56 protein-coding genes and 1 pseudogene (1 of these 57 only partly in view) are annotated in these 55,776 nt (G+C 64.0%); 29 read left to right on the top strand and 28 right to left on the bottom strand.

Annotated elements, in window-relative coordinates; all coding sequences use genetic code 11:
* Positions 1–235 precede the first annotated feature (235 nt).
* The 11 genes from MQH31_RS21010 (at position 236) to MQH31_RS19610 (ending at position 7,003) form a co-directional block, all read left to right on the top strand.
* Entirely contained in the window at positions 236–838 is a 603-nt protein-coding gene (locus tag MQH31_RS21010; protein ID WP_372488193.1) for a DUF6153 family protein, read from the top strand.
* Between the two features lie 154 nt (positions 839–992).
* Positions 993–1,586 carry a DUF305 domain-containing protein gene (locus MQH31_RS19565; protein ID WP_279239286.1) on the top strand — a complete coding sequence of 198 codons (594 nt, stop codon included), beginning with the start codon at positions 993–995 and terminating at the stop codon, positions 1,584–1,586.
* Between the two features lie 139 nt (positions 1,587–1,725).
* Positions 1,726–2,091 (top strand): BlaI/MecI/CopY family transcriptional regulator, encoded by a 366-nt coding sequence (locus MQH31_RS19570; RefSeq protein WP_134533675.1) that lies wholly within the window; start codon positions 1,726–1,728, stop codon positions 2,089–2,091.
* Positions 2,088–3,164 (top strand): M56 family metallopeptidase, encoded by a 1,077-nt coding sequence (locus tag MQH31_RS19575; protein WP_243013447.1) that lies wholly within the window; start codon positions 2,088–2,090, stop codon positions 3,162–3,164. The genes MQH31_RS19570 and MQH31_RS19575 overlap by 4 nt, the downstream gene beginning before the upstream one ends.
* Before the next feature lie 110 nt (positions 3,165–3,274).
* Complete coding sequence (locus MQH31_RS19580; RefSeq protein ID WP_243013448.1) at positions 3,275–4,252, top strand: cytochrome c biogenesis CcdA family protein; 978 nt, start codon at positions 3,275–3,277, stop codon at positions 4,250–4,252.
* Entirely contained in the window at positions 4,249–4,920 is a 672-nt protein-coding gene (locus MQH31_RS19585) for a peroxiredoxin family protein (protein WP_243013449.1), read from the top strand. The genes MQH31_RS19580 and MQH31_RS19585 overlap by 4 nt, the downstream gene beginning before the upstream one ends.
* The gene (locus MQH31_RS19590; protein ID WP_243013450.1) at positions 4,917–5,210 is read left to right on the top strand and encodes a thioredoxin domain-containing protein; all 294 of its coding nucleotides are present in this window, start codon (positions 4,917–4,919) and stop codon (positions 5,208–5,210) included. The genes MQH31_RS19585 and MQH31_RS19590 overlap by 4 nt, the downstream gene beginning before the upstream one ends.
* A 2-nt stretch (positions 5,211–5,212) precedes the next feature.
* The gene (locus MQH31_RS19595; protein ID WP_243013451.1) at positions 5,213–5,425 is read left to right on the top strand and encodes a hypothetical protein; all 213 of its coding nucleotides are present in this window, start codon (positions 5,213–5,215) and stop codon (positions 5,423–5,425) included.
* 339 nt (positions 5,426–5,764) lie between these two features.
* The gene (locus MQH31_RS19600) at positions 5,765–6,352 is read left to right on the top strand and encodes a thioredoxin-like domain-containing protein (protein ID WP_243013452.1); all 588 of its coding nucleotides are present in this window, start codon (positions 5,765–5,767) and stop codon (positions 6,350–6,352) included.
* A 101-nt stretch (positions 6,353–6,453) separates the two neighbouring features.
* Positions 6,454–6,657: an SHOCT domain-containing protein gene (locus MQH31_RS19605; RefSeq protein ID WP_241976105.1), complete on the top strand. Its 204-nt coding sequence runs from the start codon at positions 6,454–6,456 to the stop codon at positions 6,655–6,657.
* Between the two features lie 13 nt (positions 6,658–6,670).
* On the top strand, positions 6,671–7,003 hold the full coding sequence (locus MQH31_RS19610; RefSeq protein WP_243013453.1) for a helix-turn-helix domain-containing protein: 333 nt from the start codon (positions 6,671–6,673) through the stop codon (positions 7,001–7,003).
* Between the two features lie 51 nt (positions 7,004–7,054).
* Here MQH31_RS19610 and MQH31_RS19615 read toward each other — a convergent pair whose 3' ends face one another.
* Together MQH31_RS19615 and cmtR (MQH31_RS19620) are read right to left on the bottom strand one after the other, a co-directional pair.
* Complete coding sequence (locus MQH31_RS19615; RefSeq protein WP_243013454.1) at positions 7,055–7,741, bottom strand: cation efflux transmembrane domain-containing protein; 687 nt, start codon at positions 7,739–7,741, stop codon at positions 7,055–7,057.
* On the bottom strand, positions 7,738–8,091 hold the full coding sequence (gene cmtR / locus MQH31_RS19620; protein ID WP_243013455.1) for a Cd(II)/Pb(II)-sensing metalloregulatory transcriptional regulator CmtR: 354 nt from the start codon (positions 8,089–8,091) through the stop codon (positions 7,738–7,740). The genes MQH31_RS19615 and cmtR (MQH31_RS19620) overlap by 4 nt, the downstream gene beginning before the upstream one ends.
* Positions 8,092–9,110: 1,019 nt before the next feature.
* On the opposite strand from cmtR (MQH31_RS19620), the gene MQH31_RS19625 reads away from it, so the two are divergent.
* Positions 9,111–10,457: an aminotransferase class III-fold pyridoxal phosphate-dependent enzyme gene (locus tag MQH31_RS19625; RefSeq protein ID WP_243013456.1), complete on the top strand. Its 1,347-nt coding sequence runs from the start codon at positions 9,111–9,113 to the stop codon at positions 10,455–10,457.
* Positions 10,454–10,792, top strand: a complete 339-nt coding sequence (fdxA, locus tag MQH31_RS19630; RefSeq protein ID WP_243013457.1) for a ferredoxin — start codon at positions 10,454–10,456, stop codon at positions 10,790–10,792. The genes MQH31_RS19625 and fdxA overlap by 4 nt, the downstream gene beginning before the upstream one ends.
* Here fdxA and MQH31_RS19635 read toward each other — a convergent pair.
* The 4 genes from MQH31_RS19635 to MQH31_RS19650 form a co-directional block, all read right to left on the bottom strand.
* Positions 10,718–12,709: a heavy metal translocating P-type ATPase gene (locus MQH31_RS19635; protein WP_243013458.1), complete on the bottom strand. Its 1,992-nt coding sequence runs from the start codon at positions 12,707–12,709 to the stop codon at positions 10,718–10,720. The two genes, fdxA and MQH31_RS19635, sit on opposite strands and share 75 nt — an antisense overlap.
* A gap of 77 nt (positions 12,710–12,786) precedes the next feature.
* Positions 12,787–13,026, bottom strand: coding sequence for a heavy-metal-associated domain-containing protein (locus MQH31_RS19640; RefSeq protein WP_243013459.1), 240 nt, complete (start codon positions 13,024–13,026; stop codon positions 12,787–12,789).
* A 143-nt stretch (positions 13,027–13,169) separates the two neighbouring features.
* Entirely contained in the window at positions 13,170–13,994 is an 825-nt protein-coding gene (locus tag MQH31_RS19645) for a Crp/Fnr family transcriptional regulator (protein ID WP_243013460.1), read from the bottom strand.
* 26 nt (positions 13,995–14,020) lie between these two features.
* Positions 14,021–14,356: a DUF2249 domain-containing protein gene (locus tag MQH31_RS19650; RefSeq protein WP_243013461.1), complete on the bottom strand. Its 336-nt coding sequence runs from the start codon at positions 14,354–14,356 to the stop codon at positions 14,021–14,023.
* 140 nt (positions 14,357–14,496) lie between these two features.
* Here MQH31_RS19650 and MQH31_RS19655 point away from each other — a divergent pair, with 140 nt between their 5' ends.
* A complete protein-coding gene (locus MQH31_RS19655) occupies positions 14,497–14,823 on the top strand; it encodes a non-heme iron oxygenase ferredoxin subunit (protein ID WP_243013462.1) in 327 nt (108 codons plus the stop codon).
* 46 nt (positions 14,824–14,869) lie between these two features.
* Here the strand turns inward: MQH31_RS19655 and MQH31_RS19660 are convergent, their stop codons facing one another.
* From MQH31_RS19660 to MQH31_RS19670, 3 genes are all read right to left on the bottom strand, one after another.
* Positions 14,870–15,568 (bottom strand): helix-turn-helix transcriptional regulator, encoded by a 699-nt coding sequence (locus MQH31_RS19660; protein ID WP_243013463.1) that lies wholly within the window; start codon positions 15,566–15,568, stop codon positions 14,870–14,872.
* A gap of 44 nt (positions 15,569–15,612) precedes the next feature.
* Positions 15,613–16,728 carry a GTP 3',8-cyclase MoaA gene (moaA, locus tag MQH31_RS19665; protein ID WP_243013464.1) on the bottom strand — a complete coding sequence of 372 codons (1,116 nt, stop codon included), beginning with the start codon at positions 16,726–16,728 and terminating at the stop codon, positions 15,613–15,615.
* 228 nt (positions 16,729–16,956) lie between these two features.
* A complete protein-coding gene (locus MQH31_RS19670) occupies positions 16,957–18,120 on the bottom strand; it encodes a globin domain-containing protein (protein WP_243013465.1) in 1,164 nt (387 codons plus the stop codon).
* 218 nt (positions 18,121–18,338) lie between these two features.
* Here MQH31_RS19670 and MQH31_RS19675 point away from each other — a divergent pair, with 218 nt between their 5' ends.
* Together MQH31_RS19675 and MQH31_RS19680 are read left to right on the top strand one after the other, a co-directional pair.
* Complete coding sequence (locus tag MQH31_RS19675) at positions 18,339–19,661, top strand: MFS transporter (protein WP_243013466.1); 1,323 nt, start codon at positions 18,339–18,341, stop codon at positions 19,659–19,661.
* A gap of 97 nt (positions 19,662–19,758) precedes the next feature.
* Positions 19,759–20,298 (top strand): chlorite dismutase family protein, encoded by a 540-nt coding sequence (locus tag MQH31_RS19680; protein ID WP_243013467.1) that lies wholly within the window; start codon positions 19,759–19,761, stop codon positions 20,296–20,298.
* A 109-nt stretch (positions 20,299–20,407) separates the two neighbouring features.
* Here MQH31_RS19680 and MQH31_RS19685 read toward each other — a convergent pair whose 3' ends face one another.
* The 7 genes from MQH31_RS19685 to MQH31_RS19715 form a co-directional block, all read right to left on the bottom strand.
* Entirely contained in the window at positions 20,408–20,827 is a 420-nt protein-coding gene (locus MQH31_RS19685) for a YkvA family protein (protein ID WP_243013468.1), read from the bottom strand.
* Positions 20,828–21,002: 175 nt separating this feature from the next.
* Complete coding sequence (narI, locus tag MQH31_RS19690) at positions 21,003–21,776, bottom strand: respiratory nitrate reductase subunit gamma (RefSeq protein WP_243013469.1); 774 nt, start codon at positions 21,774–21,776, stop codon at positions 21,003–21,005.
* On the bottom strand, positions 21,773–22,390 hold the full coding sequence (gene narJ, locus MQH31_RS19695) for a nitrate reductase molybdenum cofactor assembly chaperone (protein ID WP_243013470.1): 618 nt from the start codon (positions 22,388–22,390) through the stop codon (positions 21,773–21,775). The genes narI and narJ overlap by 4 nt, the downstream gene beginning before the upstream one ends.
* Positions 22,391–22,461: 71 nt before the next feature.
* Entirely contained in the window at positions 22,462–24,126 is a 1,665-nt protein-coding gene (narH, locus tag MQH31_RS19700) for a nitrate reductase subunit beta (RefSeq protein WP_243013471.1), read from the bottom strand.
* Positions 24,127–27,876, bottom strand: coding sequence for a nitrate reductase subunit alpha (locus MQH31_RS19705; protein ID WP_243013515.1), 3,750 nt, complete (start codon positions 27,874–27,876; stop codon positions 24,127–24,129).
* Between the two features lie 117 nt (positions 27,877–27,993).
* Positions 27,994–28,731, bottom strand: coding sequence for a helix-turn-helix transcriptional regulator (locus MQH31_RS19710; protein ID WP_243013472.1), 738 nt, complete (start codon positions 28,729–28,731; stop codon positions 27,994–27,996).
* A gap of 4 nt (positions 28,732–28,735) precedes the next feature.
* Positions 28,736–29,503 carry a helix-turn-helix transcriptional regulator gene (locus MQH31_RS19715; RefSeq protein ID WP_243013473.1) on the bottom strand — a complete coding sequence of 256 codons (768 nt, stop codon included), beginning with the start codon at positions 29,501–29,503 and terminating at the stop codon, positions 28,736–28,738.
* Positions 29,504–29,576: 73 nt separating this feature from the next.
* Between MQH31_RS19715 and MQH31_RS20930 the strand changes: the two genes are divergently transcribed.
* Together MQH31_RS20930 and MQH31_RS19720 are read left to right on the top strand one after the other, a co-directional pair.
* Positions 29,577–29,789 carry a hypothetical protein gene (locus MQH31_RS20930; protein ID WP_308196491.1) on the top strand — a complete coding sequence of 71 codons (213 nt, stop codon included), beginning with the start codon at positions 29,577–29,579 and terminating at the stop codon, positions 29,787–29,789.
* A 12-nt stretch (positions 29,790–29,801) separates the two neighbouring features.
* A pseudogene (locus tag MQH31_RS19720) lies at positions 29,802–30,740 on the top strand (TIGR04053 family radical SAM/SPASM domain-containing protein); the annotation flags it as partial.
* Between the two features lie 112 nt (positions 30,741–30,852).
* On the opposite strand, the gene MQH31_RS19725 reads toward MQH31_RS19720, so the two are convergent.
* Positions 30,853–33,528, bottom strand: coding sequence for a multicopper oxidase domain-containing protein (locus MQH31_RS19725; RefSeq protein WP_243013474.1), 2,676 nt, complete (start codon positions 33,526–33,528; stop codon positions 30,853–30,855).
* Positions 33,525–34,709, bottom strand: a complete 1,185-nt coding sequence (locus tag MQH31_RS19730; protein WP_243013475.1) for a DUF8744 domain-containing protein — start codon at positions 34,707–34,709, stop codon at positions 33,525–33,527. Before MQH31_RS19730 ends, MQH31_RS19725 begins: the two co-directional genes overlap by 4 nt.
* Positions 34,710–35,183: 474 nt before the next feature.
* On the opposite strand from MQH31_RS19730, the gene MQH31_RS21015 reads away from it, so the two are divergent.
* A complete protein-coding gene (locus MQH31_RS21015; RefSeq protein ID WP_372488196.1) occupies positions 35,184–35,276 on the top strand; it encodes a helix-turn-helix domain-containing protein in 93 nt (30 codons plus the stop codon).
* Positions 35,277–35,327: 51 nt separating this feature from the next.
* Here the strand turns inward: MQH31_RS21015 and MQH31_RS19740 are convergent, their stop codons facing one another.
* From MQH31_RS19740 to MQH31_RS19755, 4 genes are all read right to left on the bottom strand, one after another.
* Positions 35,328–36,014, bottom strand: coding sequence for a cation efflux transmembrane domain-containing protein (locus MQH31_RS19740; protein WP_243013476.1), 687 nt, complete (start codon positions 36,012–36,014; stop codon positions 35,328–35,330).
* Positions 36,011–36,364: a Cd(II)/Pb(II)-sensing metalloregulatory transcriptional regulator CmtR gene (cmtR, locus tag MQH31_RS19745; RefSeq protein WP_134533655.1), complete on the bottom strand. Its 354-nt coding sequence runs from the start codon at positions 36,362–36,364 to the stop codon at positions 36,011–36,013. Before cmtR (MQH31_RS19745) ends, MQH31_RS19740 begins: the two co-directional genes overlap by 4 nt.
* A gap of 1,096 nt (positions 36,365–37,460) precedes the next feature.
* On the bottom strand, positions 37,461–38,156 hold the full coding sequence (locus MQH31_RS19750) for a response regulator (RefSeq protein ID WP_243013477.1): 696 nt from the start codon (positions 38,154–38,156) through the stop codon (positions 37,461–37,463).
* Positions 38,153–39,730, bottom strand: coding sequence for a sensor histidine kinase (locus MQH31_RS19755; RefSeq protein WP_243013478.1), 1,578 nt, complete (start codon positions 39,728–39,730; stop codon positions 38,153–38,155). The genes MQH31_RS19750 and MQH31_RS19755 overlap by 4 nt, the downstream gene beginning before the upstream one ends.
* Positions 39,731–39,923: 193 nt before the next feature.
* Between MQH31_RS19755 and MQH31_RS19760 the strand changes: the two genes are divergently transcribed.
* The 3 genes from MQH31_RS19760 (at position 39,924) to MQH31_RS19770 (ending at position 42,905) form a co-directional block, all read left to right on the top strand.
* Positions 39,924–40,787, top strand: coding sequence for an ABC transporter ATP-binding protein (locus MQH31_RS19760; protein ID WP_243013479.1), 864 nt, complete (start codon positions 39,924–39,926; stop codon positions 40,785–40,787).
* Entirely contained in the window at positions 40,784–41,692 is a 909-nt protein-coding gene (locus tag MQH31_RS19765) for an ABC transporter permease (protein ID WP_243013480.1), read from the top strand. The genes MQH31_RS19760 and MQH31_RS19765 overlap by 4 nt, the downstream gene beginning before the upstream one ends.
* Before the next feature lie 247 nt (positions 41,693–41,939).
* Positions 41,940–42,905, top strand: a complete 966-nt coding sequence (locus MQH31_RS19770) for an ABC transporter substrate-binding protein (RefSeq protein ID WP_243013481.1) — start codon at positions 41,940–41,942, stop codon at positions 42,903–42,905.
* Between the two features lie 165 nt (positions 42,906–43,070).
* On the opposite strand, the gene MQH31_RS19775 is transcribed toward MQH31_RS19770, so the two are convergent.
* The 3 genes from MQH31_RS19775 to MQH31_RS19785 all read right to left on the bottom strand — a co-directional run bounded on the left by MQH31_RS19775 (position 43,071) and on the right by MQH31_RS19785 (position 46,315).
* Complete coding sequence (locus tag MQH31_RS19775) at positions 43,071–44,342, bottom strand: COG4705 family protein (RefSeq protein WP_243013482.1); 1,272 nt, start codon at positions 44,340–44,342, stop codon at positions 43,071–43,073.
* Positions 44,343–44,636: 294 nt separating this feature from the next.
* Entirely contained in the window at positions 44,637–45,647 is a 1,011-nt protein-coding gene (locus MQH31_RS19780; protein WP_243013483.1) for a sensor histidine kinase, read from the bottom strand.
* On the bottom strand, positions 45,644–46,315 hold the full coding sequence (locus MQH31_RS19785) for a response regulator transcription factor (protein ID WP_243013484.1): 672 nt from the start codon (positions 46,313–46,315) through the stop codon (positions 45,644–45,646). Before MQH31_RS19785 ends, MQH31_RS19780 begins: the two co-directional genes overlap by 4 nt.
* 151 nt (positions 46,316–46,466) lie before the next feature.
* Here MQH31_RS19785 and MQH31_RS19790 point away from each other — a divergent pair, with 151 nt between their 5' ends.
* From MQH31_RS19790 to MQH31_RS19805, 4 genes are all read left to right on the top strand, one after another.
* Positions 46,467–47,231, top strand: a complete 765-nt coding sequence (locus tag MQH31_RS19790) for an ABC transporter ATP-binding protein (RefSeq protein ID WP_243013485.1) — start codon at positions 46,467–46,469, stop codon at positions 47,229–47,231.
* Between the two features lie 77 nt (positions 47,232–47,308).
* Positions 47,309–48,652, top strand: a complete 1,344-nt coding sequence (locus MQH31_RS19795; RefSeq protein ID WP_243013486.1) for an ABC transporter permease — start codon at positions 47,309–47,311, stop codon at positions 48,650–48,652.
* 23 nt (positions 48,653–48,675) lie between these two features.
* A complete protein-coding gene (locus MQH31_RS19800) occupies positions 48,676–49,302 on the top strand; it encodes a VTT domain-containing protein (RefSeq protein ID WP_243013487.1) in 627 nt (208 codons plus the stop codon).
* 169 nt (positions 49,303–49,471) lie between these two features.
* Complete coding sequence (locus MQH31_RS19805; protein ID WP_243013488.1) at positions 49,472–51,928, top strand: bifunctional lysylphosphatidylglycerol flippase/synthetase MprF; 2,457 nt, start codon at positions 49,472–49,474, stop codon at positions 51,926–51,928.
* Here MQH31_RS19805 and MQH31_RS19810 read toward each other — a convergent pair.
* Together MQH31_RS19810 and MQH31_RS19815 are read right to left on the bottom strand one after the other, a co-directional pair.
* Positions 51,903–53,198: a sensor histidine kinase gene (locus MQH31_RS19810; RefSeq protein ID WP_243013489.1), complete on the bottom strand. Its 1,296-nt coding sequence runs from the start codon at positions 53,196–53,198 to the stop codon at positions 51,903–51,905. The genes MQH31_RS19805 and MQH31_RS19810 overlap by 26 nt on opposite strands.
* Positions 53,199–53,325: 127 nt before the next feature.
* Positions 53,326–54,015, bottom strand: a complete 690-nt coding sequence (locus tag MQH31_RS19815; protein WP_243013490.1) for a response regulator transcription factor — start codon at positions 54,013–54,015, stop codon at positions 53,326–53,328.
* 210 nt (positions 54,016–54,225) lie between these two features.
* Here MQH31_RS19815 and MQH31_RS19820 point away from each other — a divergent pair, with 210 nt between their 5' ends.
* From MQH31_RS19820 to MQH31_RS19830, 3 genes are all read left to right on the top strand, one after another.
* The gene (locus MQH31_RS19820; protein ID WP_243013491.1) at positions 54,226–54,489 is read left to right on the top strand and encodes a hypothetical protein; all 264 of its coding nucleotides are present in this window, start codon (positions 54,226–54,228) and stop codon (positions 54,487–54,489) included.
* A gap of 178 nt (positions 54,490–54,667) precedes the next feature.
* A complete protein-coding gene (locus MQH31_RS19825) occupies positions 54,668–54,835 on the top strand; it encodes a hypothetical protein (RefSeq protein WP_243013492.1) in 168 nt (55 codons plus the stop codon).
* Positions 54,836–54,899: 64 nt separating this feature from the next.
* Positions 54,900–55,307: a DUF4870 domain-containing protein gene (locus MQH31_RS19830; protein ID WP_243013493.1), complete on the top strand. Its 408-nt coding sequence runs from the start codon at positions 54,900–54,902 to the stop codon at positions 55,305–55,307.
* 49 nt (positions 55,308–55,356) lie between these two features.
* Here MQH31_RS19830 and MQH31_RS19835 read toward each other — a convergent pair whose 3' ends face one another.
* On the bottom strand, positions 55,357–55,776 hold the 3' end of the coding sequence (locus MQH31_RS19835; RefSeq protein WP_243013494.1) for a sensor histidine kinase. It continues 516 nt past the right edge of the window; the window shows 420 of its 936 coding nt (coding positions 517–936); the start codon falls outside the window, past its right edge; it ends in the stop codon at positions 55,357–55,359.

Below are 55,776 nucleotides of genomic sequence, written 5' to 3' on the forward strand. Positions count from 1 at the left end.
AGGAACCGGTTACGCATATCCCGGATCATGCTGGACATCGTCATGGAGCCATGGCCGCCGCCGTGCCCCATGGCGTCTTGCCTCGTCGTGGTCGTGGCTGCCGCATGCTCATGCATGATCCTGGTCTCAGTCGATGGGCTCATATGAACGATCCTCTCGAGGAAATTGCTGGTGCTCGACACTGTGTTTCTCGGTGCCTACATCATCAGCTTATACCCCCCTTAGGTATAAGAGGATGGCGACCTCCGGCTGTTCGTCGTCGAACAAGGTCGGCCCTCTCAGACCGCGCGGAGCATCCGTTGACTACAGTGTGAGCATTGCCGCCTGCGGACGGCAGGGGAAGAAAGGGAACGCCGTGGTGGAAGCTCAGCCGTGCAGTCGCGCGTTCACAGCCGCCGCGCAACTGCGTCGTTCGCTCGTCGGAATCCTCTCTCTTGCAGCCATCGTTTTCGGATTGGTAGCGATGCATGCAGGGATGGCGGCAGAATCCGAAGCCTCGCCGCATTCCCACGCCAGGTCTCACGCGCAGTCGAACATTTCAGTCCTCAGCGCAGGGGTGTCGGAATTCGAACTGCCGTTAGCCTCGATTTCCAGTGCATCTGCGTCAGGAACGTCTCACCTGCCGTCGACTTGTCTCGGCATGTGTGCCGTCGATTGCCTAATGACAGGGTCCGCGTGCGCTGCCGGACTCATCGCGCACTCCCCGAATCCTGTCGCCCAGCACGCGATTACCCTCGTTGTCCAGTGCACCGCCGTGCGCGCAGCACCCCCTCTCTCGCTGCGACTCCCTCCACAACGACCGCCCTCGCTGACGGCCCTGTCGATTAGCCGCGTCTGATCAACAACCGGCTGTGAGCCTCCCCGTGGTGCGGCGGACTCTCGCCGTTCCAGCGATTTCCATGTCTCGCTTCGCCCGCGAGCACGCTCGCCGTCTCCGGATCTTCTTCCGCAGACGACAATCACAACCCCTTGTTTGACAGATTGGACTCCCCTTGATTTCCCTTCGCATTCCCCTTCTCACCGCCACCGCACTAGCCGCAGCCATTGCCTTGTCCGCCTGCTCGGCCGGCGCTACCACGGCCGGCGGCGCCAGCGCATCCTCATCCTCCGCCCCCGCCGCATCGACAGCAGTGTTCAACGATGCCGACGTCTCGTTCGCCATGCCGATGGTCGACCACCACCAGCAGGCGATCACGATGGCCCAAACCATGCTCGACAAGACCGGGGTCGATCCACGCGTTACCGCTCTTGCCGAGCAGATCAAGGCGGCCCAAGGGCCGGAGATCACGATGATGAGTTCCTGGGTCACAGCGTGGGGTGCGACCGCCACGAACATGCCCGGAATGGACATGAGCTCCGGTTCCATGACCGATGGGGACATGGCCGCGCTGGACGCTGCGACCGGCCCGGCCGCCGACAAGCTCTTCCTTCAGCAGATGATCCAGCACCACCAGGGCGCCATCGACATGGCCGACGTCGAGCTCAAGGACGGGCAGAACCCGGACGCACAGGCCCTCGCGACGAAGATCATCGCCGACCAAACGGCGCAGATCAAGCAGATGCAGGACATCCTCGCCACCCTGTAGCCGGCCCGCCGACAGGCCGCGGAGCGTCATCGGCGCTCCGCGGCTCCGCTGCGCCTAATATCCTTAGGTGACTAGGATTGAAGCGAACTCTCTTTTCGGGCCAGTTCGCGAGGCACGACAATTGTGAAGGGGCTCGACCATGGCTAAGTTCGGTGATCTGGAAAACGCGATCATGAACGAGGTCTGGCAGGCCGAGAATCCGTTGTTGGTGCGGGAGATCCTGGACAGGCTTAATCGTGGGCTCGCCTACAACACCGTGCAGACGGTCACCGAGATCCTCAATCGCAAGGGTTGGCTCAGCAAGGAAAGAGACGGCCGCGCATTCCGCTATGGTCCCGCGGCCACCCGGGACGATTATGTGTCCGGACTCATCCGCGAGGCGCTGTCCTTCGCCGACGACCGGGCGGCAGCACTCGTGGGCTTCGTAGACGAAATGCCCGACGACGAAGCAGCCGAACTCCGCCGTTTACTTTCCGCCGCGCAGGACAACGAGCCGAAGTCATGATTGTCGCAATCACCCTGACCGTGTACGCGATAGCGCTCTCCGTCGCCGTCCCCCGGCTCCTGTTGCGCGCGAACTGGGTCGATCGTGCGCCCCGGCTCGCTATCGCGTCCTGGCAGGCACTGACAGTCGCGGTCGTGGGCTCGCTGGCCCTCGCCGGCCTGTCCTTCGCGATTCCCGTCGCCGGCCTGGGCGGAAAGGGCATCATCGACGTCTTCCAGGCTTGTGTAATGGCGCTGCAACAGCAGTATTCGACTCCGACCGGTGCCGCCGTCGGTATTGGTGGGGCGCTACTGGCCTGCTCCGTCATCACTCGCTGCTTCTGGGGCCTGGCCTCAACGGGCGCCCGAATGTCACGGGAGCGCAATGCACATCGTCGAGTTCTGGACATGGTTGGTCGCCCGGACATCGATCGCGACATCGTCATCCTCGATTCCACGGAAGCTGCGGTCTACTGCATGCCCGGAATCCACCGGCGCACTGTCGTGACCACGGCCGCACTTCACGCCCTGACGGACAAAGAGCTCATCGCGGTTTTGGCCCATGAGCGCGCGCACCTCACTGAGCGGCACGACCTCGCCCTGGCATTCTCCGTGGCACTGTCGCAGGCCTTTCACGGGCTCCCGCCTTTCCGGCTGGCTGCGCGGGAGACGGCTCGCCTGGTCGAACTTCGAGCCGACGATGTCGCGGCTGCACGAACTCACCGGCTCACGGTCGCAGCGGCGCTCCTGGCCGTCGCAGCCGTGCCGCCGCGTGCAGTGCCGGCCGTCGCTCTCGGAGCCGCTGGAACCGGGGCCGCGGCCCGCGTCCGCCGGCTCCTCCCTCCACGCCAATCTGTGGGCCGCCTCCCCACGTGCGCTGCAGCGGTCGCGATCGTGCTGCTGCTGATCGCGCCCGGACTCGCCCTCGGCTGGCCGGCCGTGACGAGCGCGGATCATGTGTTGTGCCCCCTCGCGCCGGCAACCAGCCTGTCGTCGTCCCTTTCTCCGACGTCCGGAAGCGCGCCTGCGCCTGCATCTGCTGCGCATGCCCCGTGTTCCGTCGACAGCATGGACGACGGTCGCTTCTCCAGCTGACTTTCAGCTTCGGCACGCCAGTTAGACAACCGCATCACGATCACCTAATCTCCTTAGGAGGATAGGTGAGTGTCCGCGCATGACGCGGCCCGGGTGAAGGCGAAGAATATATGGAAAATCTACTGTTCGGCGGCACTCTGCTCGCCGCCTTTCTGGGCGGTCTGGTTGCCCTGCTCGCGCCCTGTTGCGTGTCGGTGATGTTGCCCGCCTACTTGGCGTCGGGCATGCGGCGGCGTTCCGGCATCGTGGGAGCGACCCTGGTCTTCGCCGCCGGGGTCGCCACGATCATCGTGCCGATCGGGTTGGGAGCAACGGCCTTGATCGGGCTGATCTCCGGCCAGCACGCGATCGTCTTCGCGATCGCAGCCACGGCGATGCTGATCGGCGGCATTGCGATGCTGTTCGGTTGGAGGCTGCAGCTTCCGATGCTCGCGCGCCGAGTTCCCGCCGGCCACGGCCTCGCCTCGGTCTACGGACTCGGAGTGTTCTCCGGAGCGGCCAGCTCGTGCTGCGCTCCGGTACTCATCGGCGTAGCGGTCCTCTCCGGCGCAACCGCTTCGTTCCCCGCGGCCCTGGCCGTTGGCCTCACCTATGTGGCCGGAATGGTCGCCCCCCTCGCCATACTGGCGCTGGTCTGGGACCGTAAGGATTGGGGCTCAAGCAAGTGGCTTCAGGGACGCCAGATCACCCTGCGCCTCGGCCGGTTCAGCGGTAGCCTCGCCGTCGGCAGCTTCGCCTCCGCCGTCCTACTCATCGTGATGGCCATCCTCACCTATATCCAGGCCGCCGTCGGACCCGGCATGACCTCCGGCGGCTGGCTGGCCCAGTTCGGTGCTGACCTGCAACACAGTGTCTCCGTGGCGACCAAGGCGCTCGCTTGGCTTCCCGGCTGGGCCGTCGCGATCGTGCTGGTTGCCGGAATCGGCTACTTCGTCTGGCGTGCCACCCACCACACCGAACCGGAACCCCAGGAACCAAGCCCGGCGTCGACCGGCGAGCCGGTTGAACCAACGGAATCTGACTCCAGTTGCTGCAGCGACGCAGCCCTTGAAACCTCCGCACGCACAGAACAGGACACCACCAAATGAGTTCCGCCCCCAAAAACAGGCAACAGTACCCCAGTATCCGGTCCCGCCGCCCCGGCTGGTTCGGCTGGATCACCGGGCTGCTGATCGCCGGCATCGTCCTCGCCGGGCTATACGGCGTCTTCGCCAGCGCCAACGCCCCCACGACTGCAGCCGCCGGTATGACGATGCAGTCGTCGTACGACGTCGGAAACCCCGGCATCGGTCAGGTCGCACCAGGCTTCACGCTCGCCGACAACTCCGGCGGACAGGTGTCCCTGGCCGACTACACCGGCAAGAGTGTGCTGCTCTTCTTCCAGGAGGGCCTGGCCTGCGAACCCTGCTGGACGCAGATCACCAGCCTGGAAACGGACGCCGCGAAGCTCCAGGCAGCGGGAATCGACGCCGTCGTGTCCATCACAACCGACCCGGCCCAGCAAATCGCTCGGAAAACCACCGACATGGGCCTGAAAACCCCGGTCCTGTCCGACCCCGACCTGGTCACTTCGAAGAAGTACCGGGCCAACGAATTCGGCATGATGGGCACCAGCACCGATGGCCACAGCTTCATCCTCGTGGGTCCCGACGGCACCATCACATGGCGCGCCGACTACGGCGGGGCTCCGAAATACACCATGTTCGTACCCGTCGACCAGCTCCTCCTCGACTTGAAGACCGATACGACGTCATGATCGCCCTGACCCTACTCACTCAAAGCGCCTGCCCCTCCTGTATCGCGGGAAAACGAGTGCTGGCCGAACTGTCCGCCGAATTCCCCCTCCAGATCGACGAGGTCGACGTGAACAGCGATGCCGGCCGTGCGATCGCCCGCGAGCAGCGCCTGGCCTTCACCCCCGGACTCGTCGCCAACGGCCGGCTGATCGCGCACGGGCGTCTGTCCACCCGCGCCCTCCGGCGGAAATTCACCACCATGCTCCAAACCCCCGACTCAACCCAATCCACCCGACCAGAAGGATCCTGACCATGCAGCAATTCCTCTACATCCTCCCCGCCCTGATCTGCCCCGTCGGCATGGGCCTGATGATGTGGTTCATGATGCGCGCACGCGGCCACGGAAAGACCGTCGACGGTCCCGAAGAACAAGAACTCGCCCGCCTGCGCGCCGAAGTGGCCGCCCTCCGCCCACAGGCCGCGGCATTCGACGAACGCCACCCCGGGACCGGACCGACCGCGTGATCCCCATTCTGATCTCCCTGGTCGCGACCGTCGTTGCCGCGGCTCTGACCTGGCGGTTCTGCATGCGCCCTATGCTGCGCAGCCGAACCGCCCCGGGTGACGCCGCGTGCTGCGTTAAGCCGGCGACGAACGTCCAAGGGGACATTCAGGCCGCCCGAGCCGAACTCAAGTCGTTACAGGACACCATCGGGTACATTTCACCTGAACCGAAGGACCGCTGACATGGCTCGTGAAACACCCCCACACTCGGACGACCACTCAGCTGGCGGAGGTCACGGAGCCCCGCCGGCCCCCGTTAAGCAGCAACGAGCCGTGCGTCGGGCAGAAAAAGTCGCCTCCTTGAAGCGGGAACAATTCAAAGCGAAACGGAACCGGAAGATCGGAATCGCCGCAGCCTGGTCCGCCGCGGGGATCGTCGTGCTCGTCGTCGTCCTCGTCGTCACAACCACCGGCGCCCCCAAGAACGCGGCAGCACCGACATCCGTTGACGGCATACAAACCTTCCCGGACCAGACCTCCCAGCACGTCACCGGCACCGTGAAATACAACCCGCTGCCGCCGGTGGGCGGCGACCACTCCGTCACACTCCTGAACTGTGGCGTGTATTCCGACAACGTCCCCAACGAAAACGCAGTGCACTCGCTCGAGCACGGCGCCGTGTGGGTCACCTATGACGCTTCAAAAGTGACGGGTGATCAGCTCGCGGCTCTGCGCAAGGAGATCCCTTCGACATACGCGATCCTGTCTCCGTTCGCCGGTCTCCCATCATCAATCGTCGCGTCGGCCTGGGGCACGCAGCTCGACATCAGCGACCCGGCCGATCCCCGACTCGCGGCATTCATCGCCAAGTATCGGGGCGCCGCAACTGCTCCAGAACCCGGCTCCCCCTGCACCGGAGGCCTGGACGGACCCGGCAAGGTGTCCTGACCTGCAGCTCCGACCGAGAACACCAATTCCACGAATGAACGACAAGAGAATGTGAGCACACCATGATGGGGTACGGCGGGATGGGCTGGACAGGTCCATGGATGATCTTCGCGTGGATATTCGCCATCGGGGGCATCGTTGCCCTGGCGTTTGTCTTCTACCGGCTCTTCCACGGAGATCGCCCTCAGCAGGACAATAGCGCCGCACCCGGCTCGGCCAGAACGATCCTCGACGAACGTTTCGCACGCGGTGAAATCGATGAGAACGAGTATCGGCAGCGCCGCGAAATCCTCAACGGCAGGTAGCGAAGGTCCGAACGTGGGCACACTGATCGGGGCAACACTCCGAGTCCTCGACATCAGCGAGTCCACAGACAACTCCGACGCCTCGGGACGGAACACAGTCCTCGCGGTTCTGACTGCCGTCGCCGGCATGGAATTAGAGGTGGCCCGGGACCGCATCCGCGAAAGCGTCTTCAAACGACGTTCCTCGAGCACACGCCGCGGCGGTCGTCGGAAGACCTTCACCGAGCACCAGATCCGCAACGCTCTCCAACTCATCGAATCCGGCGAACCACCCTCACAGGTGGCCCGTCATCTTGGCATGTCCCGCACCACGCTCTACCGGCGCATCAACGACATCCAACCGTGACACGGATTGTGCCTTAGTCCGTCCGGTGACTTCCGCTTCCAGAGTCGCTGGCTAGCAGCAGTGGTCGTCCTCGATGACGCGTTCCCCGGTAAGGGCGCTGATCGGGACCGCGCAACTCTCACCCTTCCACGCTTCGAGGCCTTCACGAATAGCGAAGGCCGCAATCACGAGAGCGGCTACGGAGTCGGCCCACGCCCAACCCAGCAGCGAATTGAGCACCAGGCCCATCAAGAGAGCGGCGGAGAGGTAGCTACAGATAAGGGTCTGTCTCGAATCGGCGATCGCCGACGCGGACCCCAGTTCGCGGCCGGTTCGACGTTCGAACCAACTCAGGAAGGGCATGACGGCGAGACTGACAGCGGCGAGGACGATGCCCACCGGGCTTCGCGCTGCTTCCCGCAGCCCGAAGATGGACAAGCCGGCCTCGATGATGACATAGGCCGCCAGGGCAAAGAAAGCGTACGCGATCACGCGCAGAGCTACCTTTTCCCGTTTCTCAGGATCCGGAGCGGAGAACTGCCAGGCGATCGCAACCGCGGACAGCACTTCCACAATCGAGTCGAGCCCGAAGCCGATCAGTGCGGCAGAGGACGCCACGTTCCCTGCAGCGATAGCGATGACCGCCTCTAGGACGTTGTAGGTGATCGATATGCCGACGATGAATCGAATGCGACGCTGGAGGACCAGTTTCCGCACAGAATCTAGGACGGCGCCTGAACCATTCGTCGGGGCGGTCACGCCGGCGTCCCACAGCAGAGCGGCTGGTCACAGTTCTCGTCAACGCAGGCCGTGCCATCATCGACCGCGAGGACAACGTCGAACAGAGACTGAAGCGCCCGCGTCAGGTGCCTGTCGGCGATCTCATACCGGGTCTGTCGCCCTTCGGGCACGGCGACAACAAGGCCGCAGCCGCGAAGACAACTGAGATGGTTCGAAACGTTCGAGCGCGTGAGTTCCAATTCTCGGGCGAGCTTCGCCGGGTAACCAGGTTCCTCGAGCAGGCTCAACAGGATTTTGGATCGGGTCGGATCGGCCATCGCGCGCCCGATCCGGTTCATCACGCCCAGACGTGAGGAAATAGTCAGCATGTAGTGACCATACAGTCCAGGATGACCATTGTTGATTGTGCCCACAAAGCAACGGCGGAGACAACTATGACAGAGCACGACCGCTCCCCTCAGAATCGGCGGAACCACCTGGTTTCGAGGCTCATGACCATGTCGCATGGCCTCCTGTCTACGCTCATTGAAAATTAGGCCGTGTGAAACTGACGGCGCTACTGGCCTACTTTTCGAAGAGCGCTGGCAAAACCCACGCCACGCGACAAGCACCGGCCCAACGACTACGGCAAATCTCCTCATCGGACAGACGCATTTCACGGGCCGGCGACGCGTTCCGCGCGAATAAGTGGTGAATAAAAGTGCGCGGCACCATGTGCCACAAGCTAGAGCTAAAGAAACGTGCAGATCAGCGCGCATTCTCGAGACCGCGAATCACTTGAACCCATGACCGTTCGCAGCACTCGGCTCGTCACCGACAAATCAGAAGAATATAAGTGCTGGTCAGGCTGTTTTTCTGGTCCACCCGCACGACGCTGACCCGAGTCCTCTTGACCATTTACTCAAGTCTCATCAGAAATGACCAAACTAGAATTCCAGATCAGAAGACACTTTTCAGTAGGGCGGCCGGGACTTGAACCCGGGACCGACGGATTGCGACGGGCCGTTCCTGGCCAAGCGACTCTTCTTCCGAGACCTAGACGCATCTGGACTGATCTCGATCTGATCAACAGTTCCTTGCGATGTTTCGAAAAAATGATATCGCAACCCCTCGGCCCGCCTCGGCCCGTCTCGAGGCAATAAACGTTGAATAAACGTGCACGCATCAATTCCCAATTCCTCTCAGGCTTTTGCTGTGAGTCGTGCATCTGCAATTGGGACACAGTCCCAGTCCGACGGCCCCATAGCCCCGCTGTATGGCGCTGTAGACCCCGCGGTCAATCACGCGCCAGCTTTAGCCACCTACTCAAGTGCCAATTAACTAATCTTTTTCATTTTAATTTGCGATTCCCGGGCGTGGGGGCGGATCCCGGCCGTAGGGTGGCGTCATGACGTACAGTGTGCCGCAACACCGCAACCTCCTCACCGCCCTGCCCGGACCTCGGTCCCTCGCCCTGCAGAAACGCCGAACCCGGAGCGTGTCCGCCGGCGCCGGCGCCGGCACCCTGGCCGCCATCTACATGGACCACGGATCAGGCGCGATCCTGGTGGACGTGGACGGCAACCAGCTCATCGACCTGGGCTCAGGTATCGGCGTCACCTCCTTCGGCCACGCATTGCCTGAGGTGGCCGCGGCCGCCGCCGCGCAGGCCGCCAAGCTCACGCACACCCTCTTCACCGTCACCCCGTACGAGAACTACGTTCGGGTGGCCGAGAAGCTCAATGCGATCACCCCGGGCGACTTCGAGAAGCGCTCCATCCTGGTGAACACCGGTGCCGAAGCGGTGGAGAACGCAGTGAAGATCGCACGCAAGTTCACCGGTCGCCGCGCGATCGTGGTGCTCGACCATGCCTTCCACGGCCGGACCAACCTCACCATGGCGATGACGTACCGACCGTGGCCGGAGCGTGCCGGAATGGGGCCGTTCCCCGGAGAGATCTACAGCGCCCCCGTGAGCTTCCCATACCGTGACGGCCTGTCCGGACGCGAGGCCGCTGAACGCACCATCGACTACATCGTCACGCACATCGGCGCGAGCGAGGTGGCCGCCTTCGTCGTCGAGCCAATCCAGGGTGACGGCGGCATCAATATCCCCGCCCCCGGCTACTTCCAGCGAATAAGCGAGTTCTGCACAGAACACGGCATCGTCTTCATCGCCGATGAGATCCAGGCCGGCCTCGGCCGCACCGGCACCTGGTTCTCGATCGAGCATCACGGTGTCGTACCGGACCTGGTCACCACGGCCAAGGCCATCGCCGGCGGCTTTCCGCTCGCGGCGGTCACCGGCCGCGCCGAGATCATGGATTCGGTGCAGCCCGGCGGCATCGGCGGAACCTTCGGCGGCAACCCGGTGTCCACCGCGGCGGCCTTGGCAGTGTTCGACCTGATCGAACGTGACGACCTGATCGCACGCGCCCGGGAGGTCGAACGGATGTTGTGGTCCCGCATCGGCAACTGGCCCAGCACCTACGACGTGGTCGGCGACGTGCGCGGCCAGGGTGCCATGTTCGGCGTCGAGCTCGTTGTTCCCGGCACGACCGCCCCCAACCCGGCGGCGCTGCGGACGATAATCGACCACGCCACCAGCCACGGTGTCATCGTGCTGGACGCCGGCTCGTGGGATTCGGTGCTCCGCTTACTGCCCTCGGTGGTGATCAGCGCCGAACTCATCGACGACGCGGCCACCGTGATCGAGGAGACCCTTGCCCTCCTGTCGACGGCGGTACCCAAATGACCTACGTGATCGGCTCCCCCTGCATCGACGTGAAGGACCGGGCGTGCGTGGACGAGTGCCCCGTCGATTGCATCTATGAGGGCAAACGCACCCTCTACATCCAGCCGGATGAGTGCATCGACTGCGGTGCCTGCGAACCGGTCTGTCCGGTCGAGGCCATCTATTACGAAGCCGACCTGCCCGACGAGGAACAACCGTACCTCGCCGACAACGAGAGGTTCTTCGCCGACATTCTCGAGGGGCGGGACGCCCCGGTGGGATCACCGGGTGGCGCTTCGAAGATCCCCGTCATCGGCATGGACACCAGGTTCGTCAAGACCCACCCCGCGGCCTAACCCGCCCAAGGCGGGCGGGTGCGCCTCACTGTGACCTTCATGCCGTTCATGCCGTTCATGCCGACGCAAGAGGCGCATGGCGTTGACAATCACGATCAGCACAGACGCTTCGTGCACGAGCATTCCGATAGTCATCGTCACTCCGCCCAGGAGCACGCCGAGCAGGAGCACGGTCACGGTGACGAGCGCGATGGCGATGTTCTGTCGCATGGTGTTCACCGTGCGGCGGGCCAGCGATATGGCCTCGGGGAGCTTGAGCAGATTGTCGCCCATCAGCGCGATGTCAGCGGTTTCGACCGCGACGGCCGACCCGGCGGCTCCCATCGCCACCCCGATATTCGCCGCGGCGAGGGCGGGAGCGTCGTTGACACCGTCACCGACCATGGCCACGACGTAGCCCTCGGCCTGCAGGCCGGTCACGACAGCGAGTTTGTCCTCCGGAAGGAGCGATGCACGCACCTCGTCCACACCGGTGACGGACGCGACGGCATGCGCGACCACCGGAGTGTCGCCGGTCAGCATGATGACGAGCTTCACCCCGGCGGCGTGCAGGTCAGCCACCATCCGGGCGGCGTCGGCACGCACCTCATCCGCGACCCCGATGACACCGGCGACCGTCCCGTCGAGCACGACGATCATGGGCGTGCGGCCGGCCTGGGCCAGCTCGGTGGCCGCCTGAGTCGCGGCATCCGTGTCGATGATCGAGTACTGCGCCAGCAGTGCCGGGTTGCCGATCAGCACGCGGCGGCCCTGTGTGGAGACCACGATGCCCTTACCCGGAACCGGCTCGGTTGACTCCGGCAGGCCCGCGACGTCCAGGCCCTCGCTCCTGGCGGCATCCAGAATCGCACGGGACAGCGGATGCTCGGAACCGGTTTCGGCGCGCCCAGACCAGCCCAGCACGTCGGCGCGGGTCAGGGCGGGGTTCAGCACGACAACATCGGTGACCGTCGGGCGTCCGATCGTGAGCGTGCCGGTCTTGTCCACGGCGACCGCGGTGATCTTCGCAGAGGTCTCCAGGAACTCACCACCCTTGATCAGGATGCCGTCTTTCGCAGCCCGGCCGATGCCGGCGACGATGGACACCGGGATGGAAATGACGAGCGCTCCCGGGCAGCCGATGACCAGCAGCGTGAGCGCCAGCACGATGTCCTGGGTGACGAGTCCGGCGACAATTGCGAGAACCAGGATTACAGGGGTGTACCAGGCGGAGAACTGGTCCATGAACACTTGAGTCTTGGCTTTGGCGTCCTGCGCCTCCTCGACCCGGTGGATGATCCTGGCCAGGGTGGTGTCGGCGCCCACGCCGGTGGCGCGCACCTGCAGGAATCCGCTCCGTGCGACGGTACCGGCGAACACGCGGTCCCCCGCCATCTTCTCCGCAGGCATGGACTCACCGGTGATCGACGCTTCGTCGAGGGCACCGGCACCGCCGATGACCTCGCCGTCGACGGGAACCTTGGCGCCGTTCTTGACCAGCACCGTCTCGCCGAGGATCACGGCGGTGGCGGGCACTTCCACCTGCTCACCGTCGCGAAGGGTGATGGCGATATCGGGGGCGACCGCAACGAGTTCGGCCAGCGCAGATCGGGTCTTGTTCAGCGTCGCGGTCTCGAGGGCGTGACCGATGGCGAAGAGGAACGTCACCGCGGCCGCTTCCCAGTACTGCCCGATGATGACCGCACCGATGGCGGCGACGGCGACCAACAGGTCGATTCCGATGACCCTCGCCCACAGCGCCCGCGCGGCGGTGATCACGATGTGGGTGCCGGCGACGATGGCCGCAGCCACCATCAGGAGGTTTCCGACGATGTCGATGCGGGCGATCTGAAGGATCACCAGCGCGGCGACGATCAGCGCGCCGGAGACGGCAGGGACCGCCCACCGGTTCGTCATCCAGGTCCGGATGGTTTCCATGGCATGTACCTTTCTGAGCTTCGGTGTGCGTGGGCTCGGTGCTCCGGCCGACTCGCCGGCAGGAGCACCCGCCAAGGTCAGAAGGCGGCCAGGCGCGCGCTGTAGCCGGCCTTTGCGACGACCGCGATCAATTCCTCGACGCTCACAGTGGATGCGTCGTGCTCGATTTCGATGCGGGCCGAGGCGAACTTCACCGTGACGGCGGTGACCCCGGGTACGCGGCCGACCTGCTTCTCGATCTTGGCCACGCAGGACGGGCAGGAGAACCCCTCAGCGCGCAGGCTGGTGTGGGTGATGGTTGGCGCGATGGCGCTCATGGTGTGACCTTTCGATGGGAACAGCCCCGGAATTCCGGGGTGATTGCGACGCTACGTTGCCCTCTGTGAGGGGACCATGACGGCGGTCACTTGTCCGCAGGTCACCGCCGAGGGGCTGCTATGGATGCGAGTGAACCGGAGGGTCATTTCGCCGCGAGCAGGCCATCCGCGTCGAGGACCGCGGTCCAGCGGCGTCCGGTGTCGATCAGGCCACTACGGCGGAGCCGGCTCATAGCGCGGGACGCTGATTCCGCGCTGGTACCGGCCATGGCGGCCAGGTCAGCCCGGCTCAGCGGTAGCTGGATCAAGGTCGTTCCGGGTGCGTCTCCCGGTACCCCGAAGGTGTCGGCGAGTCGCAGCAGGCCGGTTGCCACCCGTTTTGTGACCGTGGCTGAGGCTTGTTCCTGTTCGGCGGAGCGGGCGCGGGCGAGGCGACCGGACACGACATCAAGTACGCCGAGCGCCACCGACGGCTGTGCGAACATCACTTCGCGGAAGGCTCCGGCGTCGATCTGCAGGGCACAGGTCGTGACCAGGGCGAGGGCCGTCTCGGTGTAGCCGCTGCCGCCCGCCCAGGTGAGGCCGCCGAGCACGTCGCCGGGGCCGAAGAAGTCCAAACTGGTGCGCTGTCCGGTGGCGGTAGTGCGGAAGGCCTTCACCTGGCCGGCTGCGAGCAGGTAGACGTGCTCGGCGGGCTCGCCCGCGCTAAACAGCGCCTCGCCCGCGGACCAGGCCAGCGACTCCATCCGCGCGCCGATCGACGCCAGCTCATCGCCGGACAGGCCCTGGAACAGGCCAATCTGCTCGAGGATGCGCCGCTGCATGGCCGGAGGGCACGGGTGCGGTCGCCCACAGGTACTGCGGAGCGGCACCGCGCGCAAAGGCAGCGCACGCAGGTGCGGCTTGGGTAGGTGCGGGGTGTGCCGCGTCACCGCGGCCTGCGTCACGGTGATCGGCTTCTCACTCATCGCAGCACCTCGAGGATACAGTGGGGTCAGTTGGCGCGGGTGAGGCGGATCGTCCAGGTTTCGGGCCCGTTCTCGAGGTAGGAGATCAGGAATTGACCGGGGCGGCTGCTTTCGAGCTGTCCGAGCAGCGGCAGCGGGTTGTGTGAGGCGATCAGGTCCAGGGCGAAGCCGGGTTGGATGGCGCCGAGAGCTCCGAAGATCGTGGCGTGCCGGATGGCGTGCGGGATGGTGCGCGAGTCCAGGACGATCTTCTCGGTGTCTTCATGGCCACAGGCGCAGGCGTGCGCTTCGGGCCGTGCTTCATGGTCGGCCGGTTCGGCGCCGAGGCGGCTCGATGACAGGATGATCGGTTCGGCGGTCATGTTCTTCTCCTTCAGGCCCGGTCGAATGACCTAGAGTTCCATTATAGAGGATGAGTATCCTTTTAATCGGGATGTTCGTCCCGACAACAGCGCCGGAATGTGATTGAACCGGCAGAATTGAGGAGCAGGTGGCCACCAGGGTGTGCGCAGAATCGGAACTTGAGCTCGGTGAAGCGATTAAAGTGATCGTCGACGGCGTCGCAGTAGCCCTGGTGAAAGACAGCGCGGGCAACTGCTTCGCGCTCGGCGACATGTGCTCGCATGCCGACATCTCGCTCTCCGAGGGCTTCGTCGAGGGCGACGACCTGGAGTGCTGGGCCCACGGCGGCCGCTTCGAGCTGTCGACCGGACGGGCACGCACGCTGCCTGCCTCTGAACCGGTTCCGGTCTACCCCCTCACCATCGTCGACGGCGACGTCTACGTGGATGTCACAACCCTGGTCGACGTCGCCGCCTACGTCGCCTGACACGTGCGAATGGAGAGGGAAGCGCCAGCCCGTATCCCGTGTCCTCTTAGACCGAAGGGGTGCTGACGGGCAGGTGCACCATGCAGAGGGTGGGCTGCACGAAAGGCTCCAGTCGAATGCTCGCTGCGTCATGACCGAAGGTGCGCACGAGACCCTGCATGAGGCCGAGGTGTACCGAACAGACCACATCGGGGTTGGCCCGCGCCTCGGCACGGAACGGACAGGCGGTCAGGGCGATCGCTGCCTCGGTGGTGCGCAGTTCGGGCTCGAAGCCAATCTCGGTGAACACTCGCAGCAGCGATGGTACGACGTCGGTGGTGGGAACGCTGGCCACCGGACCGTCGGATTCCACTGCATTCGCTCCTGCCGCGTACTGCGCTGACCAGCGCTCTCCGGCGCGAACTGCGCGGGCGCGGCCGCCATCGTCGTCTTCGCCGATCACAGCGGCGAGGTTCTGGGCGAGCTGTTGCAGGGCCGAATCCACCGGCAGCGGGGCCGCTACCGCACTGAACAGCACACGGGGTCGGCCGCGCTGGCCGATCCGGGCCACCTGGTGCTCGATGAGCCCGGCGGCTTCGAGCTGGTCCAAGTGAAAACGCGCGGTGGTGATGTGCAGGCCGAGGGCGTCGGCGACGGGGCCCACACCCAGCGGTACGGCGGATTCACTGATCAGGGCCAGCGCGCGACGTCGCGGCTCGCTGGCCAGAGCGGCATGCCGAGCGTCGTTCTGAGTGGTGGCGACCATGCATTCAGAGTATCAGAATGCGGTTAAACCGTCGCGGACACAGGTCATCCGCCGATGTAGGACATCTCGATCCTCTTGCCACCTGGTGAGCGGACCGCACCGGTCTGGGCGCTGCGCAGCTGGGAGGCGCGGTCGGTTCGCTGACGCCAGACGGCGCCCATAGCCGCGGAGAGCTCCTCGTCGCTACTGCCGTTGCGAAGCAGCTCGCGCAGGTCGTGGCCCTCGCTGGCGAAGAGGCAGGTGAAGAGCTTGCCGTCAGTGGAGACCCGGGCCCGTGAACACGTGTGGCAGAACGACTGGGTGACGCTGGAGATCAGGCCGATCTCACCCTCGCCGTCCTGGTAGCGCCAGCGCCGGCTGGTCTCGCCGGTGTAATTGGGGGCCACTTCTTCCAGCGGCAGTTCGGCGTGGATGCGATCGCGCACCTCGCTGGACGGCAGCACGGCACCCATGTCCCAGCCGTTGCTCGTGCCCACGTCCATGAACTCGATGAAGCGCAGAATGTAAGGTGTGCCTTTGAAATGCCGGGCCATGTTGACGATGTCCTGGTCGTTCTGGCCGCGCTTCACCACCATATTGATCTTGATCGGGCCCAAGCCCACCGCGTGCGCGGCATCGAGGCCCGCCAGGATGCGGGCGACCGGGAAATTGACATCGTTCATGGCTCGGAATGTGGCGTCGTCAAGGGAGTCAAGGGATACCGTCACCCGCTTGAGGCCGGCGTCCTTGAGCGCCTGAGCCTTCAATGACAGACCGGAGCCGTTGGTGGTGAGGGCGATGTCGACGGGCCGGCCGGCGGGAGTGCGGAGCGCCGCGAGCATCTCAATGAGGTCCTCGAGGCCCTTGCGCAGCAGCGGTTCGCCGCCGGTGAGCCGAATCTTTTCCACCCCGTGCGCCACCGAAATTCGAGCCAGCCGGGTCATCTCTTCAAAACTGAGCATCTCGTCTCGCGGCATGAACGCGAAGTCCTTGCCGAAGACCTCCTTGGGCATGCAGTACACGCAGCGGAAGTTGCACCGGTCGGTGACAGACAGCCGGAGGTCGTGCAGCGGTCGATTGAGGGTGTCCACGAGGCGGGTATCCGGCGTCGGGGCAAGCGCGACCGGCACTGCAGCGGCCAGGGGCTCGATGGGGTGCACGGGGATCAGTGCGCCGGACATACACCGACCCTAACCCCGCACGGTCGCGATCCATCGCACCGATGCCGCCCGCCGAAGCCTGGCCAACGCCGTATCCGTAGTCGTTGACCCCGTCGGGCGTGCCCCGAGCGCTCCACGAGCGCCCCGTCCTGTGACAAATCCGGCGGCGCGATCATGGCCTTCGCGGGCGGTGCCGGCGTGGTGGTGGGCACCATCCTCACGGAGCAGACGGACATCGTCGCCGGCGCCTCAGACGCCGGCGAGCCAGAGGTCCGGACCGAAGATCTCGTAGTGGATGTGATTGGCCGGGACCCCTGCCGCCAGCGCCTGTGAGCGCAGGCTGCGCATGAACGGGAGCGGCCCGCACAAGTAGACCGAGGCGTTGTCGGGAATGGTCACATTCTCGAGGGACATGAATCCCTCGTGGTGTCCCGCGCTCGGGATCTCCAGCCAGAGTTCCAGTTCGGCGGTCTCGAGCAGGGCGATGTCCTCGCTCATCTGGTCGCGCAGCGCCCAGCGTTCCAGGTTGCTTTCGGCGTGCAGGACGAGCACTTCGCGCTTCGAGGCACCGTCCACCAGCGAGCGCAGGATGGACGCGCTTGGCGTGCAGCCGATACCGGCCGAGGCCAGGACGAGCGGGCCGTCGCCCTGGTCGAGGGTGATGTCCCCGCAGGGCACGGAGAGGATCAGCGTGTCGCCGACCTGCACGTCGCGGTGCAGAGCTGGGGACACCTCGCCGTTCGCATCCAGCTTGGTGGTGAAGACGCGGGTCGTGGCCGTGCCGGCTGACAAGGAGTATTGCCGCACCTGATGGATGCCGTCGGGCATCCGCACGGTGACGCTCACGTACTGGCCGGGCAATGCGGGCGACACCGGGGTGTCATCGGCCGGTTCGAGGGTGAACGTGACGGCGTCGGTACCGGCCGTTTCCTTCTTCACGACGGCCCAGGGCGCGAGGGGCTTGTCGCTTGCGAGGCCGGAGTAGAGCCCGCTCTCCATCTTGATCAGGGCGTGCGCCATGAGCCAGTAGACCTCGGTCCAGGCGCCCGCGATCTCCGCTGTGATGACGTCGCTGAGCTCGTCGGCGATGGCTTCGAAAAGGTATTTGTAGACGACGTCGTACTGCTCGGGCCGGATGTCGAGGGAGACGTGCTTGTGCGCGATGCGGGAGAGCATGGCCTCGGGAGTGGTCTCGGGATTCTGAACCAGGTGCGTCGCGAACACGGCGATGCTGCCCGCGAGTGCCTGCTGCTGGGAGCCGTTCTTCTGATTCGAGCGGCTGAACAGGCCGTCGAAGAGCTCGGGGTGGGCGGTGAGCATGCGGCCGTAGAAGTTCCTGGCGATTTCGGGCATCCGCTCCCCTACGAGGGGCAACGTCGCTTCGATCAGGGGCAGAGACTGGGCAGAGAGCATGTTGACTCCAAACATTTTAGGTATTTAAATCAAAACTATCATTTTTATTTCTGACTTTTGGATTTTGCGAAGTGAACCTGAACCGATCCCTGCGATTCGGCCTGATCACGCTGGATTCATTTTTCACGGCGTTCCGCGATTGTCGCCGTCGGTCGCCGAGGTCAGGGTGGTAATTGCGCGGGCGCTTCCGCCCGAAACCACCTAGTCCGAGGAAGCACATGTCAGGCTCTTCCACACTCCTCCCGTCGAAACTCAAACCCGATCTCTCCAACTGGGATCCGGAGAACGAAGAAACCTGGGATTCCAAGCTCGCCTGGCGCACTCTGTGGATCACGACCTACACGCTCACCCTGAGCTTCGCCGCCTGGTATCTCGTCAGCGCCATCGCACCGCGGCTCAATGACATCGGTTACACCCTGACCCCTGGTCAGCTGTATTGGCTCGTTGCCGTGCCCGGGCTTGCCGGCGGACTCCTGCGCCTCGTCTTCATGTTTCTGCCCCCGATTATGGGCACCCGCGCGCTCGTCGCGATGTCCTCTGCCCTGCTCGTGCTCCCGATGCTCGGCTGGACGCTCGCGGCCCGCGACACTTCAACTCCGTATTGGGTACTCCTCGCCCTCGCTTTCGCGGCAGGGATCGGCGGTGGAACCTTCTCCGGCTTCATGGCCTCAACGAGCTATTTCTTCCCGAAGCGTCTGGCCGGCACCGCGCTCGGCCTGCAGGCGGGGATCGGAAACTTCGGCATCGGGCTGATCCAGCTTCTGCTGCCCTGGGTTGTCGGCTTCGGCCTGCTCGGTACTGCGGCGCTGACTCCGCAGAGTAGCGCGAAGGGCCAGCTGGTCTGGCTGCACAACGGTGGACTCGTCCTGATCCCGTGGGCGCTTCTTGGAGTTGTGATGGCGATTGTCTTCCTGCGCCGGGTGCCCGTGACGGCCAACTTCCGCCAGCAGATGGACATCTTCCGTATCAAGCACACCTGGCTCATGACGGCGATCTACCTCATGAGCTTCGGGCTGTACAGTGGCCTCGCTGCCCAGATGGGTTTGATCATTCTGAACGTCTATGGCCACTTCCCGCACGCGCCGAACCCGCTTGCCTTCGCCTTCATCGGCCCGCTCGTCGGCGCCGCCGTCCGCGCGGCGTGCGGCCCCCTCTGTGACAAATGGGGTGGCGCGATCTTCACTCTCATTGGCGCCGTCGGCATGGTCGCCGGCACTGTCTTCACGTCATTCTTCCTGGCACCCACAAGCGTTGACCAGTTCTGGGGCTTTCTCAGCGGGATGATCGCGATCTTCTTCTTTGCTGGCTTCGCGAATGCGGGCACGTTCAAGCAGATGCCGATGATCTTCCCGAAGCGTCAGGCCGGCGGCGCCATCGCCTGGACGTCGGCGATCGCAGCTTTCGGTCCATTCATCGTGGGTATCGCCCTGACCCTGGTGAGCCCGACCTCGTTCTTCGTCGGCTGTGCGGTCTTCTGCGTTTTCTGCACCTGGCTGACGTGGCATTTCTACGCACGACCGGGCGCTCCCTTCCCCGGCTAATTTCAGCAGGTTGATGCGAGCGAGCTGAGCCTCGGGATGCAGGCCGGCCTCGCCGAGCCCAATGAGCCGCGCGAGGCTGGCCTGCTAACGTCGAAGTATGGCGATCACCCGCTTCACCGCAGGCTCCGCTGGGCCCTGGCAGATCGATCGCGTTCTCGCTGTCACCGGTCCCACGCTTGCCCCGGCAGAACGCCTTCAGGTGTCGGCGCTACCTCCGACCGCCGACTCAGAATCCGTGTGGATACTCAGCGGCGCTACGAGCTACAAACGCTACACGGAGCGCGCCGAGCAAGCAGCTCTCGATGCTGTCCAGCCTGCCCTCGGCCGACCAGACGCCCGGTGCGCCGCGCTCATCCCGATCACGAAGTCCTCCCGCTGGTGGGATCTCCCCCAGGATGAACGGAGGGCGGTATTCGAGGAGACGAGCCACCACATCGCGATCGGGCTCGAATACCTGCCTGCGATCGCTCGGCAGCTCTACCACAGCCGTGATCTGGACGAACCCTTCGACTTCCTAACCTGGTTCGAGTATGCGCCCGGTGACGCAACGGCGTTCGAGGAACTCCTGGCACGGCTGCGCACAAGTCGCGAATGGGACTACGTCGAACGTGAGGTCGACATTCGCCTCAGCCGTTAATGCAACTCCCAGGGTGCTGTGATGGCGGTTGATGGGCGGACTGTTTCCCATGCCGCGTGCGCGCCTTCGGGTTTCAGGGTGCGGTTGAAGCGCTGGACTCTCCGTCCGTTCAAGACGAGGGCAACCCCGCCAGACGCAGAACAGCAGCCAGACCAGCTGGAGTCCCCGGCCAGTGCTTCGCGATGGAATCGCCGCCCGCGCGCCGGGTCGCGAATCGGAGAGCGATCGCCACGACCAACGCGTCGTCGGCATATCCCAACACCGGGATGAAATCCGGTATGAGGTCGATGGGCGAGATCAGATACACCAACAAAACGCCCAACCAGATCCGGGCCCCGATCGGCACTGAACTGTCTGAGGCGAGCCGCTTCAGCAAACGCACAACGTCCGGGGCGAGACGAAGAAGATCCATAAGCGTCGCATGCCCCGAGTGTTTGCGTTGCTCGAGCCACAGCAGAAGGACAAGCACCAGCCAGACCAGGACCAGCCCACCGGCCACGCCGACAACAACCTGCCACCATTCCGACACGACTACGACTCCTCGGGGACTGCGCAGGGGCTTCGATCGGTGGAAGTCCTCATGACACGATCGTCCCAGAGGACGACCTCAACAACGGCGGAGGTGAGCCCCGGTCAGATCGACCGCGCCAGGTGGGTTCGACGTGCGTTGGCATGGCCAATCCGTCTCTGACGCGGCATGAGATTCAGCGGTGGGCGGCATCCTTGTCCCGAGCGGATGTCGGCAGCACGCTCTTCTCCCACCCGCGTCGGGCCTTACGCGCCCCGGATCCCCGATGCGTGTCCCGCGAGCGGTAGACGATGTACGGTCGTACGAAATAGCCGATCGGCGCCGAGAAGACGTGCACGAGTCTGGTGAAGGGCCACAGCAGGAACAACAGTGTCGCGCTGAGCACATGCAGCTGGAAGAAGAAGGGCACGTTGGACATCAGAGCGGGGTCGGGCTGGGCTGAGAGCAGGCCGCGCACCCAGGGCGAAATCGTGCCCCGGTAGTCATATCCGGCACCGAGCACCTGGAAGAGAACCGTCGCGGTCGTCCCAAACAGCAGGGTCGCCCCCAGGAGTGCGTACATGACCTTGTCCATCACCGTGGTCGCGAGCAGCACCCGGGTGTTGAGCCTGCGCCGATAGATCAGGATGGCGAGCCCTGCGAGCGTGAGAACGGCCGCGATACTGCCGAGCCAGGTGGCACCCACGTGATAGATCTCATTGGAGACACCGACGAACTCGAGCCATTCCTTGGGCACGAGCAGGCCGACCACGTGGCCGCCCAGCACCATGAGGATGCCGTAGTGGAACATCGGCGATCCCCAGCGCAGTAGCCGGTTTTCGTAGACCTGGCTCGAGCGGGAGGTCCAGCCGAACTGGTCGTGCCGATAGCGGAAAATGTGGCCGACTACGAAGACGGCCATGGCCGCGTAGGGGAACGCCACCCACAATAGAAAGTCGATCGGGTTCATACCCTGAGTTCCTCACTCGCAATGCCGGACGGCGAAAATGGTTTGAGGTTGCCGAGGAAGGTCATACCGACCGTTTCGGTCGGCGGGCCCTCGTTGACGAGGTTGAGATATCGCTCCCGAGTTTCCTCATCGATGGCAGGAAGCGAGAGCGACACGGCCTCGACGACGTGCGCGTAGGGGCTCTCGATGGTTTCGAGTGCCGTGCGGAGCACTTCGATACCGTCCCGATGAGCCGCGAGCAACTCTTGCGCGATGGGCGAATCGCTCAGCGCCGAGAATTCGAGGACCATGGGCAGGTAGTCGGGCAGTTCGTCCGCCGCAACCTCCCAGCCTGCGGCATGATACGCCTCGATAAAACGCACGAGGGCCATGCCGCGACGGCGCGTATCGCCGGCCGCGTAGTACGAGAGATACGGGCAGCATTTGCGTTTGAGATCGAAGGTCGCCGTGAAATGCACCTCAAGCTCCTGCTGGCCCATCTCCCCCGCGGCGGTCAAGAACTCCTCGAACGCGGTCCGAAGCGGATGCGGAAGCAGTGTGACAGACTCCGCGACCGCAGCGAAGCGCGCACGACGCGTAGGGGTCGGATAGTCGAGCAGGATCGACGCGGCCATGTGTGCGATGGCCCCGTCCTCGGCACTGAGCGGGATTGCCGTGACTTTACGGGGCGGAAGCTTCGGGAGCCTCATGCGGGGCTCCCGGCGTCCGCTACGGGCGGGAACAAGCCGTCCGGTCGGCCACCGCCGTTCCAGTTCAGGAGGTTGATCCGGCCAGGCGTTGTCGGTTTGGTTTTCTCTCCGCCTTTGCCGATCATCTCGTTGTAGTTGTCGACGGTAGCGTTGAACGGCATCCCCGGAGTCTTGCCATAGGGTCCCGCGGTCGAGGTCGGACCGCCCATGCCTGGTCCCCCGTCCGTGTCAAGCGAACATGCCAGCTCTTCGAGCTCGCGGGCGGTCTCCACGTGCGCCTTGGGAATGACGTAGCGATCCTCGTACTTGGCGATCGCGAGGAGCCGGTACATCGCTTCGATCTCGGTGCCGGTCATGCCGACGGCCGCGGGGATCGACTCGTCGCGGTCTTTGCCGAGGTTGATGTCGCGCATGTACGAACGCATCGCGGCGAGCTTACGCAGCGATGACTCCACCGGGACGACATCGCCGGCCGAGAACAGTCCGGCGAGGTATTCGACGGGAATTCGCAGCTTGTCGATGGCCGCGAACAGGGTACGGGCGTCCTCGCCGTCGTTGTTCGTCGTCGAGATGACATCGACGACCGGAGACAGCGGCGGGATGTACCAGACCATCGGCATCGTGCGGTATTCGGGGTGCAGCGGCAGCGCCACCTTGTACTCGGAGATGAGCTTGTAGATCGGGCTGTTCTGGGCGGCGAGGATCCAGTCGTCCTCCATACCTTCCGCCTTCGCCGCGGCGATGACCTCGGGGTCGAACGGGTCGAGGAATACCCCGCGCTGGGCCTCGAGCAGGTCCTGGTCGTTCTCGATCGCGGCGGCGGCGAGCACGGCGTCGGCGTCGTAGAGCATCAGCCCCAGGTAACGCAGCCGGCCGACGCAAGTCTCCGAGCAGATGGTCGGCTTGCCCTGTTCGATCAGCGGATAGCAGAGCGTGCACTTCTCCGCCTTGCCGGTCTTGTGGTTGAAGTAGACCTTCTTGTACGGGCAGGCCGAGACGCACATCCGCCAGCCGCGGCAGGCATCCTCGTCGACGAGGACGATACCGTCCTCCTCGCGCTTGTACATCGCCCCGGAGGGGCACGCCGCGACGCAGGCCGGGTTCAGGCAGTGCTCGCAGATTCTCGGGAGGTAGAACATGAAGGTGTTTTCGAATTCCATCTTCACGTGCTCACTCATCGTCGCGAGGATGGGGTCGTCAGCTGCGGTCTCCTGGGAGCCGCCGAGGTTGTCATCCCAGTTACCGGACCACTTGATGTCCATGTTCTTACCGGTCAGGAGGGACTTGGGCCGGGCGACGGGGCTCTCCGTGCTGAGCGGTGCCTTCGTGAGCATGTCGTAGTCGTAGGTCCACGGCTCGTAATAGTCGTCGATGACGGGCAGGTCGGGGTTGTTGAAGATCGTGGCGAGTCGCTTGAGGCGTCCGCCGGAGCGCAGTTTCAGGCGTCCGCGCTTGTTACGCACCCAGCCGCCGTTCCACTTCTCCTGATCCTCATAGCGCTTCGGGTAGCCGAGGCCGGGCCGGGTCTCGACGTTGTTGAACCAGACGTATTCAACGCCGGTGCGGTTGGTCCAGACCTGCTTGCAGGTGACGGAGCAGGTGTGGCAGCCGATGCACTTGTCGAGATTCATGATCATCGACATTTGGGCCATTACGCGCATTTAGTACTCAACCTCCTGGCTGCGTCGACGGATCACGGTGACCTCATCGCGTTGGTTCCCGGTCGGGCCGAGGTAGTTGAAGGCGAACGACAGTTGGGCATAGCCGCCGATCAGGTGACTCGGCTTGAGCAGGATTCGGGTCAGCGAGTTGTTTGTCCCGCCGCGCATACCGCTCGTTTCAGCGATCGGCACGTTGATCGTGCGGTCCTTCGCGTGATACATGTACACGGTGCCTTCCGGCATCCGGTGCGACACGATCGCCCGCGCGACGACGACGCCGTTGCGGTTGTACGACTCGATCCACTCGTTGTCGCGAACGCCGATCTTGTCGGCGTCCTGCGGGGACATCCAGATGGTCGGCCCACCACGGGACAACGAGAGCATCATTAGATTGTCCTGGTATTCGGAGTGGATCGACCACTTCGAGTGCGGCGTCAGGTAGCGCACGGCGACCTCCGCCCGACCCTTCGACCCGGTAGAACCGGTCGCCGCCGTCGAGCCGACGATCGAGTCGTCGAAGAGACGGTGCATGTCGAGAGGCGGCCGGAAGATCGGCAACTGCTCCCCCAGCTCGATCATCCAGTCGTGGTCCAGGTAGAAGTGTTGCCGCCCGGTGAGTGTGTGCCACGGCTTCAGCCGCTCGACGTTGATCGTGAAGGCACTGTAGCGACGGCCGCCGTGCTCACTGCCCGACCACTCCGGGGACGTGAGCACGGGGACTGGTGCACCCTGGACATCCGAGTAGGTGAATCGGCGGCCCTCATTGTCGCTCGCGAGGTCGGCGAGCTTCATACCCGTGCGCTCCTCCAACTGACGGAAACCCTGGGTACCCAGGCGCCCGTTCGTGGTGCCGGAGAGTGCGAGCACCATCTCGCAGGCATGGCTCGCGGTCGTCAGGCGCGGGCGGCCGGCGGCCGGGCCGCTCTCGACCAAGCCGTTCTTCTTGCCGAGATAGTCGACCTCGACATCGGGGTTGAACTTGACGCCCTTGGTCACCATGCCGAGCTTCGCCGTGAGCGGGCCGAGAGCACCGAGCATGTCGGCGAATGCCGGATAGTCGCGCTCGACGACGACGAGCTTGGGCATCGTGATCCCGGGCACCAGTGGCTGGCCGTATTGCACGGTTCCGTGCGGGGTCGCCATCGCGTCGGGGGTGTCGTGACTGAGGGGAACTGCTACGAGGTCTTGTCGCACACCGAGATGCTCGACCGAGAATTCGGAAATCTTCTTCGCCAAAATGTGGAAGATGTCGAAGTCGGTCTTCGCCTGCCACGGCGGGGCGATCGCGGGGTTGAACGAGTGAATGAACGGATGCATGTCCGTCGTCGACAGGTCATTCTTCTCGTACCAGGTGGCCGGCGGCAGCACCACATCGCTGAAGATAGTCGTCGAGGTCATCCGGAAGTCGCTCGTGACGAGCAGGTCCAGCTTGCCCTCTGGCGCGGATTCGTGCCATTTCATCGTCTTCGGGCGCTTTTCGGACGGGGACTCCGGCGCGCGCACGGCACTCGTGGTGCCGAGCAGGTGCTTCAGAAAGTATTCATTGCCCTTGCCGGAAGAGCCGAGTACGTTCGCCCGCCAGACCACCATCACGCGCGGGAAGTTCTCTGGGGCGTCCGGGTCCTCGACGGAGTAGGCGAGGCTGCCGTCCTCCAGCGACTCGACGACGTACTGGGCCGGGTCGACCCCGGCCGCGACTGCGTCGTCGACAAGGTCGAGCGAGTTGCGGTTGAACGTCGGGTAGCTGGGCATCCAGCCGCGCTTTGCCGACTCCACGAGGCAGTCCGCCGTCGTGCGGTCCGCGAACGTGCCGACCCCGAGCGGGCTCGAGAGCGTATCGGCGGAGAGGCCGTCGTAACGCCATTGGTCGGTGGCGAGGTAGAAGAACCCGGTGCCAATCATCTGGCGGGGAGGACGCACCCAGTCCAGTCCGAACGCGTACTGGCCGTAGCCCGTGAGGGGGCGTACCTTCTCCTGCCCGACGTAGTGAGCCCAGCCGCCGCCGTTGACGCCCTGGCAGCCGGTCATCGTCGTGAGCGCGAGGAAGGCGCGGTAGATGGTGTCCGAGTGGAACCAGTGGTTCGTGCCTGCCCCCATCAGGATCATTGAGCGGCCGCCCGATTCCTCGGCGTTCTGCGCGAACTCACGCCCGATGCGTTCTGCGGCCTGCATCGGTACGGAGGTGATGCCTTCCTGCCACGCGGGGGTGCCTGGCGACGTTTCATCGTCGTAGCCGGTTGGCCAGACGCCGGGGAGCCCGTCCCTGCCGACGCCGTACTGGGCGAGGAGAAGGTCGAAGACGGTTGTCACGAGTTCTCCGGCGACGCTCCGCACGGGCACACCGCGGCGGATGATGCCTGCGCCACCGGCCTGCTGTTCGCCGGCCTCGTCTGTCGTGGGCGAAATGTCGAAGCGGGGCATGTCGACGGCAGCGGATGCACCGTCGTAGTCGGGCGCGTCCATGATCGAGAGCAGGGGGTCGACGCCCTCGAGATCGAGGTTCCATTTGCCGACATCTGTTTCGGAGAAGCGGTGCCCGATGGATCCGTTCGGGATGACGGTGCGGCCGTCCTGGTCGAGCAGGATCGGCTTGAATGCCGCGCTCGCGACCGTTGGCTCGGTGTCGGGGAGGGCATCCGCCGTCATGAACTTGCCGGGCACCCAGGCGTCGCCGCGTTTCGTGAGCGTGATCAGGTAGGCGGAGTCGCTGTAGCGCTTCATGTAGTCGACGAAACGCGGGGTGCGCCGGTCGACGAGGAACTCCTTGAGAATGACGTGGCCCATTGCGATCGCGAGGGCGCCGTCGGTGCCGGGGTGCACGGCGAGCCATTCGTCGGCGAACTTGGAGTTGTCGGCGTAGTCGGGCGAGACCGTGATGACCTTCTGGCCGCGGTACCGGGCCTCGACCATGAAGTGCGCGTCAGGGGTGCGGGTGACCGGCACGTTCGAGCCCCACATGATCAGGTACGACGAATTCCACCAGTCGGCGGATTCCGGGACGTCCGTCTGGTCGCCGAAAACCTGCGGGCTGGCGACGGGGAGGTCGGCGTACCAGTCGTAGAAGGACAGCATCGTGCCGCCAAGCATGGAGATGAAACGGTTGCCGACGCCCTGCGAGACGATCGACATTGCCGGGATCGGCGAGAAACCGGCGATTCGGTCCGGCCCGTAGGTCTTGATGGTGTGCACGTGTGCGGCGGCGACGATCTCCGCGGCCTCGTCCCAGCTAGCGCGCACGAGGCCGCCCTTGCCGCGAGCGCTCTTGTACGCCTTGGCAGACTCGGGGTTACCCGTGACGTCGGCCCACGCGAGTACGGGGTCGCCGAGGCGTGCCTTCGCCTCACGGTAGAGGTTGAGCAGCACGCCGCGAACGTAGGGGTACCGCACCCGGGTCGGCGAGTAGGTGTACCAGCTGAATGCTGCGCCGCGCGGGCAGCCGCGGGGTTCGTACTCCGGCGAGTCCGGGCCGACGGAGGGGTAGTCGGTCTGTTGGGTCTCCCAGGTGATGATGCCGTCCTTGACGTACACCTTCCACGAGCAGGAGCCGGTGCAGTTCACGCCGTGGGTGGACCGCACCTCTTTGTCGTGGGTCCAGCGGTCGCGATAGAAGCTGTCGGCGTCTCGGCCGCCTTCGAGGAACAGGGACCGCAGATCCGGCGAGGTCTCCCCTCGGCGCAGGAACCGACCGAGGTTGAGGATGCTGTCCGCAATCGGACTGTCGATACCCGGCTTCGTGCCCGGCTTGCCCACACTCCGCTTGGAAAAGCTCGAGTCCTTGAGAGTTTTCACGACGTACCCCTTGCACTCCCGGGCATCACCGCAATCAGCAACAGCCTCGCTACCGAGTCTCACGGCCACCCGAACGGGCTACAAGCGGAAAACACCGTGAAAAATAACCGCCTGTGCGCGGGAGGTCACGTCATCGATTTCAACCGCGACGTCGACGCTCTGCCGGGGCCCGTCGTCTCCCTCGATTTCCTCACACTCTGCACCCTGATGTGACCAGTTCAAGTCCAGCGTGCAGGTGTTCGGCTCGGTGAGCGGATGCACCGCATCGGCCGTGAGCGGACCGCCGGCCTGTTGCAGGATGCCTTGGACCAGACCGAGGTGCACCCGGCATACCTCAGGGTGGTCCTTGACCATCTCGCTGTACGGACACTCGTGCAGAGTGAGGTGACGTCCGTCCGCATCAATCCGTGCCTCGAAACCGGTCTGGTCGAGGTGGTCGTCGAGGGCGTCCAACTGACGCTGGAGCGGTGAGTCGATCGCGGCGGTGAGTGGCAGCATCCGCCGCACCTGGTCGCCCCGGCGTTCGGCGGCCTCGACCTTCGCAACCCGGATGGAACCCTCCCGGTGATCGATACCTGCGGCCGCGCTGTAGAGCATCTTCGGGCGTCCCTTGACGTCGCGCTCCTCGGGCTCACTCGTAACGAAACCATCGCTGATCAGGCGTTGCAAATGTTCCCGCGTGGTGTTGTGGTGCAACCCTGTCGCGTCTGCGAGATCGCCGACCGTCATCGTTCCGCGCTGCTGGAGGAAGTACAGCAGCTTGATCCTGCTGAACGACGCAAGCGTCCGGTAGCTCGACGGCGGGCGGGAAGACATGGGTCTACTCTCCACTCTTTATTCGGAAACCGATATCCCTACCCGCGTTTGGTGGGTAGACCACATGTGCAACGCAGACGCCCGGCCGCACGAACGGTTCGAGACGGATGCCGATGGCCGGTGCGTGCATCCGGTCCAGGACACCCTGCATCAGGCCCCGATGCACCGAGCACACGATGGCGCTGTTCTCTTTCGCGACGTCCAGGAACGGACACCGTTGCAAGTCGATCGCGGTGCGATCCTCCGAGACAGCGGGGGCGAATCCGACGACGTCGAGGATCTCGACCAACCGGTCGATCGCTCCAGCAGGATCGATCGGACCGGGAGCGCGCTCGTCGCTGGGCACGAACTCTTCCGACCAGCGCCGCCCGGCGTCGCCGGCCCGTTCGCTGCCAGCGCGCGCGTCGGGGGCGCCTGCGGCGAGGCTGTCCGCAAGAAGGCCAGCGAGGAGCCTGTAGGAGCCCTCGGAGGCAGCGGATTCTGTCGTCGGAGCGGCCCCGGGCCCGGAAGGGTCGCTCGCGGGCGGAACCGAGGCATAGAGCAGCCGGGGACGGCCAGGTCGGGTCCGCGCCTCGACGGCCTCGGTCACGAGGCCGACCTCGAGGAGCCGGTCGAGGTGGGAGCGAACGGTGTTCGGGTGCAGGCCGACCGCCGCCGCGAGCGCGGGAATGTCGAGGGGCGTCCGGTTGGTGCGCAGCACCTCGAGGACAGCTACGCGGCTCACGCCGGAGAGGGCGCGGTGAGTACGGGCGTCGAGGTCGGGGGCAGGCACACCCCTAGTTTTCCCTATAAGTGTGGTAAAAACAACTGAGGTGCGCATTCGAGCTGTACCGGACCAGGATCACGTGACTGACACCGCAACGCGCGCCGTTCGGCACCTGCACCACGATGCCGGCGAGCGTCCCTTCATCGTGATCTGGGAGGTGACGCGGGCCTGCCAGCTCGTCTGCACGCATTGCCGTGCGGACGCCATTCGCACCCGCAATCCCTTCGAGCTGACCACCGACCAGGGCAAAAAGCTCCTGGACGATCTCGCGTCGTTCGGCACGCCGCGCTAGCTCGTCGTCCTCACCGGCGGCGACCCCTTCGAACGCCCCGACCTCCCGGAACTCGTCGCCCATGGCACGAGCATCGGCCTCAGCATGGCCCTCTCGCCCTCCGTCACCCCACGCCTCACCCGGGAGGTCCTTGTCGAGCTGCACGACGCCGGGGCGAAGGCGGTGTCGCTCTCCCTCGACGGGGCATCCGCGGCGACCCATGATGCCTTCCGCGGTGTCGACGGGGTCTTCGACGACACGATGGTCGCTGCACGGATGGTGCGCGACGTCGGCTACCGGCTGCAGATCAACACGACAGTGACGCGCGACACGGTCCACGAGCTGCCCGCCATTCTGAAGACGGTCCTCGAGCTCGGCACGACGCTCTGGAGCGTCTTCTTCCTCGTCCCGACCGGGCGCGGCAAGCTTCTCAACGCGCTCACCTCCACCGAGGCCGAAGAGGTGCTGCATTGGCTGCACGATGTCTCCGAACTCGTCGCGATCAAGACCACGGAGGCGCCGCACTACCGCCGGATTGCGATCCAGCGCGCCGGTGTCGCCGATCTCGATGCGGCGTTCCCCGTCGGCCCGCTGCGCGCCCGGTTGCGGCGCGACACCGCGGAACTGCTGACCGGGGCCGAGCCCAGGCGCCGCGCACCCCGCGCCCCGATCGATGTCAACTCCGGACGTGGCTTCGCCTTCGTCGACCACGTCGGCGCGGTCTACCCGAGCGGGTTCCTGCCCGTTTCGGTCGGTTCGGTGCGCAAGCAGCCGTTCCCCGAGATCTACCGGGAGGCGCGGCTACTCCAGGAGCTGCGCGCCCCGGATTCCTTCGGCGGGCGGTGCGGCGCGTGCGAGTTCCGCACGGTCTGCGGCGGCTCCCGCTCGCACGCGTACGCAGTCACCGGCGATCCTCTCGCCGAGGATCCGAGCTGCGCGTACCAGCCGGTCGCCCCCGTCCCGGTCCCCTAACCCATTCGACGGTCTCCCTCGGCGCCAAGCTCTTCGTGGATCGTGCACGCCAGCTGCGGCCTGGCTGGTGGGATTTTCAAGACTCTGTCTTCCCGGCGTCTTCAGGCCGGCTTCATGGCGTGACGGCAAAGACCCCGCGGGCACCCTTCTCCGCGTCCGACATCACGTGGCTGACGAACGGGTAGTGTCCGGCCTCGGGGAAGGCGAGTTCGACGAAGCCGCCCTGCGCCGCGGCGAGGTCGAGCACCTGCGCCCCGCCCGTCCCGGTGCTGCCGCCGTCGCGGAGCAGATAGTCACCCTCCTTGAAGACTGAGTCGAACTGCCCGCCCACCACGTGGAAGGAACTGCCGACGTTGGGTCCGGCGTCCAGGACCCAGATGCGCACCGTCTCCCCCGCGCGCGCGGTGAGGGGTCGGTCCGCATACTGGTTGGCGTACCCGTTGAAGGCCAGCAGGTCGGGCAGCTGGGTCGCCACCCGCGCCGCGTCGACCTCCCCGCCCTCCGGCCCGAGGTAGAACTCGGACTGGACCAGAACGTACTCCGCGGAAACGGGCGCGAGCCCTGGCGGGTCGATGATCACCGCCCCGAACATGCCGTTCGCGATATGGGCGGACATCGGCATCGTCGAGCAGTGATAGAGCCAGATCCCCGATCGAGTTGCGGTGAAGCGGTAGGTCAGGCTCTCCCCCGGCATGATCGTGCGCATTGGTTTGTCGGGGGCGAGGGCGCCGGCATGGAAGTCGATCGAATGGTCGATGGTTCCGCCATTGACGAAGGTGATCTCGAAGATATCGCCGACGTGACCGTGCAGGGTCGGCCCCGGCGCGGTCCCGTTGTATGTCCACAGGGTCTGCCGGACTCCCGGCGACACTTCCGTCTCGACGTTCTGAACGGTGAGCGTGAGCTTGTGCACGGTGTCGGCGGATGCCGGTGCGAGCCGGGCATCTCGGGCGGCGAAGTCCGTCGCGGGTTGCTTCATCAGGTCCACGTCCTGTGCGGCGGACGGCGTACCACTCGCACCGGCATCTGCGCCCGTTCCCATGTCCATCCCGCCCATGCCTGTCGCGCTCGCGCCTGTCGCACTCGAGCTTGTTCCGCCCGCGCCACCGGTTACCGTGACGGAGAAGACCATCCCGAGCTGCTTGTGGCCGGCGATCGAGCACCAGCCGGCGATCGCTGCACCGACGACGCCTGCCTCAATGACGGTCGTCGTCCCCGGGTTGACCGAACCGGAGGTGATACCGGTGTCGAGGACCAGGTTGTGCACCCGGTCGTCGGCATTGGTCAGGTTGATGACGAGGGTGTCTCCGACGGGCACCGAGACGGAGTCGGGACTGAAGCGCATCCCCGCCATGGTCACATCGACCGTCGTGGTGTGCCCGGTCGCGGGGACGGAAACGACAGAGAGGCCGCCGGTCACGCCGAGCGCCACCGGGTCCATCGCTACGCCGAGGGTCACAGCGAGCAGAAGGGCACCGGCCGCGACGACGACGGACCCGGTGCGCCGCGGACGCGGCGACGGTACGGCAGGCTGTGCTGCGGGCGGCACGGCGGGACGGGATCCGGGAACCGGGGCGGCGGCATCCGCCGCTCTGCGCACCACCCGGTTGGTCTTCAGCGCCCGAGTCATCAGTACCAGGAAGGACGACAGGGCGGCCACGACGAGGAGCGAAAGGGCGACCTTCACCAGGCTCGGGACCGGCAGGAGGTACAGCACGAGGCCGCCGTTCACGACGATGACGCGGAAAAGTCCACCGCGCTCAAGCTCTCGGCTCGTGGCCTTGACGACCCGCGGGCCACCACCGAGTACGACCGGCAGCAGATAGGTCAGCGCGCCGAGCAGGATCTGCGCGGCGAAGCCGACCAGGAAGGCCGGAACGAGCTGTTCGAGCCCGTTGGCAGCGGCGGTCCAGGTGGGGGCGACGGTGACGGTGACGGCGAATCCGAGGGTGCAGAGGCCGAACCAGGCCAAGGCGCTACCGATGCTCCACCCGGCGAAGGTCACTGCGGGTGCTGAACGACCCTGGCGGACGACGTCGGCGAACACCAGGCACAGCCCGGCGAGATAGCCGAGCACGCCGAGACCGGCAATGACGCGTTCCCCGAGCAGGCAGCCGAGGCCGAGCACGGTGAGGCCCACGAGGAAGAGAGGTAGGGTCCAGCGCGCTGCCGCGCGGGTGCCGTCGGTGACCCGCACGTGCAGAATGGTCGGCCAGAGCAGGGCGACTGTCCCGATCACGGTAAGCCCGGCCCAGCCGAGCAGGTTGAGTCCGATGTGGGCGATGAAGAGGCGCGCGTATGTGTCCTCCGAGTCGTCCATGCGCGCCATCAGGATTCCGAGGGTGACCCCGATCGCCAGGGCGGCGCCGGCCGCGACGTAGTAGCGGACGAGCGGTGCAAACCGGGAGGGCAGCGCGCCGCGGGACTGCACGGCGAGGATGGCCGCGTGCGCGAGCGCGTTCGCGCCGACGAGGATGCCGCCGACGAGGACGACCAGCCACCAGCCACCGATCATGCCGGTGATCACGACGATGGCTCCTGTAGTGTGGGCCGCGAGGCGCCAGCCGAGGAACGCGCGACCGCCGGGCGCGGGGTGCCGGAGGAGGGTGTCGGCGAAGTGCTGGCTCCAGATCAGGACCGCGCTGCTGACCGCGCCGAGGAGCAGCAGGTGCACCATGAGCCAGGGCGCGACCGGAATGAACCGATGCACGATGACCACGACGACGGTGAGGAAAAGCCACGCCGGCACCAGGATTCCGGTGATGATGTGCCACAGCCGGCGGGTCATCGGCGCGTTCCCAGCGAGATCGTTGCCCGGCCGCGCGGAGAGGCGGTGCTCGACTCACGCCTGACGGGTTTCGGCGGCGCGCCCACAAACACGGAGACGACGGAGACCCCCGCGAAGAGCAGCACCGCGACGATATTCGCGAAGCCGCCCCACTGCACCAGAACATCTAACCCTCTGGCATCGCCGCCGACGACACGCACAACTAGTGAAGCGTGCAGTAGGACAACCGGCCCATACATCAAGGGACGATAGGGCAGCGGCCGGCGCAGCACGGCAGGCAGGATTGTCGGCGCATGCGCCATGATCATGGAGATCACGAAGCCGAGGAAGACGGAGTGCACCACGGCGTCATAGGCAGGGCCGACGTATCCGGGTCCCCACAGGATCCAGACCAGGCCGACGACACCCATCCAGCCATACCCGGCGAGCAGGCACACGGCCATGTAACGCGGCAGTCCCTTCGACCTGACAAGCCGCGTGGCCACGTCGTATCGCACGAGCCACGAGACGAGACCGAGCAGCGCGAAGCCAAGCACCGGATATCCAAGGACAGGCCACAAGAGTGCCAGCACGCCGCCAGAGGCCAGGACCAGGGCTACCGCGAGCAGCCACCGCTCGGCCCGCTCATCGACGGTTGGTGAGATCCGGGCGAGTTCCAGACGTTCCCCTGCGATCGTCAGGACAAGGAAAAGTGTCATCGCCGGGATGAGTTGAGGCACCGGGACACCTCCCCACCACAGAATTGTCGCGGCGAGGCCGAGCAACGCCCCGAGGGCCTGAACGGCGCTGGAGGTCGAGGGCTGTCGCGCCCAGATAGCCCGATAGATCGCGAGCAGCACGATCGATCCGGCCATGAGGGCGAGCTGGCCGACAAAGAGCGGAATCGGAGAGACAAGCGCAATTCCGCCGGCGCCGAGGAGACCGGGAGACAGGAATGCCCAATTCCGACGGATGGCAACAGCGCGTTCGAGAACAACGACCGTTCCGACAAAGCCATAGACCATGAGCGGGCCATGCACGTCGGCGAGGCGGGCTGCGATCACCGGTGCCGGCAGGCCAAGCAGAATGAGTGCCCCATCGAGTCCCGCGAGCAGGGCGAAGCCACCGAGGAGAAGAAGTACGATGCGGCAGCCGCTTCGCCGGCTTGGCCGCGTTGGCAGGTAGTGGGATTTGGGCGACATCGTGGCACTCCTCGAGCGTGGCCGCTCATCAATTAATCCGATTGGGTCGATCCCGCCTGGTGCAATGTCGAGACCGCAAGTGCGATTCAGTGAGGTCCTCCGACCAGTCACCCCGCTGCGGACGCTCCAACGTTGCCAGGAACGGCAGTGAGTCGTGGGTAGCAATCAGATCAAGGCAGAATCCGGGCTGGATCGCTCCGGAGGCGCCAAAGAGGGTTGATGGCGGACGGCGGACGGGATGACATGGCTGTCAACACGATGCCCTCACTGTCGACGTGGTTGCAGCTACACGCGTGCGCTGGACCCGCCGCCTAGGCGGGATCGACGAGGGCGGCCTGGCTCCTGGGCGGTCAGGGTGCTCGGTTCGACGGTCATATTGCTCTCCTGTGGACGGGACTCTGGTGATGTTCCCATTTTAGGGCATTTCTGTCCGCTTTATTCGATACCGATCTATGTCAGCAACGCTCTCCACTCATCGAATCCGGCGAACCACCCTCACAGGCAGCCCTGGACCTTGGCATGTCCCGCACTACGCTCTACCGGCGCATCAACGACATCCAACCGTGACACGGATTGTGCCATAGTCCGTCCGCTGTCTCCCTCTTCCAGATTCGCAGGCTAGCAGCAGCTGTCGTCCTCGATGACGCGTTCCCCGGTAAGTGCGCTGACCGGGACCGCGCAACTCTCACCCTTCCACGCTTCGAGGCCTTCACGAATAGCGAAGGCCGCAATCACGAGAGCGGCTACGGAGTCAGCCCACGCCCAACCCAGCAGCGAATTGAGCACCAGGCCCATCAAGAGAGCGGCGGAGAGGTAGCTGCAGATAAGGGTCTGTCTCGAATCGGCGATCGCCGACGCGGACCCCAGTTCGCGGCCGGTTCGACGTTCGAACCAACTCAGGAAGGGCATGACGGCGAGACTGACAGCGGCGAGGACGATGCCCACCGGGCTTTGCGCGGCTTCCCGAAGCCCGAAGATGGACAAGCCGGCCTCGATGATGACATAGGCCGCCAGGGCAAAGAATGCGTACGCGATCACGCGCAGGGCGACCTTTTCCCGTTTCTCAGGATCCGGAGCGGAGAACTGCCAGGCGATCGCCACCGCGGACAGCACTTCCACAATCGAGTCGAGCCCGAAGCCGATGAGTGCGGCAGAGGACGCCACGTTCCCTGCAGCGATAGCGATGACCGCCTCTAGGACGTTGTAGGTGATCGTTATGCCGACGATGATTCGAATGCGACGCTGGAGGACCAGTTTCCGCACAGAATCTAGGACGGCGCCTGAACCATTCGTCGGGGCGGTCACACGGGCGTCCCACAGCAGAGCGGCTGGTCACAGTTCTCGTCTACGCAGGCCGTGCCATCATCGACCGCGAGGACAACGTCGAACAGAGACTGAAGCGCCCGGGTCAGGTGCCTGTCGGCGATCTCATACCGGGTCTGTCGCCCTTCGGGCACGGCGACAACAAGGCCGCAGCCGCGAAGACAACTGAGATGGTTCGAAACGTTCGAGCGGGTGAGTTCCAATTCTCGGGCGAGCTTCGCCGGGTAACCAGGTTCCTCGAGCAGGCTCAACAGGATTTTGGATCGGGTCGGATCGGCCATCGCGCGCCCGATCCGGTTCATCACGCCCAGACGCGAGGAAATAGTCAGCATCTAGTGACTATACAGTCCAGGATGACCATTAGCGATTGTGCCCACAAAGCAACGGCGGAGACAACTATGACAGAGCACGACCACGCCCCTCAGAATCAGTGGAACCACCTGGCTGCGAGGCTCATGACCACATCACATGGCCTCCCGTCTACGCTTGTTGAAAATTTGGCCGTGCGAACCTGTCGGCGCTACTGGCCTACTTTTCGAAGAGCGCTGGCAAGACCCACGCCACCTGACACGCACCGACTCAACAACTACGGCAAATCTCCTCATCGGACAGACGAATTTCACCAGCCGACGACGCGTTCCTAGCGAATAAGTGTTGAATAAAAGTGCGCGGCACCAAGTGCCACAAGCCAGAGCTAAGGAAACGTGCAGATCAGCGCGCATTCTCGAGACCAGGCCTCACTTGAACCCATGACCGTTCGCAGCAATCGGCTCGTCACCGACAAAACAGAAGAATATAAGTGCTGGTCACGCTGTTGTTCTGCTCCACCCGCGCGACGCTGACCCGAGTCCTCATGACTATTCACTCAAATCTCATGAGAAATGACCAAACTAAAATTCCTGATCAGAAAAGACTTTTCAGTAGGGCGACCGGGACTTGAACCCGGGACCGACGGATTTGGCCCGAAGGATTTTCCTCCACTCGACCAACCTCGACCGACCTCGACATAACTCGAACTGACCGGGAATTCCTTGTTCTGCTTGCTTCCATTTTCATCGACACGTCTCGACCTGTCCAGAGCGACCTCGAGTCAATAAGCGTTGAATAAACGTTCACGCATCAAGTCGCAGATTCGACCTGCACGGTGACGCCCTCATCTGGATTCCGCATTGCCGTTGGTCCCGTCGCGAGACCGACGCTCAGGTCTTGGCATAGTACGTACGAATGATCTTCCTGATCAAACGAGCGACGACGACCTTAGGGCCACATTGCGGCACAATGTATCCGCATGTGTGCCGCTGGCTAAGTCGCCGCTGACGCGTAAACGCCGCGATTGTGGCAAAGGGCTTCGGCCGGGAAGGGCCGAAGCACGGATTCCCTCTCCGTCGGCTCCATCGTCCAGCCGGCCGCTTAGCAGCACCTCTTGGTTCAGTGCCGCCGGATTGAGTACCGGTGCTCCGGTCTGCCTGTCTGACCGTATCGCAGTTGGAGTTTTACGGCCCCGATGTGCTCGAGCTGGGTGAGATAGCGTTGCGCCGTGGCTCGGCTGATCCCGACCTGAGCGGCGATGTCGGATGCCGATAGGCCGGCACTTCCGCTGCCGATCGATTTATACACGAGTTGCAGGGTCGGAGCGAGGTGCTCGATGTCGGGCACATCGCGGTCTGAGGGTATGGGTCGTAGCAGTTCAAAAAAGCCATCGACTTCCTCCTGTCCGGCGTCGGCCGGCCAGTCGGTTAGTTGGGCGTGGGCCGTTCTGACTGCGCTCAGACGTTCTGCCAGAGCAGCGAAGCCGAACGGCTTCACCAGGTAGTGCACGACCCCAAGCCGTACGGCGGTGCGGACCGCAGCGATATCTGCGGCGGCGGAGATGATCAGCACCATCGGAGGTCGGGGATTGTCGAGCAGGATACGTGCGACCTCCAATCCATCACCGTCGGGCAAGTGGATGTCCAGCAGGACGAGGTCGGGCTGAAGTCGTTGCGCCATCTCGATGGCGTCCGCGGCGGTGTGTGCCTTTCCGACCACCAGGAATCCCGGAACCATTTCGACGAAACCTTCGTGCACCGACGCGACTCGGAAATCATCGTCGACGACGAGGGTGGTCAGCGCACTGTCGCTCATACGGTCACTGTCCTTCTCTCGCTTTCGGACGTCGACCGGGGCAGCACGATCACAAACGTTGCCCCTGGCCCCTCTGAAACAGTGATACTGCCACCGAATCGGGCCACAGTGCGCTGCACGAGCGAGAGGCCGAGGCCACTGTGCCCCGCAGTCGATCCGCGCTTGGTGGTGAAGCCGTTTCGGAACACCAGCGGGAGCATCGCGGCCGGCACGCCCGGCCCGGTGTCGACGACTGTCACCCGGAAGTCGTCCTCAGTTTCCAGGATACCGACCTGGATACGACGCGGCGCGGGTGTTCCGGCGACTGCGTCGAAGGCATTGTCGATCAAGTTGCCGAGTATCGTCGTGAGCGCCTGGACGCGGTCTGGTGCAGCGCTGACGGATGTCTCCGGATCAAGCGACAGCTGGATACCTCGCTCGTTCGCTTCCGCTGTTTTGCCGAGCATGAGTCCGACGATCTGCGGAGAGGCGATGTGGGTGCGCAGCGTCTGATCGAGGTCAGCCGCTGTGCCGCGGATTTCATGGACGTACTCGAGGGCTTCCTCGGTTCGTCCGAGCTCGAGCAGACCTGCGATTGCGTGCATCCGATTGCTGAACTCGTGCTGCTGGGCGCGCATGGACTCGGTCAGGCTGCGTTCGCCGACCAGCTCCCGGCTCAAGGCCTGCGCGACGGTGTGATCCTGCAAAGTCACCACGACGCCGTGCGGACGGCCCGAGAGGGTGACGGGCATTCGGTTCAAGACGATCCAGAAGTCCTCGGTGATCATGATCTGATCGGAGACGACGCTCGTGCCCGTGAGCGCGTCGCGTACCGGGCCGGGCGGTAGTACATCGTCCACGCGGTGTCCGACGACATTCCCGGCAAGGTGCAAGAGCCGCTGAGCCTCGTCGTTGTTGATACTGATCCGCCCGGCAGGGTCGATCGCGATAATGCCTTCACGGATTCCGTGAAGAGTCGCCTCTCTTTCCTGCAGTAGTCGCGCGATCTCGTCGAGCTCGAGCCCGAACGTGCGCTTCTTGAGAAGTGTCGACAGCCCGAACGAGGCCAGCCCGCCCAAGAGCAACATCACGAGAAACCAGAGGCCATAAGAAGGCAGCTGGGTCAGAAGCGCGCTGGAGACCGAGTCCTCCTTGATGCCCACCGAAATCTCACCGATGAAGGCGCGATCCGAGGAGTACAACGGGACGATCGCGTTGGCGGTGATCCCCGTCGAACCATTGTTGACTCGCAAGTGAACCTGCCCGTCAGCGGCGATCAGTGGTTCGGACACCGATTTTCCGATGAGTGCGACGTCGGGGTGCGAGACCCGTAGGGAGTCCCTGTCGATCACCACAACGAAGGCGGACCCGGTTTCCTGTGCGGTCACCATAGCGAGTTGCTGCACGTGCGCGTCACATAACGCATTCCGCGCGGCGAGACAGCTCTGTACCGAGGCATTCTGTGCAAAGGTCTGTGCGATTGCTGCTGCCTGCGTCTGGTACTCGTCGTCGAGGTGGCCGCGTGCCGTGGTGGCGAACAGCAAGAATCCGATCGCCGTGGAGGCAGTCAGGATCACCAGATGTGCCAGGAACATCTGGGTTGAGAGTTTTCTGATCCGCCTTCGCATCAGTTGATTGTTGCATTACAACGCGTGAGCGAAATGCGCAGAATCACCTTCTTATGCGCACAACCAGCGCATGGCGCAAAAGCGAGACAGTTGAGCAGCTTGCTGGCACCGTCATTACGCACAGGCAACGACGCAGTGCAACGACAGAGAGGTCACAAGCATGGGTGACACTGACAAGACCCCGAACCGCACGCCCGTAGGACCCGGGGTGGCCGACGATCCAGCGCGAATAGACATCGTCGGTTTGACGAAGAGATTCCTCACGCCGAAAGGCGAACCTTTCACGGCGATCCAGGATGTGTCCCTCACAGTCGAGGCCGGACAGTTCTGCGCCATCGTCGGACCGACCGGGTGCGGAAAGTCGACGACGCTCGCGCAGGTCTCGGGATTGGAAAGGCCCAGCGGCGGCTCCGTACAGGTCGGCGGACGAATCGTCGACGGCATCACGAACGGCGTCAGCTACATGTTCCAGGGAGACGCGCTCTTCCCCTGGAAGACGGTCCTGCAGAACGTGATGATCGGTCCGGCACTTCTTGGCACGTCGAAGAAGAAGTCGATGGCCCTCGCCATCGATTGGTTGCGCCGAGTGGGACTCACCGGTTTCGAGGACCGCTACCCCCACCAGCTTTCCGGAGGCATGCGCAAGCGCGTCGCGATGGCCGCGGCGCTCATCAACAACCCGCGCATCCTGCTGATGGACGAGCCCTTCGGCGCACTGGACGTGCAGACCAAGGCAATCATGCAAACGGAACTCCTCGGGCTATGGGAGGAACTGCGCCCCTCGGTCCTGTTCATCACACACGACCTCGACGAAGCCGTCGCGCTGTCTGACCGCGTGATCATCATGACCTCCAGCCCCGGCACGATCAAAGACGTCTTCGACATCGACCTGCCGCGTCCGCGCGGAGACGTCCAGACGCTGCGACACGAGGCGCGATTCATCGAGTTGCAGACCCAGATCTGGGACTCTCTCCGGGACGAAGTCACACGCGCCTATCAGCGCTCCGCGGGGGTGGCCGCATGAGCGCCCTGGTCCAGCACAAGGCAACGATCACGTCGGAGGCCGAGCCCCGCGTCGGATCAGCGACACAGCAGTCCGAGGTGGAGCTGCAGGCATCGGCGCGCCGGGCCCGCACCCGAAATACGTTGTGGGTCTGGGCCGGCCGGCTGATCCTCGCGATCTTCGTGTTCGGCGGCTGGCAACTCTTCACCGACCTCAAATGGGTCGACCCGTTCTTCTACGGACAACCCAGCATGGTCTGGGACTCCCTGGTGAGCCTCTTCACCAAGGGCACCGCCTTCGGATCGATCTGGGACCAGCTCTGGGTCACCGTGCAGGAAGCCCTGTTCGGGTTCCTGTTCGGAACGATCGCCGGAGTCATCAGCGGAATCCTGCTCGGTTCGAACCGGTACCTGTCTAACGTGTTCAGCCCGTACATCAAGGTCCTCAACTCGATCCCCCGCATCGTCCTCGGTTCGATCTTCATCGTCGCGTTCGGCCTGGGAATCGGCCCAAAAATCCTGCTGGCCGCCGTCCTCGTGTTCTTCGCAGTCTTCTTCAACGCCTACCAGGGCGTGCGAGAGGTGGACCAGAACCTGATCGCAAACGTCCGCGTCCTCGGTGCATCGCCGTTGCAGATCGCCCGTCACGTCACCATCCCATCAGCCATGACCTGGATCATCGCGAGCCTGCACACCGCGTTCGGCTTCGCCATCATTGGGGCACTGGTCGCGGAGGTCCTCGGAGCCCAAAAGGGTATCGGCCTCATCATCAGCCAATCCCAGGGCCGATTCGACCCGAACACGGTGTTCGCGTGCATGGCGATCATTGCAGTCTTCACCCTCGGTGCGGAATACCTCATCACGTTGTTGGAAAGGTCCGTCCTCAGGTGGCGGCCGCCCGTCCGGTCCGAATCCCAGCCGATCTGACCCGAAACAGCTCACCTATCCGGGCACGACCGAGGCGGTTGTCTCTCCTCGGTCGCAGCCTCTCCAGACCCGTCGCGCGCTTCCGCGCGCGACGACACCGAAAGGAAACGGACACACCATGAAAAAGCACAGCATCGTCGCTGTTGCCTCCGCAATAGCAGCATTGTCGCTGGTACTCGCGGGCTGCAGTGGCACAGCAACCCCCAACACAACAGCATCCGACGGATCAGCACTGCCAACGGTCTCCATGATGGTCGGTGGAATCGACAAGCAGATCTACCTGCCGTATCAACTTGCTGAGAGCCTCGGGTTCTACAAGAAGTACGGCGTCAACATGCAGCTGTCGACCGAGCAGAACGGCGGCGTCGGCGCGGAGGAGGCCATGATCTCCGGCCAGGTCAACTTCTCCGGCGCCTGGTACGTTCATGCCCCCGATTTCCAATCCAAGGGCAAGAACGTCATCAACCTGGTGCAACTCTCCGGCGCCCCCGGCGAACGGATCATGTGCAGCCCGACGGCAAACGTCAAGACGCCCGCCGACATCCGCGGAAAGAAGATGGGCGTCACCGACCTCGGTTCCGGAACAGACCAGCTCACACAATTCGTCGCGTCGAAGGGCGGAGTGTCACCCAGCGACTACACGACGATCGCGGTGCACGCAGGTGCAACTGCGATCGCGGCCTTGCAGCGCGGCGAAGCCGACTGCGTCATGACAACCCAACCCACGGTTGCCGCTCTCGAAGCAAAGGGCATCGCCGTCTCAGCGCTCGACCTGGCAACCACGGAGGGCGCGCAGCAGAACCTCGGCGGAGCGTGGCCCGCCGCAGGGCTCCTCGCGCAGGCAGACTGGGTGGACAAGAACCAGGACACCGTGCAGAAGGTCGTCACCGCGCTCGTCGCGACGATGGACTGGATCCACACGCACACCGCACAGGACGTCGCGGACGCGCTGCCCCCGGACTTCGTGCAGAACAGCACCGTGTCCAAGGACCAGTACGTCGCTGCATTGAAGGCCGACTACGGGCAGTTCCTGCCGGACGGCCTCATGCCGGCAGGCGGTCCGAAGACGATATTCCAGATGGAGAACGCCATCGGAACCGATGTCAGCAAGGTGACCTACCCGTCGACCTTCACCCAACAGTACGCACAAGCCGCACTCAAGCAGCTCGGCATCACCCCGACCACCACGGCAGCCGACACAGCGACCGGCTAAATCGATCCGACGCGAGGGGACTGTGCGGCAACCGCACGGGCCCCTCACGTCTGCCTACTCCCGAATCCTCCCCGTTCCGTCGTAGGCTCCTGAGGACTTGAGCTCTCGACAGTGACTCTTGTGACCTCCCACCCGCCGGTATTTGGTCGCGCTTCAGAGGTGCCTTTATGCGCTGGGAAGTGTGGCGAGGAAGGCTTGCAGTGCTTTTTGCTCTTTTGCCGGGTCCGGAGCTGAGGCTCGGACCGAGGCGAGGACCGGGTCGATCTGGTGATCGAGAAATGACCAGGCCTTGCAGTCGGCGGCGTTCAACTCGGTTTGGTTATCGTCCCAGGCCGTCTCGAGGTCTGTGACGCGTGTCGCAGCTCCGGTCTGATCTCCCGTCTTGACGAGTGCGAGGGTGTCGGAGGCGATGGACCGAAAATCCGCGACGTTATCCGCGGGAAAGCTTGTCTGCACAGCCGTTTGCGCCTCGGATTGGGTCAGCGCTGCGGAGCCGGTCGTGCACGTCGGTTTTGCCGTTTCATCGGCGAGTGCGCTGGTGTGGGGCATGCTGCTTGTGACCACGAGCAACCCGATCGTTGCGGCTGCGACGGCCCCCATGGCAATGAGCGTTGTTCGGCGCCTCTCAGGTGTCGCGACTGGTTGGGTCCTGCTCGATGGGTTGTCGTCATTGTCGGCTTTGCTGACTGTGAGATACACGACTGTCGCGAGAATGGCTGCAAGGAAGATGATGCTCGTAGTTGCGGTTCCGAGCCCAAGGCCGCCTTCGGCTGGTGTCAGTGCGAGCCAGTCTCCGATGTTGGCGCCGAGCGGACGGGTGAGGATGTACGCAACCCAGAACGCCAGTACCGGGTTTGCTCCGAAACGCCAGAGCCCGGCGGTGATGGCGATGAGCGCAAGAGGCAGCAGAATCGAGAGGCCAGGACCCCACCCGGTGAGCTCCAGGGTCCAGTCCCCCAGTGCCGTGCCGAGCGCGAACGTGACCAGAACGGTGAGCCAATAGAACGCTTCCCTGGGCACCGTGGCGATGCTGTGAATGGAGAGCGTGCGCTCTTTTACGAACCATACGGTGAAGACGACCGCGAGCGCGGCGGCGAACACGACGGAGCTGATCGCCAGTGGTATGCCAGCCTGGTCAGTGAGGATATCCGTGTACAGGGTCCCTGTGACGCTCATCAAGACGACGGTCAGCCAGTAGTAGCTGGGTTGGTAGCGACGGCGGGTCATTTGAACCGCGAGCACTGCCGCCGTGGCGATCGTGAAGATGATCGATGTTGCGACGAGACCCACGCCGAGGGCGACGTTGATCCAGTCGGCAAAACTCTCTCCCACTGTCGTGCATAGGATCTTGATTATCCAAAACCAGATCGTGATCGCGGGGACTTTGCTGAGCATGTGCCGCGCGCTGATCGCTGACGTTTGGGGAGATGAGGTCATGTCAGGGATGCTCGCAGGGGGCGTGAAACCAAGTCTGAGCGAACGCTGTTTTCACTGAATTTCCACACAGACCAAGTGCCGGGAGGTCTGGTGTGATTGACGGGAATACGGTCAAGCGATGACTGCCCGATGTCAGTTGAAGCTTGATTTGCGGGCAGCATTGCGCGGTGACCGTCCTCCCGACCGATTGTCAGGATTGCGGTGCGAGAGGGCAGTTTTCTCGGAATCGGGTCCTACCGAGGGGTCGTTTTGGGCTCCTCCGGGGGATGGCTCAGCGCAGGCGTCGAGTGCTCGTCACGGGCGCGTGACGGGCAGGGTGAAGGCGATCGCCGTTCCTGTCGGTGAGCTGCTCACGACGCCCACCGTTCCGCCTTTCCTGACGACGATGTCCCGCACGAGCGATAGCCCGATGCCGAAGCCTGTGCCGCTGCTCCCACCGTCGGCCGCACTGCCCGCGTGTGCGAAACGGTCGAAGATCCGGCTGGGGTCGATGCCCCGAATGCCGGGGCCGCGATCCCGCACGGCTATGGTCACCGTCTTCCTCTCGACACTCACGTCCACGGTCACCGATGAGCCTTCCGGTGCGTACCGGATTGCGTTGTCGAGGAGGATAACCAGGCAGCGCTGGACGTTCATCTGAGACAGCGACGTCCAGATGCCCGCCGGCTGGGTGACGTCGATCTTCACCGACGCCCGGGCTGCGATGAGATCCATGGACGCTACGGCCGCATCGATGGCCGGCCCGAGTTCGCTGCCGTCGCCAGCCTGCCCGTCCTGGCCAGCGGCCCCCTCCGCCGACTCCAGCAGATCGTTGACGACTCGGATGAGCGTTTCGGTATCCCGGCGCAGCTCTGCGACGACCTCGGTCGACGGATCCCCGACGGGGAGTCCGCGTTGCAGGATCTGGAGTCGCGCGTCGAGGATAGTCAGCGGAGTGCGGAGCTCGTGGCTGGCATCCGCGACGAATGAACGCTGGACGCGGAGCGCGTCGCCCAAGGGCTTGACCGCTCGGCGCGTGACGAACCAACTCAGCAGCCCCGCGAGAACGATCAACCCGGCCCCCAATACCGCCGACGCGCGGAGCAGCTTGAAGGCGTTGATGTCGAGGATCGTGGGATCCGCCGCGGGTTCCAGGAGCACCGGGAGTGAAACCTCGCTGACGATGAACAGGACGATAGCGACAAGAATGACGACGACGACGATGGCACAGGCGATGGTGACCTGGAAGCCGACCTTTCTGGAGGCGTTCCGGAGGGCCAGCGCGTCGCCGTCGACCGATTTCTTCTCGCTGGTGGCGCGCTTCACAGCTCCCCCAGCCGGTAGCCCTGACCGCGCACGGTGATCACCGCACCGACGTCGGTCTTGCGTCTGAGGTAGTGCACGTAGGTGTCCACTGTGCCGGGGAGGTCCTCGTCGCTGAAGACCGCCTTGAGGATCTGGTTCCTGGTGAAGGTGCGCTCGGGGTTGTCGGCCAGGAGCTTGAGCAGGTCACTCTCGCGTTCTGTCAGCATGATGCGCCCGTCGTAGGGCGAGTGAATGATCCGGCTCTCGGGGTAGAACGCCCATTCGCCGATAACAATCATTGTTCCTTCGCCGGTGAAGACGCGGCGGATCGCTCGAAGGCGGGCGAAGAGCTCGTCGAATTCGAACGGTTTGACGAGGTAGTCGTTCGCCCCGACGTCCAGGCCGTCGACCTTGTCGCGGACGGTCCCGAGGGCGGTCACGAGGAGGATCGGGGCCGTGACGCGTTTCGCGCGCAACGCCGCGACCAGACCCAGCCCGTCCAAGGACGGAAGTCTGCGGTCGATGATCATCACGTCGAACTCCTCGGCCAGGGCGGTCTCGAGTCCCTCCCGGCCGTCGGCGACCAAGGTCACGGCATAGGCTTCGGCGAGGACCTGCGCCATCAGCGGGCCAAGCTGTGGATCGTCCTCGACCAGAAGCAAAGCCGGAAACGGATCGTGTACTGGCATTGGAACCCTCTCTGTCGTGCACGGCACGAACCCCGGGCCCACACGTTGGTGACAAGCGTAACCGCGGAAACGGAGCGGGCGAGAATGCTCGCATCGGCGGCGTCGAGCGATTCTTAGAGAGTTCTTGGATCGCCCTTGCCACGATGATTCCATGACCCAAACCGGAATCGCGCACCCGACGATCGCCGCCAGCGTGCGCGGAATCACCAAAACCTACGGCACCGGTGACACCCAGGCGATAGCCCTGGATGGCATCGACCTGGACATCCACCGGGGCACGCTCACCGCGATCATGGGCCCGAGTGGCTCAGGCAAGTCGACGCTCATGCACGTGTTCGCAGGCTTGGACTCGGCAACGACCGGGCGGGTGATGATCGGGGACACCGATATCACCGATCTTGACGATGACGCGCTGACGCTTCTGCGCCGTCGGAAGCTGGGATTCGTCTTCCAAGCGTTCAATCTCGTTCCGACCCTGTCCGTGCTCGGGAACGTCGAGTTGCCCTTCGAGCTCGACGGCAGGAAGCCCGGGGCGGGCGAGCGAGCGTGGATCAACGAGTTGCTCGGACGCCTCGGCCTCAGCGGGCTCGAGAATCGCCGGCCACACGAATTGTCGGGCGGTCAGCAGCAGCGGGTGGCCATCGCACGCGCACTCGCCAGCAAGCCGACGTTGATCTTCGCGGACGAGCCCACGGGCAACTTGGACTCCAAATCGAGCCGCGATGTTCTGTCCCTGCTCGGGGTTCTCACCCGCGAGTATGACCAGACCGTCGTGCTCGTCACCCACGACCCGGTCGCGGCGTCCTACGCCGACCGGGTCCTCTTTATCGCGGACGGCGCGATCGTGCACGATGTCGGCCGCAGCGACCCCAAGGCGCTCTCGGACATTATCTTGATGCTCGAGGTCGCCGCGTGATCGCACTGGCGCTACGAGAACTCCGCCACCGAGGACGCCAACACACCTCCAGCGTTCTCGTCGCCATCCTTTCCTCCGTGTTCGCGACGATGCTGATCGAGATGGACGCCGTCCTGAGCGTGCAATCCGTGGCCAGCGGGTTCACCCAGCATGGCTTCGTGCGCGCGCTGCTCGACATCCTCGGACTGCTGTTTTTCTTCGTCGCCGTTTTCGTCTCGTGCGTCGTGACCGCCAACACGTTCAGCATCATTATGGCCGGACGCGCAAAGCACATCGCACTCCTGAGATTGCTCGGAGCGTCCGCCCGCACACTTCGCGGGGCCATCGTCATCGAAGGCATCGTGATTGGATTCCTCGGAGCCCTGGCGGGCCTGGTCATCGGCCTCGTTGTCACCAGCGTGAGCTACTCCGCCCTGATCGCATCCGGGACGTTCGTGGACACTCCGATCGCCGTCTTCTCCCCGCTCCTGGTGGCCCCGGTCATCGTCGGGGTCGCGAGCACGGCGGGAGCCGCCTGGTTTGGTTCTCGTGCCCTGCTCGCCGTGTCCCCGATCGAGGCCACCGGCGCGACCCAGGAACCCAAACCGGAATCCCTCGCCGACACGCCCCGGTGGCGCCGCACCCTGGTGATCGTCCTGTTTGCGGGAGGTCTGGGACTGCTCCTGCTCGGGGTCGTCATCGGGCTCCTCACGCCCCTGGGCCTCCTCGTTGCCACCCCCGGAGGCGCGCTCAGTTTCCTGGGCTTCGTTCTCGGCTCGGGCTACTTCATCCCCCGCTTCCTGATGACCGCAGGACGCCTCACAGGCTCGTCGACGCCGAGTACCCTCGCGACGGCCAACGCCCTCCGATACCCCGCCCGTTCATCCCGGTCGACCGTCGGACTCGTCATCGGCGTCACCCTGGTGACGATGTTCACGGTCGCCGGCCAGTCGTTCCTCGCGCAGACCGGCCCGGTCGCGGCCGCGGCAGACCCGGCAGAAGCGGCAGGAGACGCCGCCTTCCTGACCTTGACCACCGGGATCCTTGCCGTCCTCATCGGATTTTCCCTAGTGATAGCCGCGATCGGACTGGTCAACAGCCTGTCCCTGAGCGTGCTGCAGCGCCGACGTGAGATCGGGCTCCTGCGCGCGCTCGGCTTCACGAAAAGCCAAGTACGGTTCATGATCCTGGCCGAAAGCATCCAGCTCACCGTGGTCGGCGGAGTCACCGGCCTCGTCCTCGGAGTCGTCTACGGTTGGGCCGGCGCCCTCGCCGCGATCGCGTCAGACCACCACATCGGCGGGTTCTTCTGGCCCACGATTCCCCTCTGGGTCATCGGTGCCATCGCGGCAGGCGCCGTCCTGCTCGCCGTCGTTTCCTCCGCGGTGCCCGCCCGTTCGGCCATCAACGTGTCGCCCGTTCGCGCGCTCGCGATCGACTGAGCATGGGACACACACTGACGACAGTGACGCTCCTCCATGCCGGCGGAATTCTCGACCCGGCGTCCATCCTCACCGGCTCGGGGCCGTGGGTAATCCTGGCAATCATGGGCATCATCTTCATCGAAACCGGGCTGCTCTTCCCGTTCCTGCCCGGCGACAGCCTCGTCTTCACTGCGGCACTCCTCGCCCTCCCGCTGGGCATTCCCCTGCCGGTCCTCGTGCTCGTCGTCGCCATCGCCGCGATCGCGGGCGACGGGGTCGGGTACCTCATCGGGCGCAAATACGGCCGGCGACTATTCACCCCGAACGCCCGCATCCTCAAAACCCGGTACCTGGACCAGGCCGATGCGTTCCTCGCCAAGTACGGCGGACGCTCTCTCGTGCTCGCACGATTTGTCCCTATCGTGCGGACCTATATCCCACCCGTCGTCGGAATGTCGACGATGCATTACCGAACGTTCCTCAAGTGGAACGCGATCGGCGGGGTGGCCTGGGCACTCATCCTGACCCTCGCCGGCTTCTGGCTCGGCCAAATACCGTTCGTCGCCGACAACATCGACGTCATCTCCATCATCATCGTGATCGTGTCCATCGTCCCCATCGCCGTCGACCTGCTGCGACGCCGCTCAGCTCGAGCTCAGGACCACTGAACTCCGCCTCTTTGAGTCAACAACGCACCACTCGCGCCGCGGCGAAGCCTGATCGATCACGTCGATACACATCGGCGGACACTCATCGTGGTCTCACGACCGTGTAGATACCGTGGCAGTTCCCGGCCAGTTGTTGCGCCGCCATCCTCCCGAGATTCGAGAAGTATCGATGACCCTTTTCGTGCACGCTCGCACTGCTGCGCCTGCAATCAGACGAGGAATGATGAGGGCGGCCCTGTTCGTGCGCACTCTCCCCGTGACATGGTCGGTGGTCGCGCTCATTGTCGTCGGCGCGATTGCACGAAGCACTCTTTCAGAGGCCAATAGCGTTCGCCTCAATGCCGTGCTTGGCACGGGTCTGGATACCCTACTAACCCAACGCAACTGGGTAGGCACGGCAACTGCCGTGTTTTTTGTCGAGAAGCCGGTCTACCTCGCGGTAGTCCTCCTGACGACTTTCCTGATCTTGGGAGCGTCCGAACGGCTCATGGGATCGGCGCGCACGCTGGTGGCCTTCGTTCTCGTTTCCGTTCTTGGTATAGCCGCTGGGACTGTAATCCAAGGTCTCGGTGTCATATTTGACAGTGCCGCGGCGGAGCAGAGTCGATCGCAACACACGATGGATCCCATGATCCCGGTGGTTGGAACATTAATGGCGGCCACGGCATGCCTCCGGCCGGTTGTTGCCAGGCGAGTGCGAGTGGTCAGCTTTTCTTTACTGCTGATGTTCGTGCTCTATTCGGGACAGCCGTCCGATATCTATCGGCTGGCAGGGGGCATTGCCGGCCTCCTCATCGGCGTCCTCATGTGGAAGGGGAAACATAGCGTCCGCGTCGTTACTGAAACTTTCGCCGACGTTCGTGCCCTCTTGGCCGCCGTCATCGCCACTACCGCGATCGGTCCGCTCATCAGCGTGTGGGCACCGGCACCTCTCGGCCTCCTTGAACCGTTGGCTGCTCTGTTCCGCGAATCGCTGAAGCCCACGCTCAACGAATCAGCTGTTTCAGGCGCTGATAGCGCCGGTTCGCTGCTCGTCACTCTCTTTCCGCTGGTCCTCCAGCTCATCGCCGCATTCGGAATTCTTCGCGGACAACGCTTCGGGCTCTGGCTTGCCGTTGGGATCAATGCGGCACTTGCCACCTTCGCTGTGATCTACTTCGGGTCGGCTGCCGGTGCGCCAGGGTCGTCCTCGGTGCAATCCGCTCACTATGAAAATGCTCCGTTTTCAATCGGAATCGCCATCGGAGTGCCCGTGCTCACGGTCGTTCTGGCTCTGAGCTGCTTGAGGTCTTTCCCCCGAGAGCCTGGTCGAGCCCCCACTCGCACCTTTGCTCTTCGAGCCACGGCATGCCTACTCATCTTTGCCGGTGTCTATTTGGTGGCGACATCTACGCACGCCGGCATACCGTTCGCTGCCTCGTTTGCACAGGGAATGGCGGGGCTCCCTGAGCGGCTCGTACCTGAGGGTTTCTTGGCATTCGAGGCAATCACCCCGCCTCCCGCCGACGCGATCGGACGGTTTCTCTACGACTGGATGGGGGCTGCATTCTGGTTAAGTGTGATCGTTCTCGCGCGAGCCGGGATGAAACGAAACCGGTCGGATTCGAATCTCGGAGACTCGCGAATGGCTAAAGCGCTACTGCGGCGTGGACTGGGCAGTGGCCCGCTGGCGTGGATGGCAACGTGGCACGGGCACCGGTATTGGTATGACAGGGACGGCGACGCCATCGTCGCTTATCGCGTTGTCAATGGCATTGCTATTACGACGGGCCAACCGTTATGCGCAACTGCAGCATTGCCGGACGTTGTCGCCAATTTTGTAGCGTTCTGCGGAGAAAAGGGATGGACGCCTGTGTTTTACGGCGTGTCCGAGGAGCTCACGGTTCTTTTCACTGAGATGCGCTGGTCCTCCCTCAAGGTCGCGGAGGAAACAATTCTTGACCCAGGTGTCTGGTCGCTGAGTGGGAAGAAGATGCAGAATGTCAGGACGGCGCTCACTCGGGCCTCGCGTCTGGGCATCGACTGTCGATGGACACGGTACGACGTTCTTGACGCCGAGCTTCGTCGACAAATTGCCGAAATTTCCGAGGAATGGGTCGCCGACAAGAAACTTCCCGAAATGGGTTTCACGCTTGGTGGATTGGCTGAACTCGCCGATCCGGACGTAGCTTTGATGATCGCGGTCACCCCCGAAGAGCGCGTCGAAGCGGTGACCAGTTGGCTTCCGACATTTCGCGACGGAGTTGTTGTAGGTTTGACCTTGGATTTCATGCGACGCAGAGCCGATAGCGCTCCCGGAGTCATGGACGTCCTCATCGCTAAGACAATGGACCAGGCCAAGCACTGCGGTTTGGAGATGGTTAGTTTGTCGGCCGCGCCGCTCGCGGAGTCGGGGACCGCGTTGTCTGGGTTCGCAGCGACCTCGATGCTGAGCCGAATTCTCGAACCGGTCTACGGCTTCCAGTCTCTTCACCGTTACAAGAGCAAATTTCATCCGGAGATCCGACCGATGTACCTCGCCTATGCGGATCCTTTCGCATTGCCCGCGATAGGGCTCGGGCTGGCCAGAGCATACGTTCCCTCACTTTCGCTCCGTTCCGTCATCGGCCACCTGAAAACGACGTGAGGCCATTCTGAGTCCGGTTTTGCGGTGCAAGGGGAAGCATCACCAGGAATACAGCGCCCTCGTGACCATCGGGCCGGGCCATGGCGGCGATGGTGCCGTGATGATCGCGGACTATCTGGGCGGCAATCGATAGTCCCACTCCGGCTCCCCCACCATGCGTCTGACGGCTGCGGGCATCGTCCAGGCGTGTGAACCGTTCAAAAACTCGAAGGCGATCTTCGGGTTTGATACCCGCCCCGTCATCCATAACCGTGATCTCGGCGGTGTCGTGGTCCGTCCTGAGACGGATCGTGACGTCAGACGTGGCGTGTTGAAGCGCGTTGTCACCCAGGTTTCGCAGCAGGCGCTGCAGGTCTCGCGCCGAGCCCGTCACTCGAGCGGCTCGGAGGCCCTGCAACACTATGTCTGGGCCTCCCCGATCGCGGAGGCGGTGCACTTCTCCCAGGACCAGGTCGTCCAGATCCACGACACCTACATTTGTCAGCGGGGCATCTTCCGAGCGGCGCGCAAGGAACAGCAAATCATCGATCAACGTGGACATGCGCTCTATCTGAAGCTGGACGCTTTCCAGGACGTGAGCTGAGCCCGGGTCCTCGGGATGCGCCAACGCAACATCCACCTGGACTCGGAGCGCGGCGAGTGGGCTGCGGAGCTCGTGCGATGCGTCACCAACGAATTGTCTCTGGCGGATGGCTGCCTCCTCCAACCGTGAGAGCATCTCGTTCATCGTGACGGCAAGGCTGGCGATCTCATCGGCGCTTGTGGGGACCGGGACTCGCTGGGACAAATCCTCCCCTCCGATGACAGCCGCCCTTCGGCGGATGGCGTCTACTGGTCCGATGACTTGTCCGACCGCGCGCCAGAGCGCCCAAGTGACGACGACGAGAACAATAGGCAAGCCGACGGCGAAGAGGGCGGCGAGACTCGATACCGCGTCATCAACCTGGTCTGTGGACGTGGCGACATAGACCCATCCTGTTCGCCCGTTGTATTGGAACGAGTCGGCAAGAATCCGGAACGGACCGTCACCGGCCGATAGGTGGTCCACGCTGAGAAACGTGCGTACCGGGTCCGTGGGCGGTACCGAGAGGATGGGCTCCTGGCCGTCGATATTACTTGTAGCCGAGACAACGGTGTTCGACGAGTCGACAACCTGGACCAGGGAGGTTTCCGAGCCTGTGCTCGGGAGCACCGGACTCAACGATCCGCTGGCCGCGAGGGACTCAACAGCTTGGGCCCGGTCCACGGCCAACGAGTCGAGATTGGCCACAAGGGAATGCTGCAGAAGGAGCACAAGTGATATTCCACTTGCCAGCAAAGTCAAGCCGACCAGAGCGGCGGCCGTGAGTGTCACTCTACGACGGATCCCCCCGCGCCGAACGTTCTGCTCAGACCGCTCAGGATGCACGGACTGTCTCCTCGGAAGCATCTATGAGTCGGTACCCGGCACCTCGGACCGTTTCGATCACGTCCCGTCCGGCTCCGAGTTTTCGGCGTAAGTACCCGATATAGACCTCAATGACATTGGAGTCGATATCCAGCTCGGAATCCCACACGTGTTCGGCGATGGTGTTGCGGCTGACCACCTGCCCCTTTTTCCGAATCAGAAACTCGGCCAACGAGAATTCTCGCTGAGTGAGCGATATCTCGAAATCGCCGCGCCAACAACGTTTGGACGCCGGATCCAGCCGGATGGCCCCTGCCACGAGAATGGGCTCGCGGTCGGCCGGAGCACGCCTGAGCAGCGCGCGGAGCCGGGCAAGGAGAACGATGAAAGAGAATGGCTTGGAAAGAAAGTCGTCCGCTCCGAGGTCGAGAGCGTCGGCTTCGTCATATTCGCCATCCTTCGCCGTCAGCATAAGAATCGGCACGGTCGAACCGCCGGCTCGTAGGGCGCGGCAGACCTCATATCCCGACATGCCAGGGAGCATGATGTCCAGGACGATGACATCAAAGGCGTTCTCTTGCGCCATCCAGAGTCCGTCCACTCCGTTCATCGCGGACTCCGTGACGAATCCTTCCGCCTTCAACCCGCGCTCAAGGGCCTGCACAATGGCCAATTCATCTTCGACGAGAAGTATTTTCATGGGATCTCCCTCGGTTGACAGTCCGAGAAAGCACGGTCAACACCCCAAGCATGCCAGCACTGGATAAGGAGACGCTAAGCGACCGATGAGACGAGACGATCGCCGGGGAGATGGGCTGTCAGTACCCTGCCAGCCGCACTTATCGACGTCTTATCCTGCGCTGCGAGAGTCAACGGTGTTCACCAACTCACACCGTTCAAGGAGACTCACATGATCAAGAAGAAGATCGCTGCAGCCGGAATCATCGTTCTTGCCCTGACCGGCATCGGCAGTGGAGCCGCACTCGCGGCCACGCCGACGGCACCGACGGCGGCCACATCTGCAACTCCCGCGGCCACAGAGACTCCCGGCGTCGAATCACCGACAGAAACTCCCGGGGTTGAGTCCGCCACGGCCGGCGATGGCAACGACGGCGGTCACGCGGACGCTGAAGGCGTCGATGTCAACAACGAGGGCGGAGCCGCCGAAAAGTAAGATCCTCCCTCTCGTAGTCAGGTGGGTGACGATGACCGACTCGATTCGCCGAGCCGGTCATCGTCACCCCAGGGGGACAACCAGAGAAGTCCACCCCCTTCGTCTTCGTGCACATCGCCACTTTCGCTTCGTTCATTTCCGTGAACGTTCGCGAAAATTCGTACTCAAAGGAAACACAATGACCTGGCTTGTTCTGTCAGCCGCCGCTCTCGGCGGCGTCGTGGTGATCGCCTCTGTTCGAGCGGTCATCGTCATCCTGTCTGAGGTTGCCCAAGATCGAATCGATTCGGAGACGGACGGGCAAATCGACCACAGCGCACAAGAGGCACGGTCACGATCGTGGTGAACTCGGGCGATCAGATCCGGATGGCCGCACTTGAGCCCAGACGCCGGGCAGCAATGTCTTTGTCATGAGTCAGTCGGCACTCGGTCACCATGTCGATCCGTCGGTAATTCAAAGTATCCTCGCACCCCTCCCGCCTCGCGCCGATCGCCGGTGGGCTGCCGTGGCGCATCTGGGCGGAATCGTCGGAGTGGTGCCCTCCCTGCTGGTGTGGCTGATCTTCATGGAGCAGGACCGTTTCCCTTCAGCGGAAGCGAAGGCAGCGCTGAACTTCCAGATAACCGCCATGTGCGGATTTCTGATTCTCAACGTACTCAGCATTTTGGCCGCTGTTGCTTTCGGTTCCGGCGGCGCCTTCGCCGTGGTGGCCGCGATCCTGTGGGCTACGGAGACCGCCTTCTGTTGTGCAGGCTTTCGACAAGCGCGCCGCGGCTATCCATACGACTACCCCTGGTCACTTCACTTGGTGAAGTGACCTTTCTGCGGTTGCTGCCCGATGAGCGTCAGCGGCGTCGTCGGGTGGGTCAGCTTGCTGGCAGCAGAACCCGGACCGTCGTACCCACTCCGAGGGCGGACTCGATGGTGATGGTCCCGTTGTGCGCCTCGCAGATCTGTTTCACCAGAGCGAGGCCAAGTCCATGTCCGGGAAGATTGCGGGACTCCTCCGCACGCCAGAACCGGTCGAAGACGTGGCTCAGTGTTTCGGCGGTCATTCCGGGGCCTTCATCAACGATTTTGATGAGTATCCGATCACCCCGGGTACCGACGGTGAGGCTGATGGTGCTATCGGGCGCGGAGAATTTGGCCGCGTTGTCAAGCACGTTGCCTACGGCACGAATAAGCAGGTCTTCAGCTCCCGTGATGTGTTGGACTGCCGGTGTTTCGATCGTGACGCGCACCTGGGCGCCGGATCGTTCGATGGCGCGTTTGATAACCGTCTCCAC

The sequence above is a fragment of the Cryobacterium zhongshanensis genome (assembly GCF_022760445.1).
Taxonomy (GTDB): Bacteria; Actinomycetota; Actinomycetes; order Actinomycetales; family Microbacteriaceae; genus Cryobacterium; species Cryobacterium algoricola.

What these genes read in the sequence shown, in the direction of transcription:
- MQH31_RS21010 (WP_372488193.1), top strand. Translation starts at nt 236, where the DNA reads ATGGCGACCTCCGGCTGTTCGTCGTCGAACAAGGTCGGCCCTCTCAGA.
- MQH31_RS19570 (WP_134533675.1), top strand. Translation starts at nt 1,726, where the DNA reads ATGGCTAAGTTCGGTGATCTGGAAAACGCGATCATGAACGAGGTCTGG.
- MQH31_RS19575 (WP_243013447.1), top strand. Translation starts at nt 2,088, where the DNA reads ATGATTGTCGCAATCACCCTGACCGTGTACGCGATAGCGCTCTCCGTC.
- MQH31_RS19580 (WP_243013448.1), top strand. Translation starts at nt 3,275, where the DNA reads ATGGAAAATCTACTGTTCGGCGGCACTCTGCTCGCCGCCTTTCTGGGC.
- MQH31_RS19585 (WP_243013449.1), top strand. Translation starts at nt 4,249, where the DNA reads ATGAGTTCCGCCCCCAAAAACAGGCAACAGTACCCCAGTATCCGGTCC.
- MQH31_RS19590 (WP_243013450.1), top strand. Translation starts at nt 4,917, where the DNA reads ATGATCGCCCTGACCCTACTCACTCAAAGCGCCTGCCCCTCCTGTATC.
- MQH31_RS19595 (WP_243013451.1), top strand. Translation starts at nt 5,213, where the DNA reads ATGCAGCAATTCCTCTACATCCTCCCCGCCCTGATCTGCCCCGTCGGC.
- MQH31_RS19605 (WP_241976105.1), top strand. Translation starts at nt 6,454, where the DNA reads ATGATCTTCGCGTGGATATTCGCCATCGGGGGCATCGTTGCCCTGGCG.
- cmtR (WP_243013455.1), bottom strand. Translation starts at nt 8,091, where the DNA reads ATGCTGACTATTTCCTCACGTCTGGGCGTGATGAACCGGATCGGGCGC.
- MQH31_RS19625 (WP_243013456.1), top strand. Translation starts at nt 9,111, where the DNA reads ATGACGTACAGTGTGCCGCAACACCGCAACCTCCTCACCGCCCTGCCC.
- fdxA (WP_243013457.1), top strand. Translation starts at nt 10,454, where the DNA reads ATGACCTACGTGATCGGCTCCCCCTGCATCGACGTGAAGGACCGGGCG.
- MQH31_RS19635 (WP_243013458.1), bottom strand. Translation starts at nt 12,709, where the DNA reads ATGGAAACCATCCGGACCTGGATGACGAACCGGTGGGCGGTCCCTGCC.
- MQH31_RS19640 (WP_243013459.1), bottom strand. Translation starts at nt 13,026, where the DNA reads ATGAGCGCCATCGCGCCAACCATCACCCACACCAGCCTGCGCGCTGAG.
- MQH31_RS19645 (WP_243013460.1), bottom strand. Translation starts at nt 13,994, where the DNA reads ATGAGTGAGAAGCCGATCACCGTGACGCAGGCCGCGGTGACGCGGCAC.
- MQH31_RS19650 (WP_243013461.1), bottom strand. Translation starts at nt 14,356, where the DNA reads ATGACCGCCGAACCGATCATCCTGTCATCGAGCCGCCTCGGCGCCGAA.
- MQH31_RS19660 (WP_243013463.1), bottom strand. Translation starts at nt 15,568, where the DNA reads ATGGTCGCCACCACTCAGAACGACGCTCGGCATGCCGCTCTGGCCAGC.
- moaA (WP_243013464.1), bottom strand. Translation starts at nt 16,728, where the DNA reads ATGTCCGGCGCACTGATCCCCGTGCACCCCATCGAGCCCCTGGCCGCT.
- MQH31_RS19670 (WP_243013465.1), bottom strand. Translation starts at nt 18,120, where the DNA reads ATGCTCTCTGCCCAGTCTCTGCCCCTGATCGAAGCGACGTTGCCCCTC.
- MQH31_RS19675 (WP_243013466.1), top strand. Translation starts at nt 18,339, where the DNA reads ATGTCAGGCTCTTCCACACTCCTCCCGTCGAAACTCAAACCCGATCTC.
- MQH31_RS19680 (WP_243013467.1), top strand. Translation starts at nt 19,759, where the DNA reads ATGGCGATCACCCGCTTCACCGCAGGCTCCGCTGGGCCCTGGCAGATC.
- narI (WP_243013469.1), bottom strand. Translation starts at nt 21,776, where the DNA reads ATGAACCCGATCGACTTTCTATTGTGGGTGGCGTTCCCCTACGCGGCC.
- narJ (WP_243013470.1), bottom strand. Translation starts at nt 22,390, where the DNA reads ATGGCCGCGTCGATCCTGCTCGACTATCCGACCCCTACGCGTCGTGCG.
- narH (WP_243013471.1), bottom strand. Translation starts at nt 24,126, where the DNA reads ATGCGCGTAATGGCCCAAATGTCGATGATCATGAATCTCGACAAGTGC.
- MQH31_RS19710 (WP_243013472.1), bottom strand. Translation starts at nt 28,731, where the DNA reads ATGTCTTCCCGCCCGCCGTCGAGCTACCGGACGCTTGCGTCGTTCAGC.
- MQH31_RS19725 (WP_243013474.1), bottom strand. Translation starts at nt 33,528, where the DNA reads ATGACCCGCCGGCTGTGGCACATCATCACCGGAATCCTGGTGCCGGCG.
- MQH31_RS19730 (WP_243013475.1), bottom strand. Translation starts at nt 34,709, where the DNA reads ATGTCGCCCAAATCCCACTACCTGCCAACGCGGCCAAGCCGGCGAAGC.
- cmtR (WP_134533655.1), bottom strand. Translation starts at nt 36,364, where the DNA reads ATGCTGACTATTTCCTCGCGTCTGGGCGTGATGAACCGGATCGGGCGC.
- MQH31_RS19750 (WP_243013477.1), bottom strand. Translation starts at nt 38,156, where the DNA reads ATGAGCGACAGTGCGCTGACCACCCTCGTCGTCGACGATGATTTCCGA.
- MQH31_RS19755 (WP_243013478.1), bottom strand. Translation starts at nt 39,730, where the DNA reads ATGTTCCTGGCACATCTGGTGATCCTGACTGCCTCCACGGCGATCGGA.
- MQH31_RS19760 (WP_243013479.1), top strand. Translation starts at nt 39,924, where the DNA reads ATGGGTGACACTGACAAGACCCCGAACCGCACGCCCGTAGGACCCGGG.
- MQH31_RS19765 (WP_243013480.1), top strand. Translation starts at nt 40,784, where the DNA reads ATGAGCGCCCTGGTCCAGCACAAGGCAACGATCACGTCGGAGGCCGAG.
- MQH31_RS19770 (WP_243013481.1), top strand. Translation starts at nt 41,940, where the DNA reads ATGATGGTCGGTGGAATCGACAAGCAGATCTACCTGCCGTATCAACTT.
- MQH31_RS19775 (WP_243013482.1), bottom strand. Translation starts at nt 44,342, where the DNA reads ATGACCTCATCTCCCCAAACGTCAGCGATCAGCGCGCGGCACATGCTC.
- MQH31_RS19785 (WP_243013484.1), bottom strand. Translation starts at nt 46,315, where the DNA reads ATGCCAGTACACGATCCGTTTCCGGCTTTGCTTCTGGTCGAGGACGAT.
- MQH31_RS19790 (WP_243013485.1), top strand. Translation starts at nt 46,467, where the DNA reads ATGACCCAAACCGGAATCGCGCACCCGACGATCGCCGCCAGCGTGCGC.
- MQH31_RS19805 (WP_243013488.1), top strand. Translation starts at nt 49,472, where the DNA reads ATGACCCTTTTCGTGCACGCTCGCACTGCTGCGCCTGCAATCAGACGA.
- MQH31_RS19815 (WP_243013490.1), bottom strand. Translation starts at nt 54,015, where the DNA reads ATGAAAATACTTCTCGTCGAAGATGAATTGGCCATTGTGCAGGCCCTT.
- MQH31_RS19820 (WP_243013491.1), top strand. Translation starts at nt 54,226, where the DNA reads ATGATCAAGAAGAAGATCGCTGCAGCCGGAATCATCGTTCTTGCCCTG.
- MQH31_RS19825 (WP_243013492.1), top strand. Translation starts at nt 54,668, where the DNA reads ATGACCTGGCTTGTTCTGTCAGCCGCCGCTCTCGGCGGCGTCGTGGTG.
- MQH31_RS19830 (WP_243013493.1), top strand. Translation starts at nt 54,900, where the DNA reads ATGAGTCAGTCGGCACTCGGTCACCATGTCGATCCGTCGGTAATTCAA.